Raw genomic sequence first — 56,090 nt, forward strand, 5'->3', positions numbered from 1 at the left:
AGAACGTCATCGACGTGCAGCACGACAGCCAGCGCCAGCTCTCCCCGCACGAAACCCAACCCGAACCTACACCCGCTCTGGCGCCTGGGCGCTGGATTGATGAGAGGTATGAGCTGTGACAGAAGACGACATCATCAAGCTGTCGGCCAAGGCCATGGGCTTCGATCTGGAGTACCGGCGCGGCAGTGACGCCTTCTACTACGACGACCCCGAGACAGGCCGCGAGGTATGGCTGCCGATGCAGGATGACCGGCAGACGATGCTCATCATCGCAAAGCTCAGGATGGACATCTGCTGCTTGCACCACCTCGCTCGCGCCACAGCGCATGCGCCGTATGTCGGCTTCAAACAGAGTGAGGTGTCGCATGCAGACGAACCCAGCGGGCGGATGAGTGCTCTGCGCCTGGCAGTGGCAACAGTGGCGGCCAAGTATGGCCAGGGGATGCTCGACGGCGGGACAGACGAGCGAGTTCTGGGCCACTTGCTTGGCATCGAAGGCTCAACCGCCCACGCCATGCGCGGCGCGATCCGAGAGTCTCGCGAGGAGATCAGCAAGGCGTGCCAACGCCTGAAGCGGAAGGGGCTGGTGACCAACAAAGGGCCTTTCTGGCAGGCGGTGCAACGATGACCGACCTGATCGAAGTTAAGACAGCCAGGCTGATCGGTGCGCCGCTGGACTGGGCTGTGGCCATAGCCGCGGGCTTCACCATGGACCCGGATTGCCGGACAACTGTGTGGCACCGCGACGGTATCCCTACCAGCATCAGCATCCGGGGCGCAGCTGAGGGCTTCGGTTACCGCCCATCCACCTACTGGGCACAAGGCGGCCAGTTAATCGACAGACATCGCGGCAGCGCCCAGCACTGCCCAGGCCTGGCCGATGACATCTGCTACAGCGGTGGGCCGGAAGGCGCGGGCGTTTGGTGCTACGGCCCCACAGCTCTGGTCGCGTTCTGCCGCGGCTTCGTCCACTACAAGCTCGGCGATACCGTCCAGGTGCCGAAGGAGTTGATCTCATGACCGTGATCCTTCCCCTCGCCTATATGGCCTACCTGATCTACAGGGGGCCGCGATGAGTGACGCACCGATTGATCCGCAAGAATGGTCGTTCGGCGTCAAAGTCGTGCAGATCGAAGACATCAGGGTCGCCCGGGGGCTAACACGCCGACCGCGCTCCTCGTGCCGACACCGGAAGATGGTCTACGACGAGAAGGAGCGGCGCGTCTGGTGCAGCGATTGCGAGACCGAGGTAGAGGCGTTCGATGCGTTCATCTACCTGGTCGAGCATTACGGCGCAGCGGTTAGCAAGCTCAACCGTCGAGCCGAAGAACTGGCCCAGGCTGAGAAATTCCAGCTCCGCAGTCGAGCTGCAAAGGCAATGGACGACGCATGGCGCAGCACGACCATGGCGCCTCTATGCCCTCACTGCAACAACGCTCTAATGCCAGAGGACGTGGTTGGCGGACTTGCCAGCATGTCCAAAGAGTTCGTCCGGGCCGAGCGCAAGCGCAAAGCAGATCTCAAGAAGAAGTAACCCCTCCCCCAACTACTCAAGCCCGCCGACATGCGCGGGCATGGAGAGCTATTGCCGCCGCCGGCGGCGTGGAGACCATTCATGGAAACCGAGATTCTTTCGGACGAAGAGCTGGCCGACCTGACCGGTTACAAGGCCAGGGGCTGGCAGCGCCGCTGGCTCAACGAGCGCGACTGGCACTTCGTCGAGAGCCGCGGCGGCCGCCCCCTGGTGGGTCGCCAGTACGCCCGCATGAAGCTTGGCGTCACCCTCGAAGTGATGCCCTTAGCGCCACCGCCGCCTCCAAACGTCCCCGCGTGGACACCCGATGTATCGAAGGTAAGGTGATATGCGCCCTAGGAAGACTGAAAACAGGGATTTGCCGCCGGGAATGTACCGGCGCAAGCGCACCAGCAAGAGCAAGAAGAACCCGGGCAAGGAATGGGTCAGCTATTTCTACTTGGACAAGTCAGGCAAGCCAATACCGCTGGGCACCGACTTGAGCTTGGCCCGGCTTAAGTGGGCCGAGCTGGAGGCGAAGGAAAAACCGAAGGACCTAGTGACCATGGGTGCGATCTTCGACCGGTACGAGCGCGACATCATCCCGAAGAAGGCGCCGCGCACCCAGAAAGACAACCTGGCCGAGATTCGTCAGTTGCGGACGTACTTCGAGAAAGCGCCCATCGACGGCGTCACGCCGGCACAGGTTGCCCAATACCGAGACGCCCGAAGCGCAAAGGTCAGGGCCAACCGGGAGATCGCAACCCTCTCCCACGTCTTCAACATCGCTCGGGAATGGGGGCTGACAAGCCGAGAGAACCCGTGCCAGGGCGTGCGCAAGAACAAGGAAGTACCCCGCGACTTCTACGCGAACGATGCAATCTGGAAGGCCGTCTATGCAAAAGCGGTGGATGAACTGAAGGTTGCCATGGACTTGGCGTATTTGACGGGCCAGCGTCCGGCGGACGTGCTGGTGATGAGGCGGGACGACATCGAGGACAAGGCCCTCGGCGTGAAACAGAAGAAGACCCACAAGAAGCTGCGCATCATGCTTGAAGTGGATGGTGTGGAGAGCGGGCTGGGCAAGCTGATCAGGAAGATTCTGGAGCGCAACTCTGGTCACGGCTCCCCATATCTCATCCTGACCGATGCAGGCAAACGGGTCACGGCCGCGATGCTTCGCCATCGCTGGGACGATGCCAGGGAGGACGCAGTGAAGGAAGCAGTTGCCGCAGGTGACCAGGCCCTGGCCGGCCGTATCAGCCAATTCCAGTTCCGCGACATTCGCCCTAAAGCGGCCTCGGAAATCACCGATGTCGACCACGCCAGCCTGCTACTCGGCCATACCAAGGGGGACATTACCGAGCGGGTTTATCGTCGAGTTGGAGCCTTGGCGAAACCCACTAAATAAGGAAAGTATTGTCAGCGCTGGCAAAATAAACCATTCCCAAGGGTGTTCCCACGGGTCGTTTTTCTATGCCCAAAAAACGCAAAAAGCCCTGAATAATCAGGGCTTTGAATATGGCGGAAGCGTAGAGATTCGAACTCTAGGATAGTTGCCCATCGACGGTTTTCAAGACCGTTGCCTTAAACCACTCGGCCACGCTTCCAGCTCGTTTTGCGGCCGCCATAATACCGTAATGAAACACGCTGTCAAACTCTCTGTGTCGCGGGTTGCGGAGGCTCTGTTAGACTGCTTGCATCTGAACGTCTCAAACCACGGATCCATAAGGAGTGTCGCCATGCGCGAACAGGATTATGCCGTACACCACGGCCAGCAGGCCGAGCAGCAGGAGGTCAGCAAGGTCCTGCGCAACACGTACAGCCTGCTGGCACTTACCCTCGCCTTCAGCGGTGTCATGGCCTTCGTCGCACAGCAGATGCGTGTCGGTTACCCGAACGTGTTCGTCGTGCTGATCGGCTTCTACGGTCTGTTCTTCCTCACCGCCAAACTGCGTGATTCGGTTTGGGGCCTGGTGTCCACCTTTGCCCTCACCGGCTTCATGGGCTTCATTCTCGGCCCGATCCTCAACCGCTACCTGGGCATGGCCGGTGGCGCCGAAGTGGTCAGTTCGGCGTTTGCCATGACCGCGCTGGTGTTCGGTGGTCTGTCGGCCTATGTGCTGATCACCCGCAAGGACATGAGCTTCCTCAGCGGCTTCATCACCGCTGGCTTCTTTGTGCTGCTGGGCGCGGTGGTTGCCAGCTTCTTCTTCCAGATCAGCGGCCTGCAACTGGCAATTAGCGCTGGCTTCGTGCTGTTCTCGTCGGTCTGCATTCTGTTCCAGACCAGCGCGATCATTCATGGGGGTGAGCGTAACTACATCATGGCGACCATCAGCCTGTATGTGTCGATCTACAACCTGTTCATCAGCTTGCTGCAGCTGTTTGGCATCATGGGTCGTGATGACTGATTGATTGCTGCTTGAGAAAGCCCGCTTCGGCGGGCTTTTTTTTACGTGATGGAAATGGGGTGGGGTGCGAGGTGCTGGCCTTGAGAGGTTTGGCGCCTGTGAGATCGAGCGCAGCCCGCGCGGCGCATCGCGGATGAATCCGCTCCTACAGTTGTTGCAACGTGGCCATGCCTGTGAGGCCATGGTTGTCAGCCTTGTTTGTAGGGCTCAAGACATGCGCCAAGGCAGGCGAAGATGGCATTACAGGTTTGGCACGTTGCAACCAAATGTAGGAGCGGATTCATCCGCGATGCGCCGCGCGGGCGGCGCTCGATTTACGCCCCACCACAAAACCCAAACCCACCCCGCCGACCTCACAAACGCTGACCTAAAAGTCAGAAAACCATGCAAATGGTCGCCGATCATGCCGCCATCGTGCATTCCCCTACCGCAATCGCACTTCTGCCCGTAGAATGCGCTCCTTTTTTCTTCCGGGGCAGCTTCACCGATGAGCTCACACGAACACAGCCCAGGCGCGGCGGCGCCTGCCAACGAACTGGTACTTGGCCTCGAGGACAAGCCACGGCTGTTGATCGGCCTGCTGGCAGCCCTGCAGCACCTGCTGGCGATCATTGTGCCGATCGTCACCCCTGGCCTGCTCATCTGCCAGGCGCTGGGCGTTTCGGCTCGCGATACCAACCTCATCGTCTCCATGTCGCTGGTGATCTCCGGTATCGCCACCTTCGTCCAGTGCAAGCGCTTCGGCCCGTTCGGTGCCGGGCTGTTGATCGTCCAGGGCACCAGCTTCAACTTCGTCGGGCCGCTGATTGCCGGCGGTGCGCTGATGGTCAAGCAAGGCACGCCGGTCGAAAGCGTGATGGCGGCGATCTTCGGTGTGGTGATTGCCGGCTCCTTTGTCGAGATGGGCGTGTCGCGCATCTTGCCCTTCGTCAAACGCCTGATCACCCCGCTGGTGACCGGTATCGTCGTGCTGATGATCGGCCTGACCCTGATCAAGGTCGGCCTGATCAGCATGGGTGGAGGCTTCGGCGCCATGGCCAATGGCACCTTTGCCAACGGCGAAAACCTGCTGCTGTCGGGCGCTGTGCTGGCGGTGATCGTGATCCTCAACCGCATCCCGGTAGTGTGGATGCGCAGCTGCGCGATCGTCATTGCCCTGGCGGTCGGCTATGCCCTGGCTGGCTACCTCGGCCGCCTGGACTTCACCGGTATGCACGAGGCCGCACTGTTTCAGGTACCAACGCCGCTGCACTTCGGCCTGGGTTTCTCGTGGGCGCTGTTCATCCCGATGCTGGTCATCTACCTGGTGACTTCGCTGGAAGCCATTGGTGACGTCACCGCCACCAGCAAGGTCTCGCGCCAGCCGGTCGAAGGCCCGCTGTGGATGTCGCGCATCAAGGGCGGCGTGTTGGTCAACGGTGCCAACTCGCTGCTGGCTGGCCTGTTCAACACCTTCCCAAGTTCGATCTTCGCCCAGAACAACGGCGTGATTCAGCTGACCGGGATTGCCAGCCGCCACATCGGCATCTGGATTGCCGTGATGCTGGTGCTGCTGGGCCTGTTCCCGAGCGTGGCCGGTGTGATTCAGGCAGTGCCTGAGCCGGTGCTGGGTGGCGCGGCCATGGTCATGTTCGGTGCGGTTGCCGCGTCGGGCATCAACATTCTGGCCAGTACCCGCCTGGACCGCCGTGCCCTGCTGATCATCGCCGTATCGCTGGCGTTGGGCCTGGGTGTGGCACAGGTGCCGGAGTTCCTCGCGCACATGCCGGCTGCAATCCGCAATGTGCTGGAATCGGGTGTGGCTACCGGTGGTATCTGCGCCCTGGTGTTGAACTGGTTCCTGCCGGAGAGAAAGGAACAGGCTTGAGTCTTGTGCCCTTCTGTTAAGGCCAGGGGGCTGCTGCGCGGCCTATCGCAGCGGTTCGTCGCCACGACAAGCCAGCTCCCACAGGGATAGCATTAGCCTCAGGTACAGGAAGCTCGACCCGCCAGGTACAAGCGGGGTCGGGCTTTTTTGCTTTATCATGGCGGCATTCCTTTGCACGAGTTATCCATGAAATTCGCTATCGCGGTTTTTTCCCCGGCCCACGCGCCCTCCTCGCGCCGCGCCTTGCGCTTCGCCGAGGCGGTGCTGGCTGGCGGGCATGAGATTGCCCGGCTGTTCTTCTATCAAGACGGGGTGCACAGCGCTTCGGCCAACGTGGTCGCCCCCCAGGATGAACAAGACATCGCCGCCCAGTGGCGTGCATTCATCGACATCAACCGGCTCGATGCGGTGGTGTGCATCGCCGCCGCGCTGCGCCGTGGTGTGCTCGACGAAGCCGAAGCCACCCGCTACCAGCGCCCGGCAGTGAACCTGCCCAAGCCGTGGGCGCTGTCTGGCCTCGGCCAGTTGCATGAAGCCGCGCAAACTGCCGACCGCCTGGTCTGCTTCGGAGGCGACTGAAATGGCCAAATCGATGTTGATCATCAGCCGCCAGGCGCCGTGGAACGGCCCGTCCGCCCGCGAAGCGCTGGATATTGCCCTGGCCGGTGGCGCGTTCGACTTGCCGCTGGCCATGCTGTTCCTTGATGACGGCGTGTTCCAACTGGCACCCGGCCAGCAACCGGCCGCCGTGCAGCAGAAGAACCTCGCCGCCAACCTGCAGGCGCTGCCGATGTTCGGCGTCGAGGAGCTGTTCGCCTGCCAGCATAGCCTGGCGCGCCGTGGCCTGGCCGCCGATGGCCTGGAGCTGCCGGTGGAGGCGCTGGACGATGGCGCCCTGAAAGCCCTGATTGCCCGTTTCGACCAAGTGGTGACGCTCTGATGCCAACCCTTCACGTGTTATCCCACTCCCCGTTCGGCGACGAGCGCCTGGACAGCTGCCTGCGCCTGCTGGACGCTGAAGACGGCGTGCTGCTGTGCGGAGACGCCGTCTACGCCCTGCGCGAAGGCAGCGACGCCCAGCGCCAGTTGCAGGTTGCCAACTTGGCACAACGCCTGTTCGCCCTCGACGAAGACCTGCAGGCCCGTGCCATCAGCAGCACGCTGGCCAAGGCCTTGGACTACCAGGCCTTCGTCGAGCTGTCGCTGCACTACGACAAGGTCAATAGCTGGCTATGAGTACGCTGAACGTTGGCGAACGCGCCATCGCCCTGGACAAGGACGGCTTTCTGGTCGACCTGCAAGACTGGTCGCACCCCGTCGCCGAGGCCCTGGCCGAGCGCGAAAGCATCGCACTGACCGCCGACCACTGGGAAATCCTCGAACTGCTGCGCCAGTTCTACGATGAGTACCAGCTGTCGCCGGCCACCCGCCCGCTGATCAAGTACACCGCGCTCAAGCTGGGCACGGAAAAGGGCAACAGCCCGCACCTCAACCGCCTGTTCAACGGCACCCCCGCCAAACTCGCCGCCAAGCTGGCGGGCCTGCCCAAGCCGACCAATTGCATATGACCGACGCCCGCCCGCTGACCCTGGAAACCCCGGCCGAACACCCGTTCGCCGAATTCGTGCGCATCCTTGGCAAAGGCAAACGCGGCGCCCGCGGCCTGACCCGCGAGGAAGCCCGCGCCGCCATGACCCTGCTGCTCGAAGGCAAAGTCGAAGACACCCAGCTGGGTGCCTTCCTGATGCTGTTGCGGCACAAGGAAGAAAGCGCCGAAGAGCTCGCCGGCTTCACCGAAGCCCTGCGCGCGCACCTGCAGGCGCCGCGCATTGCCGTGGACATCGACTGGCCGACCTACGCCGGCAAGAAGCGCCATCTGCCCTGGTACCTGCTCAGCGCCAAGTGCCTGGCCGCCAATGGCGTGCGCATCCTCATGCACGGGGGCGGCGCGCACACCGCTGGGCGCATGTATACCGAACAGTTGCTGGCACTGCTGGAAATCCCACTGTGCCGCGACTGGGCCGCGGTCAGCCAGGCCCTCGACCAGCAGCGCCTGGCATTCGCCCCGCTGCACGACTGGGCGCCGCAGCTGCAGCGGATGATTGACCTGCGCAACACCCTGGGCCTGCGCTCGCCCATCCATTCCTTGGCGCGGGTGCTCAATCCGCTGAGTGCGCGTTGTGGCCTGCAGAGCATCTTCCACCCCGGCTACCAGGCTGTGCACCGTGAAGCCAGCCGCCTGCTCGGCGACCATGCCGTAGTGATCAAGGGCGATGGTGGCGAGATCGAGGTCAATCCCGATGTCATCAGCCACCTTTACGGCACCCGCGCAGGCGAAGCCTGGGATGAGGAATGGCCGGCGCTCAGCGAACGCCGCCACGTGAAGCCCCCCAGCCTGCAGCCCGAGCAGTTGCAGGCAGTGTGGCGCGGCGAGGCAGAAGACAGCTACGGCGAAATGGCCGTGGTGGCGACCATGGCCCTGGCGCTGCGTGGTCTGGGGCAAGATCGCGAACAGGCATTCACCACCGCACGTGGCTATTGGGCCGCACGAAACCAATCGAATAACTAGATGGTTAGAGGGCATTCTTTGCGCTAGTTGTTCGAACGATTTCCCCTAGACTGGGCTCCAACGACAAACAATTTTGTTTCCGAGGAGCTCATCATGGGCCTTTTGATCGACGGCCGCTGGCACGACCAGTGGTATGAAAACGGCAAGGACGGCACCTTCAAACGCGAAAACGCCCAGCGTCGCAACCCACTGCCCGCCCCCGAAGCCGGTCGCTATCACCTGTACGTTTCGCTGGCCTGCCCATGGGCCCACCGCACCCTGATCTTGCGCGCACTCAAAGGCCTTGAGCCACTGATCGATGTGTCGGTGGTCAGCTGGCTGATGCAGGACCATGGCTGGACCTTCGACCAACAGCAAGGCTCCAGCGGCGACCACCTCGATGCCCTGCAGTACCTGCACCAGCGCTACACCCAGGACGACCCGCACTACACCGGCCGCGTGACCGTGCCCGTGCTGTGGGACAAGCAAGAAAAGCGCATCGTCAACAACGAGTCGTCAGAGATCATCCGCATCTTCAACAGCGCGTTCAACGAGCTGACCGGCAACACGCTGGACCTGTATCCCGAGCCGCTGCGCCCGGCCATCGAGGCGTTGAACGAACGTATCTACCCGGCCGTGAACAACGGCGTGTACCGCGCAGGCTTCGCCACCACGCAGGATGCCTATGAGGCTGCCTTCGATGAGGTGTTCAACGAACTGGATCACCTGGAAGACCTGCTGAGCCGCAATCGCTACCTGGCGGGCGAGTACCTGACCGAGGCCGATGTGCGCCTGTTCACCACCCTGGTGCGTTTCGATGCGGTGTACCACGGCCACTTCAAGTGCAACCTGCGCCGCCTGAGCGACTACCACAACCTGTCCAACTGGCTGCGTGAGCTGTACCAGTGGCCGGGTGTGGCCAGCACCGTGAACATGGAGCACATCCAGAAGCACTACTACATGAGCCACAAGACCATCAACCCGAACGGCATCGTGCCCAAGGGCCCGTTGCAGGACTTCAACCAGCCCCATGACCGGGAACGCTTGGCGGGCAAAGGGATCTGGCAGGCTTGAAATGGCCGGGGTCGCTTTGCGGCCCCGACGCTCTATCAGTCGCGCATGAAGCCACCATCCACATCCATGATTTCCCCGGTCACGAACCCCGCCTCGGCCGACGCCAGGAAGCACACCGCCGCCGCAATATCCCGCGGTGTTCCCGCCCGCCCAAGCGGCATCTGTGCCAGCACCTGAGCCCTGGCCTGCGGCGCCAACACGCTGGTCATCTCGGTATCGGTCAAGGCGGGCGATACGGCATTGACCGTGATGTCGTAAGGCCCCGCCTCGCGCGCCAGGCCCTTGGTCAGGGCGATCACCGCGCCCTTGGCCGCCGCGTAGCAACTGTTGCCCAACAACCCGCCGCCACGCTTGCCAGCCACCGAGGCGATATTGATGATGCGCCCGCCACGCCGCGCCATCATGCCCGGCAGCACGGCCTTGGCGCAGAAGAACACGCTGTTGAGGTCGATGGCCATCACCCGGTTCCACTCCGCCGTGGTCACTTCCAGCAGCGGCGCGGTGGAGACGATCCCGGCGTTGTTGACCAGGATGTCGACGCCACCCAGCTGCGCCTCGACCTGCTCGACCATCGCCTGCACCTGCGCCTCGTCGGCCACATCAACCCCCACGCCAATCGCCTCGACGCCCTGTTCGCGCAAGCGCGCAGCAGCCAGTTCGGCAGCGTCCGGGTCCAGGTCGCACAGCGCGACCCGCGCCCCGCCATACCCCAGCGCCGCAGCAATGGCGTGGCCGATGCCTCGGGCGGCGCCGGTAACCAGCGCGGTGCGCCCGGCCAGGGTGAAATTCAGTGCAGCGTGCACGGCAGTGTTGCTCATGGTGGTTATCCCTTCAAAAGGCCGTAGCCAGGCGCGCCCTCTTCATGGCAAAGGGCGTTGGTCGTATGTGCGAACGAGAACGGGCTCAGGCGGTACCGCAGGCCCCCAGTGCCAGCTGTTCCTTGAGCGGCGGGATGTCCAGCCGACGCATCACCCGGTACAGCGAGGGCCGGCAGATACCCAGCTCGCGAGCGGCGGCAGACATGTTCCAGCGGCATGCCTGGAGGGTGCCGAGCACGTCGGCGCGCTCATCGCCCTGTTGCGCCGGGCGGCGGATCGGGGTGATGTTGGCCGGCAGCGGGCGCGGCGCCTGGCACTGCCCGAGGAAGTCCAGCGGCAGGTCGCAGCGCTGGATGCGCGCGCCTTCCATCACCGCGCAGGCGTAGCGCACTACCGCGCGCATCTGGCGCAGGTTCCCGGGCCACGGGTGCGCCAGCAGCAGCGCCCAGACTTCGCTCAGCACCTGGCGTGGGTCGCAGCCTGGCAGCTCGTAGGCGACCATGTTGCACAGCAGCTCGCCGCGGTCATTGCGCTCGCGCAGCGGCGGCAGCTCCACTACGCCAGTGGCGATGCGATAGAACAAGTCTTCACGGAAGCTGCCATCGGCCACCCGCGCCGCCAGGTCCTGGTGCGTGGCGCAGACCAGGGCGAAGTTCACCGGCACGCTGCGCTCGGCGCCCAGAGGGGTCACTTCGCGTTCGGCAATTACCCGCAGCAGTCGGGTCTGCTGCTCGAACGGCATGTCGCCGATTTCATCGAGAAACAGTGTGCCGCCATCGGCCTGCTGCACCTTGCCCTTCTTGCCCCCCGGCAGTGCACCGGAGAAGGCGCCACGGCTGTAGCCGAACAGCTCGCTTTCGATCAGCGTCTCGGGGATGGACGCGCAATTCAGCGCCACCAGCTGGGCGGCGCGGCGCTGGCTGTGGGCATGCAGGGCGCGGGCGAGGATCTCCTTGCCGGTACCGGTCTCGCCGCGGATCAACACGGCGATGCCACGCTCCATCAGGCGCAGCGCACGGCGGAAGGCCTGGCGCACCAGCGGGTCGCTGTCATGGGCGATATCACATTCGGGAACAGCGGGCAGGCCAGGGCGAACAGGGTCGGTCAAAGCGGTCATTAGCGTCACCTTTTTCTTGTTCTATAGCTTGTGACTATGCCGGCGGGCGGCGCTTGTGGCGCCGCCGGGGCCGAAGGGGTGTTGCAGGTTCACATTAGGGAGGCACAGTTATATTTTCCAATACATAATCAAGCATCGACTGATACCTTTGAGAGCATCATGATCGAACTGCGCCACCTTCAGTACTTCCGCACCCTGGCCGAAACCCTGCATTTCGGCCGCGCCGCCGAACGGCTGCACATCTCCCAACCGCCGCTGTCACGGCAGATCGCGTTGCTGGAGGAAGAGCTGGGGGTCAAGCTGTTCGACCGCTCGCGCCGGCGGGTGGAGCTGACCGAGGCCGGCCAGCGCTTCTACCTCGACACCGGCACGGTGTTCGCCGCTTTTGAACAGGCCAAGCGCAATGCCCTGGCTGCAGCGCGGGGGGCGGCGGGCGAATTGTCGGTGGGGTTCATGATGTCCACGGCCTACAGCATCACCCCGGCCATTACCCGGCGCTATGCTGCGCTGTATCCGCAGGTGAACCTCAAGCTCACCGAAACCTTGCCGCTGGACCTGGCCCAGGACATCAGCAGCGGCAACAAGGATGTGGCGATCATGTACCGCCCGCAGGATTGCACGGGCCTTGAGACGGTCACGCTGTATCGCGAGGAAATGACCCTGGTGCTGCCCCCCGGCCACCGCCTGGCCTGGCAAGCGCTGGTGGAGCCGCGCGAACTGGCTGACGAGACCTTCATCATCGTGCCCCGGCGCATCGCCCCTGCCCTGCACGACATGATCTGCGGCTACTGCCTGCAGCACGGGGTAACGCCAAACATCGGCCTGGAGATCAACATGCAGCAAACCATCGTCAACCTGGTCGGCGAAGGCCTGGGGGTGGCCATCGTGCCGCGTTCGATGCGCAACATGCGCCTGGCCAGCACCAGTTTCCGGCCCTTGCGCGAAGCCCCGGTGATCGAGGTGGTGGCGGTGTGGAAGGCCGACAACCACAACCCGTGCATCGCCACCTTCGTCGAAACTGCGCTGCAAGCCGGCGAACAGGCGACGCGGGAAGACGAGGCGCGGCGCCAGACAGAAGACTGCCCCCCCTACGTGCTCTAACAAGCTGGCGCGCTCCCTGTAGGAGCGGCTTTAGCCGCGAACACCGGCACAGCCGGTGCCAAGCACCGCGTTGGATTCATCGCTGCTAAACCCGCTCCCACAGGGGTCCGCTTCAGATCTCCAGAATCCCCGACGCCATGAACCCGCCATCCACCGGGATCACATGCCCGCTGATGTACGACGCATCCTCCGACGCCAGAAACGCCACCGCTCCAGCCATCTCCGCCGGCGTGCCGTAGCGCCGCAACGGCACCGCCCGGGCGTACGACTCGCGGGTCGCCGCCGAGTGCAAGGTGCGCGTCAGTGGCGTGTCCACAGGCCCTGGGGCGATGCCGTTGACAGTAATGCCATGCTCGGCCAGCTCGATGGCCATCTGCCGGGTCAGGCCGATCACCGCCGCCTTTGACGTGCCATAAGCAGTGCGCCCCATGCTGGCGCGCATGCCGCTGATCGAGGCCACGTTGATGATCCGCCCCCAGCCCTGCTCGCGCATCAACTGCGCCGCCTGCTGGCTGCACAGCAAAGTGCCGGTGAGGTTGACATTCATCAGCCGCTGCCAGCCCTCCAGTTCAGTGTCCAGGAATGCTTGCGTGCGGGCGATGCCGGCATTGTTGACCAGCACATCGCAACGCCCGCAGCGCTCGCGCAGGGTGTCGAACAGCGCGCTGATCGACGCTGCATCACCGATGTCGATGGCCAGGGCCAGGGCATCGATGCCTTGGGCTTGCAGGCCGGCGACCATCTCCTCGGCGGCCTTGAGGTTGATGTCGGCCACTACCACCGTATGGCCGTCATACCCCAGGCGTTCGGCAATGGCCGCACCGATGCCCATGGCGGCACCGGTCACCAGGGCCACGCGTCCGTGGGCGGATACAGGCAAAGTCGTTTTCGCAGCTTGGCTCATGTCAGGGCTCTCTCAGAGGAAACCGATGGAAATCCACGGGAAACAGGCAACGACCGCCAGCGCCACCAGCAGCGCGCCGAGGTAACCCCAGACGCGGCGGATAACGTGGTCGGAAGAGGTCTTGCTGATGGCGCAGGCGGCATAGAAGCCCACCCCCAGCGGCGGTGCGAACAGCCCCACACCCATGGCCAGGATCACCACCATGGCGTAGTGCACCGGGTGAATGCCGAGCAGCTCGGCCAAAGGGAACATCAACGGGCCGAACAGCACGATGGCGGGGATGCCCTCCAGCACGCTGCCGAGGATCAGGAAGGTGAGGATGGTCACCACCATGAAGCCGATGACGCCGCCGGGAATGTCCTCGATCAGCTCCACCAGCGACTGCGAAAAGCCCGACTGGGTCAGCGCCCAGGCCATCGACGAAGCCATGCCGATGATCAGCAGGATCGCCCCCGACAGCGCCGCCGCTTCCAGCAGCATCGGGTACAGCCGGCGCCATTCGATATGGCGCATGAACAGGTGCATCACCAGGCCCACCAGCACCACGTAGGCCACGCCGATGGTCGATACCTCGGTGGCAGTGGCCGCCCCTTCCAGCACCGCCACGCGAATCAGCAGCGGCAGCGCCAGCGCTGGCAAGGCAATCAGGAAGGTCTTGGCCACCCGCGACAGCGGTGCACGCTCGATGGCCGGGCGTTCATCCTTGCGCGAGCGCCACCAGCACACCACCGCAATGGCCAGGGTCGCCACCACCGCCGGCATCAGCCCGCCGATGAACAGCGCGGTGATCGAGACGCTGCACACCGCGCCGATGGTGATCAGCACCAGGCTCGGCGGAATGGTCTCGGTCATCGCCCCGGTGGCCGACAGCAGCGCCGCCAGCTCTTCGGGCTTGGAACCGCGGCGTTTCATTTCCGGGAACAGCGCCGGGGCCACGGCGGCCATGTCGGCGACCTTGGAGCCAGAGATCCCCGACACCAGGAACATCGCCCCCAGCAGCACGTATTGCAGGCCGCCGCGCACATGGCCGAGCAGCGAGGCCATGAAGTCGATCAACGTGCGCGCCATGCCCGACAGTTGCAACACCACGCCCAGCAACACGAACAGCGGCACGGCCAGCAGCACCATGTGCGACATGCCTTCATCCATGCGCCCGACCACGATCGACAGCGGCGCATGGGTTGCCAGCGCCAGGTAGGCCATGGTCGCGGTGCCGAAGGCGAATGCGATGGGGATGCCGCCGAACACGCAGGCACCCAGCAGCACCAGGAAGAACACCACCAGGTTGTAGTTGCCCATGGCCGCCAGCAGCGGCTGGGCCAACCACAGTGCCGCCGCCACCGTGCCGACCACGGCCAGCCCGGCCATGAACTGGCGCACCGTGGAGTAGCGTGCCATGCGCGCCACTGCCGCCAGCAGCATCAGCACCGCGCCCACCGGCAAGGCCGCCGCGCGTACGCCATCGGGGATGCCCAGCGCCGGGGTGGTGATCCACATCTGCTCGTGGGAATGCTGCATGGCCGGCGAGATGATCATGGCCACGAACAGGCAGACGATCAGCGCCGACAGCGTCTCGCTGAAGCCACGCCAGGCGTCGGGCAGCTTGTTCACCAGCGCCGACATGCGCATGTGCTCGCCTCGGTCCAGCGCCAGCACCGCGCCGAACATCGCCAGCCAGATGAACAGCGACGAGGCCAGCTCGTCGGACCAGATCAGCGGGCTGTGCAACACGTAGCGGGCAATCACCCCCGCCAACAGCACGAAGGTCTCGATCACCATCAAGGCGACCGCAATCACGCCTACCAGGCGCATGGCCCAGCTGTTGAGGCAGATCAGCACCCGGGCCGGCAGGCGCTGCGAAACGGTGGAGGCCGGTAGCGCTGGGGCGCGCATCATGCCAGCTTCCCGGAAAACTGCTCGAGGATGGCCCAGGCCTGCTCGCCGAACTTGTCGTGCCAGTCGGCGTAGTAGTTGGCGCTGCGCAGCTTGTCACGGAAGGCATCGGCCGGCGCTTCCACCAACTCCAGGCCCTGCCCCTTCAAGGTATCGCGGGTGCTGCCTTCGAGCTTGGCGAGGTCTTCGCGCTGGCCCATCACCGCTGCGTCGATATGCTTGCGCAAAATCGCCTGCATGTCCGCTGGCAGCCGGGCGAACGAGGCGCTGTTGCCGAGCATCCAGAAGCCGTCCCACACATGGTTGGTCAGTGAGCAGTACTTCTGCACTTCGTACAGCTTGGCCGAGGACACCAGGGTCATGGGGTTCTCTTGGCCTTCGACGATGCGCGTCTGCAGCGCCGAGTACACTTCGGCGAAGTTGATGCTCGTTGGCGCCGCTTCCAGGGCGCGGAAGATCGACATGATGATCGGGCTCGGCGGCACCCGCAGCTTCATGCCGCGCAGGTCGTCGGGGCTGGCCACCGGCCGGGTGCTGGTGGTGGTGACGCGAAAGCCGTTGTCCCACATGCGGTCGAACGCGAACAGCGTGCCGGTCTTGGCGATTTCACCGCGCACATGCTCGCCGAGCGCGCCGTCCATGGCACTCCACACCTGCTGGTAGTCCTTGAAGGCAAAGCCCACGGCGCTGATCTGCACCGACGGCACCATGGTGCCGAGGATCACCGGTGACAACGAGAACAGGTCCACCGCACCGGAGCGCACCTGGGCCAGGGTGTCGGTGTCGCTGCCCAGCTGGCTGCTGGGGAACACCTGCACGGTCAGCGCGCCGTTGGTTTCCTCCTTGATCGCCTTGGCCATGGCCCGGGCGCGTACGTTCATCGGGTGGCTGATGGGCAGGTTGTTGGCGAACTTGAGTTTGAAATCGGCAGCGCGCGTGTTGCTGCTGTACAGGCCCAGGCCGGCGGCGGCGACCGCGGCCGATGCCATGGAGGCCGTCTTGATGAAGGAACGGCGGGTGAAATCGCTCATGTAGCTCTCCTGACCTATTTGTTCTTATTGATCGAGTGGGATAAGGCGATGGTGACAGTGACTTAGCAATAGGGGTGCCACCCTTGGCTGGCCGAGCGAAACGGTGCTCGCGCCAGCCTTGATCAGGGCCTAAGCCACTGTTTCACAAGGCATCTGCCAGAGCAGGCGGCGTTGTATCAATTTGTGATGCGGCGCCGGTAGCGCCCCTCGGGGTGTAACAGGTGTCTCCCTGACCTGTCGCCCAGGCCATCAGGGCGACACCTGTAGCACCCACCTGCTACCTGCCGACACCCTCGCCAACGGCCACAAAAGCACGGCCCAGACGCCTTGCCAAGGGGCTGGCACCGTTCTTGCCATCGACCTCGCAAACCCATCGAGCGAGGACTCACCTCATGGATTCACCCCTGATCAGCGGCTGGTACCACGCCCCTTTCGGCAAGTTTCCCGATATCGACCCCGAGCGCATGCTGGCTGACGCCGCCCTCGGCGCGCTGGCCCACGCCAGGCTTGATCCAGAACAGATCCACTCGGTACATGTCGGCCACTTCAACGCCGGGTTCCTGTACCAGGACTTCCCCTCTGCGCTGCTCGCCAACCATATCCCGGCCCTGCGCTTCACCCCGGCGGTGCGGGTGGAAAACGCCTGCTCCACCGGTTCCGCGGCCATCCACTCGGCCTTGCAGGCAGTGCTCAGCGGCCAGTCCCGGCATGCACTGGTCGTCGGTTTCGAAAAGATGAACAGCCTGCCCACCGCCGAGGTCGGCAAGATCCTGCTCAAGTGCTGCTACGCCCGTGAGGAAGCGGATATCGAGAGCGGCTTCGCCGGGGTATTCGGCAATATCGCCAGCGCCTACTTCGCGCGTTATGGCGACCAGTCCGACGCTCTGGCGATGATCGCCGCCAAGAACCACGCCAACGGCGCCCTCAACCCGTACGCCCACATGCGCCGTGACGTCGGCTTCGAGTTCTGCCGCACGCCCTCGGAGAAAAACCCCTTCGTCGCCGGCCCGCTCAAGCGCAGCGACTGCTCGCTGATCAGCGATGGCGCCGCAGCACTGGTGATCAGCCGTGCCGACCAGCACCGCAGCGATGGCCCCGCGGTGCGCTTTCGTGCGGCGGTGCAAGTCAACGACTACCTGCCGCTGTCGCGCCGCGACCCCACGGTGTTCGAAGGCGCGGCGCGGGCCTGGCAGCAGGCGCTGACCCAGGCACGGCTGACCCTCGATGACCTGTCGCTGGTGGAGACCCACGACTGCTTCACCATCGCCGAGCTGCTCGAATACGAGGCCATGGGCCTGGCCGAACGTGGCCAGGGCGCAAGGGTGATCGCCGAGGGCATCAGCCGCAAGGACGGCCGCCTGCCCATCAACCCGTCCGGTGGGCTCAAGTCCAAGGGCCACCCGATCGGCGCCACCGGGGTGTCGATGCACGTGATGGCGGCCATGCAGCTCAGCGGCGAGGCCCGTGACATGCAACTGCCCCGCGCCGACCGCGCCGGGGTGTTCAACATGGGCGGCGCGGCCGTCACCAACTACGTGAGCATCCTGGAGGCCGTGCTATGACCGGTATCGACAACGTGATGAACCTCGGTGAGCTGCTGGCCCAGGTGGCCCGCCGCTTGCCCGAGCAGCCGGGCTTCATCCGCGGCGAACAGCGGGTATCGTGGCGCCAGCTGCTGCAGCGCGTCGACAGCGTCGCCGCCGCCCTGCGTGCACGGGGCCTGGGCAAGGGCGACCGGCTGCTGGTGCATGCGCGCAACAACCTGCAACTGTTCGAAAGTGCCTGGGTGGCGTTTCGCCTTGGCGTGGTCTGGGTGCCGACCAACGTGCGTATCACCCCGCCCGAAGCCGCTTACCTGGGCAGTTCCAGCGGCGCAGTGGCGATGCTCTACGACGAAGGCTTCGGTCATTACGTCGACGCCGTGCGCGCGGCTTCCCCTGCCTTGCAGACAGTCATCGCCATCGGCAGCCCACGCTGCGGCGAACTGGGCTACGACGCCTTGCTCGATGAGGGCGCGCCGCTGCAGGCGGCCTTCCGCCCGGCCGAGGTGCACTATCACGACCCGCTGTGGTTCTTCTACACCTCCGGCACCACCGGCCACCCCAAGGCCGGTGTGCTCACCCACGGCCAGATGGCCTTCGTCGTCAACAACCACCTGGCCGACCTGATGCCCGGGCTGAGCCAGCAGTCGCGCTCGCTGGTGCTCGCCCCGCTGTCCCATGGCGCCGGCATCCACGCCCTGGTCAACGTCGCCCGCGGCGCAGCCTGCGTGTTGCCAGCCGGCGAGCGGCTGGACTGCGACGAAGCCTGGCGGCTGGTGCAGGAGCATCGCATCGACAACCTGTTTACAGTGCCGACCATCGTCAAGATGCTCACCGAAGACCCGGCCGTTGACCGCTACGACCACAGCAGCCTGCGCTACGTGATCTATGCCGGCGCGCCGATGTACCGCGCCGACCAGTGCCACGCCCTGCGCACCCTGGGCAAGGTGCTGGTGCAGTATTACGGCCTGGGCGAGGTAACCGGCAACATCACCGTGCTGCCGGCCGACTGCCACCACGCCGAGGATGGCCCGCAGGCCAAGGTCGGCTCCTGTGGCTACCCGCGCACCGGCATGCAGGTGGCGATCCTCGACGAGCACGGCACCGAATTGCCCAGCGGCAGCGACGGCGAAATCTGCGTGCGCGGCCCGGCGGTGTTTGCCGGCTACTACAACAACCCCGAAGCCAACGCTGCTTGCTTCCGCCATGGCTGGTTCCACACGGGCGACCTCGGCCATGTCGACGATCAGGGTTACCTGTTCATCACCGGCCGCGCTTCAGACATGTACATCTCCGGCGGCTCCAACGTGTACCCACGGGAGATCGAAGAAGCGCTGTTGACCCACCCGGCAGTCACCGAGGTAGCGGTGCTGGGGATGCCCGACGAGAAATGGGGTGAGTGTGGCTGCGCGGTGATCGTCACCACCGCCGAGGTCAGCGACGAACAGCTGCTGGCTCACCTTGAACCGCGCCTGGCGCGTTACAAGTGGCCCAAGCGCTTCGTGCGCTGGCACGAAATGCCGAAGTCCGGCTACGGCAAGATCGTCAAGAAGCACATCCGCGCGCTGCTCGAAGCGGGCCAGGAGCAGCCGGCATGACACCGCACTTCGAAACCCGTGGCGGCGTGCGCCACTTCATCCATGGCGGCCTGCCGCAGCAGCCGCGCCTGCTCGATTGCGAGGTGGCGCACAGCCAGGAACTGCGCGTCGAGCTGCCGCTGGCCTGCAATGTCGCCGAAGGCCTGCTGGCCGTGCTGCACGGTTGCCGCTACCAGAGCGCGGTGGGGCGCATCCTCTGTGGTGGCGCGGCGCACCTGAGTTACCACCGCATGGTCACCACCCGCGATAGCCAGCGCCCTTACGACTACGGCCAGCCGGTGGTGCTGGACGGCTACATCACCTTCATCAGCGGCGCCCTTACCGTCGGCCGCGATGCCGGTGGCGCGCCGCTGCTGCACTGCCACGCTGGTTTCATCGACCGCGACGGGCAACAGCACGGCGGCCACCTGGTGCTCAACCGGCTGATCGTCGGCAGCGAGCCGCTGGTGCTGCGCCTGTGCCTGTTCGACCAGGTGGCCTACCAAGTGCAGCCGGATGCCGAAACCCAGTTCAACCTGTTGCACCCCGTGCTCAAGGAGGCCTCATGACCCTTGCTCCAAACAGCGCCGAGTCGCACGTGCAGAGCGGCCAGCTGGGCCGCCTGGTGGTCGCCCGGCTCAAGCCCAACGAAGACATCATCGACAGCGCCGAGGCGCTCTGTGCCAGCCACGGCATCAACTGCGCCGTGGTCCGTGGCGGTCTAGGCAGCCTGATCGACGGCGAGCTGCACTACCTTGGCCGCCAGGGCATGCAGGATATCCATGTGCCGGGCCCGGGCATCGAGATCCTCAGCCTCAGCGGCGAGGTCATCGCCGGGCAGAGCCGCCTGCAGGCCGTACTTGCCGATGCCGACGGCAACATCTTCGCCGGCCGCCTGCAGCGTGGCCGCAACCTCTCGTTCATCACGGTCGAGCTGACCCTGCAGGAATGGCTGCCCGACTGAGCCACCGCTGCACCACGCCCTTTGCGCCCGGACGTTTCGGGCGCCCTTACGCCTTCAGGAAAACAACAATGACAAGAAAGCCACGCGCGCACCTGTACCTGCTCACCGCCAGCACCTTCGCACTGCCCGCAGCCCAGGCCGCATTCATCGAGGATGGCAAGGCCAACCTCAACCTGCGCAACTACTACTTCAACAACGACTTCCGCGACCGCCCAGGGTCAGCCGGGCAGAGCAAGACCGCCGAATGGGCCCAAGGCTTCGTGCTCGACTACAAGTCCGGCTTCACCGACGGTACCGTCGGCTTTGGCCTCGACGCCCTGGGCATGCTCGGCGTACGCCTGGACGGTGGCGCCGGCAACCACCGCGGCAGCTCGATGATCCCCGACGACAGCGATGGCAGCGCCGTGGATGAGTGGAGCCGGCTGGGGCTGACCGGCAAACTGCGTTTTTCGCAGACCGAAGCGCGCTACGGCACTTTGCAGCCGAAGCTGCCAATCCTGGTGGCCAACGACGGCCGGGTGCTGCCGCAAACCTTCGAAGGCGGCATGATCAGCTCGAAAGAAATTGACGGCCTGACCTTGATCGGTGGCCGCCTGGAGCACACCACCGGCCGCGGCTCGACCAACCGCTCAGGCCTGGCCGTGGCGGGCGGCACCCGCCAGAGCAACGAATTCCTTTTCGCTGGCGCGGACTACCAGCTGACGCGCGACCTCAAGCTGCAGTACTACGCAGCGCAACTGCAGGACTACTACATCCAGCACTTTGCCGGCCTGGTGCACACTTGGGCGCTGGCCGACGACCAGTCGCTGACCACCGACCTGCGCTACTTCAAGACCGATGCCCACGGGCGCAACGACTCGGCCAGCGGCCGCGCGGCGGGCTACCAGGCCAGTGGCCTGGGTGATACGCCGGGCAAGATCGACAACGACACCTGGAGCGCGATGTTCACTTACGCCCTCGGCGGCCACGCCGTGCTGCTGGGCCACCAACGGGTGTCCGACAGTGGCAACTTCGTTCAGCTGAACCAGGGCAATACCGGCGAAGGTGCCGCCGGGTCAAGCATCTACCTGTTTACCGACCGCCTGGTGACCAGTTTCACTCGTGCGGGCGAGCGCACCACCTTTGGCCAGTACAGCTACAACTTCGCAGCGCTGGGCGTGCCGGGTCTGGTGGCTTCGGTGGCGTACCTGAAGGGCACCAACATCCGCATGGCGTCCGGGGGAGACGAGAAGGAATGGGAGCGTGACATCGCCCTGGACTACGTGGTGCAGAGCGGGACGTTCAAAGGGCTGGGCTTTAGCTGGCGCAACGGCATGCTGCGCAGCGGGGTGCCCAGTGAGTGGGACCAGGATCAGAACCGGCTGACGGTGAGCTATTCGGTGCCGCTGTTCTAGCTTGAGATTGCAGGGGGCGCTCTGCGGTCCATCGCCGGCAAGCGCGGCTCCCACAGTTCAGGTCTGCACCGTCTTGCAGGAGCCGCGCTTGCCGGCGATGGGCTGCGAAGCAGCCCCGACGATTTCAGCTGTTTTGCGAACCTTCGAACCACGCCAGCTTTTCACGCAGTTGCACCACTTCCCCGACAATCACCAGGGTCGGCGCATGCACTTCATGCTCGGCCACCAGCTGCGGCAGGTCCGCCAAAGTACCGGTAAACACCCGCTGATTGCGCGTAGTCCCCTGCTGCACCAAGGCCGCCGGCGTACTGGCCGCCCGCCCATGGCGAATCAACTCGGCACAGATGGTCGGCAACCCCACCAGCCCCATGTAGAACACCAGGGTCTGGGCCGGCGCCACCAGGTCATGCCAAGGCAGATTGCTGGTGCCGTCCTTGAGGTGCCCGGTGACGAAGCGCACCGACTGGGCATAGTCACGGTGAGTCAGCGGAATACCGCCATAAGCGGAACACCCACTGGCCGCGGTAATGCCCGGCACCACCTGGAACGGGATACCTTGCTCGGCCAGCTCTTCGATTTCTTCGCCACCCCGGCCGAAGATGAACGGGTCACCGCCCTTGAGGCGCAATACACGCTTGCCCTGCTGGGCGAGGTCGACCAGCAGGCGGTTGATCTGGTCCTGCGGCACGGCATGGTCGGCGCGGCGCTTGCCGACGTAGATACGCTCGGCATCACGCCGGCACATCTCGATGATGGCCGGTGCCACCAGGCGGTCGTACAGCACCACATCGGCCTGCTGCATCAGGCGCAAGGCACGGAAGGTCAGCAAGTCCGGATCACCCGGCCCAGCACCCACCAGATAAACCTCGCCGCCCTGCTGCACTGGAGCACCCTCGACCATCGCCTGCAACAGGCGTTCGGCCTCGGCGCCCTGCCCGGCCAGCTGGCGCTCGGCAATCGGCCCTTGGAAAACCGTTTCCCAGAAGCCGCGGCGTTGATTGACGTCCGGGTACAAGGCTTTGACCTTGTGCCGGAAGCGCGCAGCCAGCCCGGCCAGTTCGCCATAGGCCGACGGGATCCAGGCCTCCAGCTTGGCGCGGATCAACCGCGCCAGCACCGGGGCGTCACCGCCACTGGACACCGCGATCACCAAGGGTGAACGGTCGACGATCGCCGGGAAGATCACCGTGCACAGGGCCGGCGCATCCACCACGTTGACCGGCAGGCTCAGCGCCTGCGCATCGGCCGACACCTGGGCGTTGAGCCCAGGGTCGTCGGTGGCCGCGATTACCAGCCGGCAGCCGACCAGGTCGGCCGCCTGATAGCCACGCACCAGCACCTCACCGCCAGCTTCCCGTGCCAACGCGGCCAGCTGGCCATCGATGTCCGGCGCCACCACGCGCAGCACGGCGCCGGCATCGGCCAGCAGGCGCGCCTTGCGCAGGGCGATCTCACCGCCGCCGACGACCAGTACCCGGCCGCCCTGCAGCTTGTGGAACAGCGGCAGGTAATCCATTTAGCGGATGACCTCGACGCCGCCCATGTACGGCTTCAGCACGTCCGGTACGCGGATCGAACCGTCAGCCTGCTGGTAGTTTTCCAGCACGGCCACCAGGGTACGGCCTACGGCCAGGCCGGAGCCATTGAGGGTATGCACCAGCTCCGGCTTGCCGGTTTCCGGGTTACGCCAGCGGGCCTGCATGCGGCGCGCCTGGAAGTCACCGCAGTTGGAGCAGGAGCTGATCTCGCGGTACTTGTCCTGGCTCGGCACCCACACTTCGAGGTCGTAGGTCTTCACGGCGCCGAAGCCCATGTCGCCGGTGCACAGGGCCAGTACGCGGTACGGCAGCTCCAGCAACTGCAGCACGCGCTCGGCGTTGGCGGTCAAGCCTTCCAGGGCTTCCATCGACTTGGACGGCTCGACCACCTGGACCATCTCGACCTTGTCGAACTGGTGCTGGCGGATCATGCCGCGGGTGTCACGGCCCGACGCACCGGCTTCACTACGGAAGCACGGGGTGTGGGCGACCAGCTTGAGTGGCAGTTGCTTGGCATCGAGGATCTGCTCGGCGACCAGGTTGGTCAGCGACACTTCGGCAGTCGGGATCAGGTAGAAGTCAGCTTCGCCATCGCGAGTGATCTTGAACAGGTCCTCCTCGAACTTCGGCAGCTGGCCGGTGCCCTGCAGGGCCGGTGCCTGCACCAGGTAAGGGGTGTAGTGCTCTTCGTAGCCATGCTCACCGGTGTGCAGGTTGATCATGAACTGCGCCAGGGCGCGATGCAGGCGGGCGATTGGCCCACGCAGCACGGCAAAGCGCGCACCAGAAAGCTTGGCCGCGGCTTCGAAGTCCAGGCCACCGCTGATTTCACCCAGGGCGACGTGGTCCTTGATCTCGAAATCGAAGCTAGCCGGCGTGCCCCAGCGGCGCACTTCGACGTTGTCGTCTTCGCTGGCACCGACCGGTACGCTGGCGTCCGGCAGGTTGGGGATGGTCAGCAGGATGCCGTCCAGTTCGGCCTGGATACCATCCAGTTCACTCTTGCCGGCGGCCAGTTCGTTGGCCATGCGCTCGACGTCTGCCATCAGCGGGGCGATGTCTTCGCCCTTGGCCTTGGCCTGGCCGATCGACTTGGAACGGGCGTTACGCTCGGCCTGCAGCTGCTCGGTGCGGGTCTGCACCGCCTTGCGGCGCTCTTCCAGTGATTCGATGCGCGCGACATCCAGGCTGAAGCCACGGGAGGCCAGGCGATCCGCCACTTCCTGAAGTTGGCCGCGTAACAGTTTGGAATCGAGCATATCGTTCTCTCGTTATGTGTAGGTGTTGGTTCAGAAACGGGTCAGGGACAGGCCGGCCCAGGTGGCCAAAAGCCCGCCCACCACGCTGATACTGGTATAGCCCACCGCGAGGGGCACTTGCCCACTTTCGATCAGGCGCACGGTATCGAGCGAAAAGGAGGAAAACGTCGTCAGGCCGCCAAGGAAGCCGACGATCAGGCCGGCGCGCAGTTCGACTGGCGCCAGCGGCTTGTGCAGGAACAGGCCATAGAGCAGGCCGATGAGCAGGCAGCCAACCAGGTTGACCGCCAGCGTACCGACATAGAAGTGCCGTGGCCAGTGGGCCGCGACCCAGTTCGCGGTGGCGAAGCGCAACAAGGTCCCGGCAATACCGCCCGCGCTGACCGCAGCAATCAATGCAATCACGGTTTTCTCCGCTGACGGGGGCTGTTGCGGTCAAGCTCGGCCAAGTGGCGCAGCTTCTCGCCGATTTTCAGCTCCAGGCCTCGCGGCACGGGCTGGTAGTACTGGCGCGGTTCCAGCTCTTCAGGGAAGTAGTCCTCGCCAGCGGCATAGGCATCGGGCTCGTCATGGGCGTAGCGGTACTCTTCGCCATAACCAAGTTGCTTCATCAGCTTGGTCGGGGCATTGCGCAGGTGCAGCGGCACTTCCAGCGAGCCATGTTCGGCAGCTTCGCGCAAAGCGGTCTTGAAGCCCACGTACACTGCATTGCTCTTCGGCGCGCAGGCGATGTAGGTGATGGCCTGAGCCACCGCCAATTCGCCCTCCGGGCTGCCCAGGCGCTCTTGCACGTCCCAGGCGGCCAGGCACAGGCTCAGCGCGCGCGGGTCGGCGTTGCCAATGTCCTCGCTGGCCATGCGCACCACGCGGCGGGCGATGTACAGCGGGTCGCAGCCACCGTCGAGCATGCGGGCGAACCAGTACAGGGCGCCATCGGGGTTGGAGCCGCGCACTGACTTGTGCAGCGCAGAAATCTGGTCGTAGAACGCCTCGCCCCCCTTGTCGAAGCGGCGGCGGCTGTCGCCGAGCAGGCTTTGCAGCATCTGGACGTCGATTTCGCTGCCATCTTCGGCCAGGTCCGAGGCGTTCTCGAGGAAGTTGAGCATGCGCCGGCCATCGCCATCGGCGGCGGCCATGAGCATCTTGAAGGCGTCGTCACCAACCCGCAGGTTGCGCTTGCCCAGCCCGCGCTCTTCAGTCAGCGCACGATTGACCAGCTTGCGCAGCGCCGCTTCGTCGAGGCTCTTGAGCACGTACACCCGCGCCCGCGAAAGCAGCGCATTGTTCAGCTCAAACGACGGGTTCTCGGTGGTAGCACCAATGAACAGCAGGGTGCCGTCTTCCACATAAGGCAGGAAGGCATCCTGCTGGGACTTGTTGAAGCGGTGCACTTCGTCGACAAACAGGATGGTGCGCCGGCCATACTGGCCGGCCTGCTGCTTGGCTACCTCGACTGCCTGGCGGATCTCCTTGACCCCGGCCAGCACCGCCGACACCGTCTCGAAGTGCGCATCGCAGAACTGCGCCAGCAACCGCGCGAGGGTGGTCTTGCCCACCCCCGGCGGCCCCCAGAAGATCATCGAGTGCAGCGCACCCTGCTCCAGCGCCTCGCGCAGCGGTTTGCCACGCGCCAACAGGTGCTCCTGGCCGACGTACTCGTCCAGGTTGGACGGGCGCAGGCGGGCTGCCAGGGGCTGGGCGACGGGTTCGCTTCGAAACAGGTCCATGGCGAGCTCTGCTTACTCCTTGATGACGTCGGCACCTTTGGGGATGTCGAACTTGAACTGGCTGTCCGGCACCGCCTGGTTGGCCTTGACGCCATTGAACAGGATGTTGGTGCGCTGGCCGACACTGTCGACCAGCTGCATGTCATTGATCAGGCCCCTGCGGAACGACACGCGCAGCGAGTCGAACAAGGTGTCCTTGGTCTTGGGCTTGAGGGTGAAGTCCATCACCTCGCCCTGCTCCTTGGAGGTGATGTCGAAGCTTTGGCTGATCTTCGATACATCACCGGACAGCAGCAGTGCCGGGGTCTGGTTCAGGCGCTGGTCAAGCTTCTTGATGGTCGCCTGCTCCAGGTCCGGGTCCCACAGGGTGACGTTCTTGCCGTCGGACACCACCACCTGCTCCTGCGGCGCATTGGTGTGCCAGTAGAACAGACCTGGGCGCTTCACGGTCATCTTGCCGGACGTTTCCTGCAGGCTGGTGCCGCCGGCGTCCAGGGTCAGCTGGGAGAAGTTGGCCTCGATGGTCTGGGACTTTTCCAACAGCTGGGTCAGGCGTTGTACGTCTTGCTCACCGGCATAAGCAGTAACCGAGCCCAGGGTCAGGGCAGAAACCAACAGCATGCGAATCGCGCGCATGGGAATCCTCATTGAGCATTGAAAAGGCCGGGCGCCACCGTTGGCGCCCGGCAAGGTGTTCATCAGTCGCGCGGGCCACCCGGGGCAATCACTTCCCGCGAGCCGTTGCTGTTCATCGGGGTGACCACGCCGGCCATTTCCATCGACTCGATCATCCGCGCAGCGCGGTTGTAGCCGATCTTCAGCTTGCGCTGCACGGCCGAGATGGAAGCGCGGCGGCTTTCCAGCACGAACTGCACGGCTTCATCATACAGGGCATCGGTTTCGGCATCGTCACCATCGCCACCGCCGCCGCCGCCATCAAAGCCGCTGCCGGCCTCTTCGACGCCGTTGAGGATGTCGTCGTTGTAGTCCGGCGCGCCACGCAGCTTCCAGGCCTCGACCGTACGGTGCACTTCATCGTCGGAGACGAACGCACCGTGCACACGGATCGGCAGGCTGGTGCCCGGTGGCATGTACAGCATGTCACCATGGCCAAGCAGCTGTTCGGCGCCACCCTGGTCGATGATGGTCCGCGAGTCGATCTTGCTCGACACCTGGAACGCCATGCGGGTCGGGATGTTGGCCTTGATCAGGCCGGTGATCACGTCCACCGACGGGCGCTGGGTAGCGAGGATCAAGTGAATACCCGCAGCCCGCGCCTTCTGGGCGATACGGGCGATCAGCTCTTCGACCTTCTTGCCGACGATCATCATCATGTCGGCGAATTCGTCGACCACCACGACGATGGTCGGCAGGGTCTTCAGCGCAGGCGGCTCATCGTCCATGCTTTCGCGGCGGTACAGCGGGTCATGGATGATCTCGCCGGCTTCCTGGGCGTCCTTGACCTTGCGGTTGAAGCCGGCCAGGTTACGCACGCCCATGGCCGCCATCAGCTTGTAGCGCCGCTCCATCTCGGCCACGCTCCAGCGCAGGGCGTTGGCGGCATCCTTCATGTCGGTGACCACCGGACAGAGCAGGTGCGGGATGCCTTCGTAGATCGACAGTTCGAGCATCTTCGGGTCGATCATGATCAGCCGCGCGTCTTCCGGGCTGGACTTGAACAGGATCGACAGGATCATCGCGTTCACACCTACCGACTTACCGGAACCGGTGGTACCGGCCACCAGCAGGTGCGGCATCTTGGCCAGGTCGGTGATCACCGGCTTGCCGCCAATGTCGTGGCCCAGGGCCAGGGTGACCGGCGATTTCTGCTCGTCGTACTGCGGCGTGGCGAGCACTTCCGAGAAGCGCACCATCTGCCGGTTTTCGTTGGGGATCTCGATACCCACGGTGGTCTTGCCAGGGATGACTTCGACCACCCGCACACTGGTCACTGCCAGCGAACGCGCCAGGTCCTTGGCCAGGTTGGCGATACGGCTGACCTTGACGCCTGCGGCCGGCTGGATTTCGTAACGGGTAATCACCGGGCCCGGGTGAATGGAGTCCACCGAGACTTCCACGCCGAATTCCTTGAGCTTGATTTCCAGCAACTGGCCGACCCCGGCCAGGGATTCCGGCGAATACTCGATCTTCTTCTGTTCGGCCGGGTCGAGGATGGAAATCGACGGCAAAGTACCTTCCACGGCGCTGTCGACGAACAGCGGCGCCTGTTTTTCCTTCATCACTCGCTTGCTCGGCTCCGGCGCACGCTCGGCGGCCGGTGGCACGATGGTCGGCACCGCTGCAGGTTGCTGGCGGGGGACCACAGGCTCACGCGGCACCACAGGCTCGCGCGCGAGGGTCGGCTCGCGCGGTACTACTGGCTCACGGGAAGGCTCCCGGGCAAGGGTCGGCTCACGGGGCTCGGCGGGCTGGGCCGGTGCCTCTTCGCGCTTGAAAATGCGCTCGCGCAGCGCTGGTTTGGCCGGCTCGCGCTTGTCGGTGGCCTTCGGCCCCAGGTCGAATACGGGCTCGTCAACTTCACGCAATTGCGCTTCCAGGCGCTTGCGCTCGTTGCGCGCTTCCCACCAGCGGCTGGCCGCGCCCTGTACCAGCTCGAACAGGTCGAGGGTGATCTTGCCGGTCATGTCCATCACCTTGAACCACGACAGGTCGGTGAACACGGTCAGGCCGAACAGGAACAGGGCAATGAACATCAGCGTGCTGCCCTGCACGTTCAGCAGGTTGCGCGCCAAGTCGCCAAGGCTTTCGCCCAACGCACCGCCCGCGGAAAACGGCAGGCTCGCCGGCGGGTGGAAATGGATATGCGCCAGGGCCGCGCCCGACAGCACCAGGAACACCAGGCCGATGAGGCGCCAGGAGAACAGCCAGCCGCTCCACTGCCACGGCTGGTGGCGTTCGCGGAAGATCTGCCAGGTCTTGATCGCCAGCAGCAGCGGGAAGATGTAGGCGAAATAGCCCAGCACCATGAACAGGATGTCGGCGAAGTACGCGCCGGCACGCCCGGCGGCATTCTGCACCTGGTCGATGTTGCTGGTGTGGCTGAAGCCTGGGTCCGACGTGTCGTAGGTCAGCAGTGCCATCCACAGGTACAGGCACAGGGCGCCGACAGCGATCAACGCACCTTCCTTGAGGCGGTAATGCAGCTGCTGTCGCCACAGGGGCACAGGCAAAGGAGCTGGAGTTGCGGTGGATTTCTTCAAAACGCGTCTATTCCTGCGCGTGCTGCGCGTCCAGTAGTGATCGGCCGGCGTCTGGCCAATGAACCACTACTTTTAACATTACTGCCCGCCAGCCGCCATGACGGCGCGCCGTATGGAGCTTGAGTGGGGGCGACTTTCGTATAGGTGCAATTTGAGCACGCATTTTCTTTTGTGACAAAGGCTTATGCTGTGTTTTTGCACAGGTGTGACAGCAAATGTAGCGGATGGTGCCTATGGTTTCATGAATGTGTGGGAAATTGCCTATTCTGCTGCCCGCCAATTGCTTCTGGCCCTGCCAGCATTGACCCCGCAAGCCCTGCGCGCCATGCTGCCCTCTCCCCTCCCCCACCGCACGATAGACCATGCTCACCTGGCTAACCCGCGACTCGCTGACCTTCCCGCCCCTGGAAAAGGCCCTGCATGACCCCAACGGCCTGCTCGCCGCTGGCGGCGACCTGAGCCCCGAGCGCCTGGAGCAAGCCTATAGGCATGGCTGCTTCCCCTGGTACCAGGACGGCCAGCCGATTCTCTGGTGGTCACCCGACCCGCGCACGGTGCTGTTCCCGGACGAGCTGCATGTCTCACGCTCGCTGGCCAAGCTGATGCGCCAGGGCCGCTACCAGGTCACCTTCGACAGCGACTTCCCCGCGGTGATCGCCGCCTGCGCGGCCCCGCGCGACTACGCCGACGGCACCTGGATCACCGACACCATGCGCTATGCCTACTGCGAGCTGCACCGCCGCGGCATCGCCCATTCGGTGGAAGTGCGCGAGGGCGGCGAGCTGGTCGGCGGCCTGTACGGCCTGGCCATCGGCCAGCTGTTCTTCGGTGAATCGATGTTCAGCCGCGCCGACAACGCCTCCAAGGTCGGCTTCGTGACGCTTGTGGAGCACCTGCGCCAGGCCGGCTTCGTGCTGATCGACTGCCAGATGCCGACCCACCACCTGCACAGCCTTGGCGCCCGCGCCATCAGCCGCGCCAGCTTCGCCGACTACCTGGCACGCCACCTCGACCAGCCCAACCGTGCCACCTGGGTTCGCTAGGCGAGTTCTGCGAGCTGGCTTACACTGATAAGCAAAGTCTCACCGAGGGGGTTGATCATGACAGAGTTGGCGCGGTTGAAGTTCTATGCCACTCAGCCCCACTCCTGCAGCTACCTGCCGGGCGAACAGGCCACCACGCTGTTTCTCGACCCCAGCCAGCCGATGGACGTGCAGGTGTATGCCGACCTGTCGGAAATGGGCTTTCGCCGCAGTGGCGACCACCTGTACCGCCCGCATTGCCAGAACTGCAATGCCTGCGTGCCGGCGCGCATCCCCGCCGCGCGCTTCATTCCCAACCGCCAGCAGCGGCGCATCCTCAAGCGCAACGCCGACCTGACCGTGACGGCCGCTCGCCCGGCATTCAAGGAAGAATATTTCGACCTGTATCGGCGCTACATCGAGACCCGTCACGCCGATGGTGACATGTATCCACCGAGCCGCGACCAGTTTTCCACCTTCCTGGTCCGCGACCTGCCGTTCTGCTGGTTCTACGAGTTCCGCCTGGAAGGCCGCCTGCTGGCAGTGGCGGTATGCGACCTGCTGCCCAACGGCCTGTCGGCGGTATACACCTTCTACGAGCCCGACGAAGAAAGGCGCAGCCTGGGGCGTTTTGCCATTCTCTGGCAGATCACCGAAGCCCTGCGCCAGGACCTGGAGGCGGTCTACCTGGGTTACTGGATCAAGAACTGCAAGAAAATGAACTACAAGACGCAGTACCGACCTATCGAGTTGTTGATTAACCAGCGCTGGGTCACCCTCAACTGAAAGCATTGGCTTGACACGCAGTTTTCCGGCATAATCCACGCCACTTTTTTGCCCGGTGCGGTTATGCGTCGGGCCAACACTGGATCCGAGGGCTCTACTGCATGTCGAAAGAAGACAGCTTCGAAATGGAAGGTACTGTCGTCGACACCCTGCCCAACACCATGTTCCGCGTGGAGTTGGAAAACGGGCACGTCGTAACCGCGCACATCTCCGGAAAGATGCGCAAGAACTACATCCGTATTCTCACTGGCGACAAGGTCCGCGTCGAGCTGACGCCTTACGACCTGAGCAAGGGCCGCATCACCTACCGCGCGCGCTAAGCTCCAGCCATGAAAAAGCCCGGCATGTGCCGGGCTTTTTTGTGCCTGCTGAAACCGCATCGCGGCTAAAGCCGCTCCTACAGGGAAACACAATTCCCTGCAGGAGCGGCTTTAGCCGCGATGGGCCGCAAAGCGGCCCCACTATCAAGCCACCTCAGCCGTGGTCTCGAAGTCGAACACCAGTTCGCCATCGCGCAGGTCAACATGCACCACACCACCGTGCTCGGCCAGCTCGCCAAACAGGATCTCCTCGGCCAGCGGCCGCTTGATCTTGTCCTGGATAAGCCGAGCCATCGGCCGTGCACCCATCTGCACGTCGTAGCCAGAAACCGCCAGCCAACCGCGGGCGGCATCGCTGACTTCCAGCAGCACACGCTTGTCTTCCAGCTGCGCCTGCAGTTCGATGAGGAACTTGTCGACGATGCTCTTGATCGTCTCGGTGCTCAGGCGACCAAACTGGATGATGGTGTCCAGACGGTTGCGGAACTCCGGCGTGAAGCTCTTGCGGATGACTTCCATGGCATCGGACGCGTGGTCCTGATGGGTGAAGCCGATCGAGGCCCGCGCGGCGGTTTCAGCACCGGCGTTGGTGGTCATGATCAGGATCACGTTGCGGAAGTCGGCCTTGCGCCCGTTGTTGTCGGTCAGGGTGCCGTGGTCCATCACCTGCAGCAGCAGGTTGAAGACTTCCGGGTGGGCCTTCTCGATTTCATCGAGCAGCAGCACGCAGTGCGGTTGCTTGGTGATCGCTTCGGTCAGCAAACCACCCTGGTCGAAACCAACATAGCCAGGAGGCGCACCGATCAGGCGCGACACGGTGTGGCGCTCCATGTACTCGGACATGTCGAAGCGCACCAACTCTACACCCAGCGCCTTGGCCAACTGCCGCGCAGCCTCGGTCTTGCCCACGCCGGTCGGGCCAGCGAACAGGAACGAACCGACTGGCTTGTCTGGTGATTTGAGACCGGCCCGGGACAGCTTGATGGCGGTGGCCAGCGAATCAATGGCCTGATCCTGACCGAACACGGTCAGCTTCAGGTCACGCTCGAGGTTGCGCAGCAGCTCCTTGTCGGAGCTGGTGACATGCTTCGGCGGAATGCGCGCGATCTTGGCGACAATGTCCTCGACCTGGGGCACATCGATGCGCTTGACCCGGTTCGCTTCAGGCTGCAGGCGCTGATAGGCACCCGCCTCGTCGATCACATCGATGGCTTTGTCCGGCATGTGCCGGTCATTGATGTAGCGCGAGGCCAGTTCGGCGGCGGCGCGCAGGGCTTCGTCGCTGTACTCGATGTTGTGGTGGCTCTCGAAACGGCCTTTCAGGCCACGCAGGATGCCCACAGTGTCTTCGACCGAAGGCTCGCTGACATCGACCTTCTGGAAGCGCCGCGCCAAGGCACGGTCTTTCTCGAAGATGCCGCGAAACTCCTGGAAGGTGGTCGAACCGATGCAACGGATCTCACCGGAGGACAGCAGCGGCTTGAGCAGGTTGGACGCATCCATCACCCCGCCCGACGCCGCACCGGCACCGATGATGGTGTGGATCTCGTCGATGAACAGGATCGCCTGCGGGCGCTTGCGCAATTCACCGAGCAGCGCCTTGAAGCGCTTCTCGAAGTCGCCACGGTACTTGGTACCAGCCAGCAGCGCACCAAGGTCCAGCGAATAGACCACGCTCTGCGCCAGCAGGTCCGGCACCTGGCCGTCGACGATACGCTTGGCCAGGCCCTCGGCGATGGCGGTCTTGCCGACGCCAGCCTCACCGACCAGCAGCGGGTTGTTCTTGCGCCGGCGGGCCAGGATCTGGGCCACACGCTCGACTTCCTGCTCGCGACCCACCAGCGGGTCGATACGCCCGGCACGGGCCAGTTCGTTCAGGTTGCTGGCATAGGCATCCAGCGGGTTGCTCGAAGAGGAGGTTTCGCCACCCTCTTCGTCCTGCATTTCCTGGTCGCTTTCAGCATGCGAACCATGCCCCGGCACCTTGGAAATGCCGTGGGCGATATAGTTGACCACGTCGATACGGGCCACGCTCTGCTGCTTGAGCAGGAACACAGCCTGGCTTTCCTGTTCGCTGAAGATCGCGACCAGCACATTGGCGCCGGTGACTTCGCGCTTGCCGGAACTCTGCACGTGGAACACGGCACGTTGCAGCACGCGCTGGAAGCCCAGGGTCGGCTGGGTTTCGCGGTCTTCGTCGTTGACGGGGATCAGGGGTGTAGTGGAGTCGATGAACTCTTGCAGATCGTGCTTGAGTTTGTCGAGATTGGCGCCACAGGCGCGCAGAACGGTCGCAGCAGCCTCATTGTCAAGGAGTGCCAGCAGCAGATGTTCGACGGTCATGAATTCATGACGTTTCGAACGGGCCTCCTTGAAGGCAAGATTGAGGGTGACTTCGAGCTCGCGGTTTAACATAGCTTCACCTCATACCCAAGTGGTCGGCGATTAACCGTCCTTCTCGATTTCACAGAGTAGCGGATGCTGGCTTTCCCTGGCGTATTGGTTGACCTGCATGGCCTTTGTTTCGGCGATGTCACGGGTAAACAATCCGCACACTGCCCGCCCCTCGGTATGGACGGTCAGCATGATCTTGGTCGCCAGCTCGCGGTTCAGACTGAAGAACGTTTCGAGCACTTCGACGACGAAATCCATCGGCGTGTAGTCATCGTTGAACAAAACCACCTTGTACATCGGTGGCGCCTGCAGGATCGGCTTGGCTTCCTGTACCGCAAGCCCTGAGCCGTCGTCCTCATTCGATTGCGGGCGATCCTGATTGAATGTTAGTCGAATCTCGCTGGGTGCATGCATGGAAAGAAATTCATCATGATCGACAGGTTAAGGTTGTGGGTTGACTGCGTTTGCGGTCGCTGGCGCACGCGCCACCTGACCTTGACTATCGGCAAAACGGTGTTACAACCAATAAGAACCCACCGTGGTCGATAAAGATCCGCGCAGTCAACCAGATTTTTCGCATGGTTCGTATGCGGATGAAGTGGATGATACTCCAGTGATGGAGTCCTTTGCAGAGGGACATAGGGATGGCAAGCGGTAAAGTCAAGTGGTTCAACAATGCCAAGGGCTACGGATTCATCAACGAAGAGGGTAAAACCGACGATCTGTTCGCGCATTATTCCGCGATCCAGATGGACGGCTACAAGACGCTCAAGGCAGGCCAGTCCGTGGAGTTCGAGATCATTCAGGGCCCCAAAGGCCTGCATGCGATCAAGATAATGGACGCCGCAACAGCTGCAGCATCCGCCGCCAACGCTGTGGGCCAATCCGAGGGTGAAACCGCACAAGCCTGACCACCCTGCTCTCTGCCGGTATACCAAAAAGCCGGCCGCTTCCTTCTCTGGAAGCGGCCGGCTTTCGATTGTCTTACATATGCTTGATCATTTCATCGCCAAAGCCTGAACTGCCCACCAGCTTGGCACCGTCCATCAGCCGCTCGAAGTCATAGGTCACAGTCTTGGCCGCAATGGCGCCATTGGTGCCCTTGATGATCAGGTCGGCCGCCTCGGTCCAGCCCATGTGGCGCAGCATCATTTCCGCCGAAAGGATCACCGAGCCCGGGTTGACCTTGTCCTGCCCGGCGTATTTCGGCGCGGTGCCGTGGGTGGCCTCGAACATGGCCACGGTATCAGACAGGTTGGCGCCCGGCGCAATGCCGATGCCGCCCACTTCAGCCGCCAGGGCGTCGGACAGGTAGTCACCGTTGAGGTTAAGCGTGGCGATCACATCGTATTCGGCCGGGCGCAGCAGGATCTGCTGGAGCATCGCGTCGGCGATGGCGTCCTTGACGATCACCTCGCGGCCGCTCTTGGGGTTCTTGAACTTCATCCACGGGCCACCATCGAGCAGCTCGGCCCCGAACTCGTCACGGGCCACTTCATAGCCCCAGTCCTTGAAAGCACCCTCGGTGAATTTCATGATGTTGCCCTTGTGCACCAGGGTCAGCGACTCGCGGTCGTTGTCCACCACGTACTGCAGAGCCTTGCGCACCAGGCGCTTGGTGCCCTCGCGGGAGACCGGCTTGACGCCGATGCCACAGTCCTGGTCGAAGCGGATCTTGGTGACGCCCATTTCCTCCTTGAGGAACTTGATCACCTTGTTTGCTTCGGGCGAGCCGGCCTTCCACTCGATACCGGCATAGATGTCCTCGGAGTTCTCGCGGAAGATCACCATGTCGACGTCGCCGGGCTTCTTCACGGGGCTTGGCACACCCTCGAACCACAGCACCGGGCGCAGGCATACATACAGGTCGAGCTGCTGGCGCAGGGCCACGTTGAGCGAGCGGATACCGCCGCCGACCGGGGTGGTCAACGGGCCTTTGATCGAAACCACGTAGTCTTTGACCGCATCCAGGGTTTCCTGGGGCAGCCAGGTATCCTGGTCATACACCTGGGTGGCTTTCTCGCCGGCATACACTTCCATCCAGGCGATCTTGCGCTTCCCGCCGTAGGCCTTCTGCACAGCGGCATCGACCACCTTGATCATCACTGGTGAAACATCGACGCCAATCCCGTCCCCTTCAATATAAGGAATGATCGGGTTGTCAGGAACGTTGAGCGAATGGTCTGCATTGACGGTGATCTTGGCGCCGTCGGTCGGAACCTTGATTTTCTGGTATCCCATGCTTGCACTACTCCGCTGTCGGGTGTGGTTGGACATCATGCGATCCAATGAGCCTAAACCACATCTGTCGACCTGCAAGCGGTGCGGCAATCTACCACATTGCCCCTACGTCTTTGGTCTTATAAATGGCGCCGATGTCACTTCGCCTTGCTGAATAGCCCGAATGGTTTGGTATACTCCGCCGCGACCGAAGGGTCATCGGGGCGAATCCCAGGAAAATGCGGACCGCCCTTGGCCATGAATGGCCGAAAAGCCTGGGTTGTTACCGCAGCTCAGCATTGACGCTCGACTGATGCATCCACCATCACAGCTCGCAGCCTCTCGACTTTCCGCTCATGGCGTTGCCAGGGCGATGCGCCTACCCTGCGCAACACGAGACTCGAGCACGCTCAGCACACAGAGAGTTAACCCGCATGCCCACCCGTTCCAAGATCATCTATACCTTCACCGACGAAGCCCCCGCCCTCGCCACCTACTCGCTGCTGCCGATCGTCGAAGCCTTCACCGCTTCGGCTGACATCGCCGTCGAAACTCGCGACATCTCCCTGGCTGGCCGTATCCTTGCCGCCTTCCCGGAGCAACTGGGCGCAGAGAAGCAAGTAGGCGATCACCTGGCGGAACTGGGCCAGCTGGCTACCACCCCTGAAGCCAACATCATCAAGCTGCCGAACATCAGCGCCTCGGTACCGCAGCTCAAGGCCGCGATCAAGGAACTGCAAGGCAAAGGCTTCAACATCCCTGACTACGCCGACGAGCCGTCCACCGAGGCCGAGAAAGAGTCCCGCGCCCGCTACGACCGCATCAAGGGCTCCGCCGTGAACCCGGTGCTGCGCGAAGGCAACTCCGACCGCCGCGCGCCACTGTCGGTCAAGAACTACGCCCGCAAGCACCCGCACAAGATGGGCGCCTGGGCCGCCGACTCGCAGTCGCACGTTGCACACATGAGCAACGGCGACTTCTACGGCAGCGAAAAAGCCGCGCTGATCGAGGCTGACGACAACCTGCGCATCGAGCTGGTCGGCAAAGACGGCAGCACCACCGTGCTGAAAGCCAAGACCGCCGTAAAAGCCGCTGAAATCGTCGACTGCGCCACCATGAGCCGCAAGGCCCTGAAAGCCTTCATCGCCGAGCAGATCGCCGATGCCAAGGCCTCTGGCGTACTGCTGTCGGTACACCTGAAAGCCACCATGATGAAGGTTTCCGACCCGATCATGTTCGGCGTCATCGTCGAAGAGTTCTATGGCGACGTACTGGCCAAGCACGCTGCAGCCCTGGCTGAAGTAGGCTTCAACGCCAACAACGGCATCGGCGACCTGTACGCCCGCATCAAGGACCTGCCAGCCGACAAGCAGGCCGAGATCGAGGCCGACATCCAGGCCCTGTACGCCCAGCGTCCAGCCTTGGCCATGGTCAACTCCGACAAGGGCATCACCAACCTGCACGTGCCGAGCGACGTCATCGTCGACGCCTCGATGCCAGCGATGATCCGTGACTCGGGCAAGATGTGGAACACCGCCGGTGAACTGCAGGATGCCAAGGCGATCATCCCGGATCGTTGCTACGCCGGCATCTACCAGGCCACCATCGAAGACTGCAAGGCCAACGGCGCCTTCGACCCGACCACCATGGGCAGCGTGCCGAACGTCGGCCTGATGGCCCAGAAGGCCGAAGAGTACGGTTCCCACGACAAGACCTTCCAGATCCAGGCCGACGGCGTGGTACGCGTGGTCGATGGCCAGGGCAAGGTCGTTCTGGAGCAGAACGTCGAAGCCGGTGACATCTTCCGCATGTGCCAGACCAAAGACGCGCCGATCCAGGACTGGGTCAAGCTGGCCGTCAACCGTGCCCGCCTGAGCAACACCCCAGCGGTGTTCTGGCTGGACCCGGCCCGCGCCCACGATGGCGTGATGATCGAGAAGGTGCAGAAGTACCTGAAGGACCACGACACCGCTGGCCTGGACATCCGTGTTCTGGCGCCGGTCGACGCCATCAAGTTCTCCCTGGCCCGCATCCGCGAAGGCAAGGACACCATCTCGGTGACCGGCAACGTGCTGCGCGACTACCTGACCGACCTGTTCCCGATCATGGAACTGGGCACCAGCGCCAAGATGCTGTCGATCGTGCCGCTGATGAACGGCGGTGGCCTGTTCGAGACCGGCGCCGGCGGTTCGGCACCGAAGCACGTGCAGCAGCTGGTTGAAGAGAACTTCCTGCGTTGGGACTCGCTGGGTGAATTCCTGGCCCTGGCCGCTTCCCTGGAGCACCTGGGCAACACCTACGACAACCCGCGCGCCAAGGTCCTGGCCAACACCCTGGACCAGGCCACCGGCAAGTTCCTCGACACCAACAAGTCGCCTTCGCGCAAAGTCGGTGGCATCGACAACCGCGGCAGCCACTTCTACCTGACCCTGTACTGGGCCCAGGCCCTGGCTGCCCAGAGCGACGACGCCGCCCTGCAGGCACGCTTCGCCCCACTGGCCAAGACCCTGACCGAGAACGAGGAGACCATCGTCGCCGAGCTCAACGCCGTTCAGGGCAAGCCAGCCGACATCGGTGGCTACTACGCCCCGGATGCCGAGCTGACCGCCAAGGTGATGCGCCCAAGCCAAACCCTGAACAGCGCCATTGCTGCCCTGTAAGGTTCGCTTGAAGTAACAGCACAAACCCCGGCCACGCACCGGGGTTTGTGCTTTCTGGATAAATGATTTCTAGCGGCCAACGCCGCCCCTGTGGGAGCGGGTTTACCCGCGAATGCATCAGTGGATTCAGCATCGCATTCGCGGGTAAACCCGCTCCCACAGGGGCGGTGCCAGCCCTTATGGAGCTGTTCATGACCTGGCAACCCCACATCACCGTCGCCACCATTGTCGAACACGAAGGCAAGTTCCTCTTCGTCGAGGAATTCAAAGCCGGCCAGCACGTCTTCAACCAGCCCGCCGGCCACCTCGAACCCAACGAAACATTGCCCCAGGCCGCCCTGCGCGAAACCCTCGAGGAAACCGCCTGGGAAGTCGAACTCACCGGCGTGGTCGGCATCTACCTGTACACCGCCCCAAGCAACGGCGTGACCTACCAGCGCATCTGCTTCGCCGCCCGCCCCTTGCGCCAGCATGCCGACCTGGCCCTGGACAGCGACATCGTCCGCGCCGTGTGGCTGACCCGCGACGAACTGCTGGCCGACCCCGCCCGCTGGCGCAGCGAGCTGGTGCCACGCTGCCTCGACGACTACCTCGCAGGCCCCCTGCACAGCCTCGAACTGCTGCGTGACTGACGCGCCGCGCCGGTTTTGATAGAATCGGCGTTTTTCCCCCTTGATACACACCGGTACCCATGACCAGCCCAGCACTCAAAGACCCCGCCAAGACCCGCGTCATCGTCGGCATGTCCGGCGGCGTGGACTCTTCCGTCTCCGCCCTTCTGCTCATGGAGCAGGGCTACCAGGTGGAAGGGCTGTTCATGAAGAACTGGGAAGAAGACGACGGCACCGAATACTGCACCGCCCGTGAAGACCTGGCCGACGCCCAGGCCGTATGCGACCGCATCGGCATCAAGCTGCACACCGCCAACTTCGCCGCCGAGTACTGGGACAACGTGTTCGAGCACTTCCTCGAAGAATACAAGGCCGGCCGCACGCCCAACCCGGACATCCTCTGCAACCGCGAAATCAAGTTCAAGGCGTTCCTCGACTACGCCCTGTCGCTGGGTGCCGACCTGATCGCCACCGGCCACTACGTGCGCCGCCGCGACACCGGCGCGCTCACCGAACTGCTCAAGGGCCTGGACCCGAACAAGGACCAGAGCTACTTCCTGCACGCCGTCGGTGGCAAAGAAATCGCCCGCACCCTGTTCCCGGTCGGCGAACTGGAAAAGCCCGAAGTTCGTGCCATCGCCGAAAAACACGGCCTGGCCACCGCCAAGAAGAAAGATTCCACCGGCATCTGCTTCATCGGCGAGCGCCGCTTCAGCGACTTCCTCAAGCAATACCTGCCAGCCCAGCCTGGCAACATCGAGACCACTGACGGCGAAGTGATCGGCCGCCACCACGGCCTGATGTACCACACCATCGGCCAGCGCCAGGGGCTGGGTATTGGCGGCCTGAAGGACGCCGGTGACGAGCCGTGGTACGTGCTGCACAAGGACCTGACCCGCAACGTGCTGGTGGTCGGCCAGGGCAACGAACACCCGTGGCTGTTCTCCCGCGCCCTGCTCGCCTCGGAAATCTTCTGGGTCAACCCGATCGACCTGAGCAGCCCGCGCCGGCTGACGGCCAAGGTGCGCTACCGCCAAAGCGACCAGCAGTGCACCCTGGAGCTGACCGAGACCGGCTACCGCGCCGTGTTCGACGAGCCGCAGCGCGCCGTGACCCCGGGCCAGTCGGTGGTGTTCTATGACGGCGAGGTGTGCCTGGGCGGCGGCGTGATCGAAACCGCCGAGCCATGGAGCCCGCGCGCATGAGCAACCTGCAGGAGCAGCTGATTGCCCTGGGCGGCGTGTTCCAGGCCGCCGTGCTGGTCGACCGCATCGCCCGCACCGGCCAGGCCAGCGAAGCCAACATCGGCTGCATGCTCGGCAGCCTGCTGGTACGTGACCCCAAGGACACCCTGGAGGTGTTCGGCGGCGACGACCTCAACCTGCGCGACGGCTATCGTGCCCTGGTCGGCGCCCTGGAGCGCGACCCCAGCAGCCTGCAGCGCGAGCCACTGCGCTACGCCCTGTCGATGCTCGGCCTGGAGCGCCAGCTGAACAAGCGCGGCGACCTGCTCGACACCATCGGCAACCGCCTGCCACAGATCCAGTCCCAGGCCGACCATTTCGGCCTGGTTCACGAAAACGTCATCGCTTCCAGCGGAGCCTTGTACCAGGACACCCTGAGCACCTTGCGCCAGCGCATCCAGGTGCACGGCGACATGCGCTTCCTGCAGCAGGCCAGCAACGCCTCGAAGATCCGCGCCCTGCTGCTGGCCGGCATCCGCGCCGCGCGCCTGTGGCGCCAGCTGGGCGGGCACCGCTGGCAGCTGGTATTCAGCCGGCGCAAGCTGCTCAACGAACTGTACGACATGATGCGTTCGCCTTCTTAGAGAAAAACGCCGGACTTGCAGGAGCGGCCTTGCCGGGGCGCCAGACCGCTCGGAAAGGGCTGCGCAGCAGCCCCAGAATGGCTGCCCTGGCATAGATTGCCGGGGCCGCTGCGCGGCCCTTTCGCGACGCAAGGCCGCTCCTACAGGCAAATTTCATGTATGATATGCGCCCTTCCAAAAGCCTGACTGTCCGAGAACACCCCATGCAGCTTTCTTCGCTCACTGCGGTTTCCCCTGTAGACGGCCGTTACGCCGGCAAAACCCAGGCCTTGCGCCCCATTTTCAGCGAATTCGGCCTGATCCGTTTCCGCGCTCTGGTCGAAGTGCGCTGGCTACAGCGCCTGGCCGCCCACCCGCAGATCGGCGAAGTGCCGGCGTTCTCCGCCGAAGCCAATGCCCTGCTGGACAGCCTGGCCACCGACTTCAAGCTCGAGCACGCCGAACGCGTCAAGGAAATCGAGCGCACCACCAACCACGACGTCAAGGCGATCGAATACCTCCTCAAGGAGCAGGCCGCCAAGCTGCCTGAGCTGGCCAAGGTCAGCGAATTCATCCACTTCGCCTGCACCAGCGAGGACATCAACAACCTGTCCCACGCGCTGATGCTGCGCGCTGGCCGTGACGACGTGCTGCTGCCGCTGATGCGCCAGATCGCCGACGCCATCCGCGCCCTGGCCCACGCCCACGCCGACGTGCCGATGCTGTCGCGCACCCACGGCCAGCCGGCTTCGCCGACCACCCTGGGCAAAGAGCTGGCCAACGTCGTGTACCGCCTGGAGCGCCAGATCGCCCAGGTTGCCGCCGTGCCGCTGCTGGGCAAGATCAACGGCGCCGTGGGCAACTACAACGCCCACCTGTCGGCCTACTCGCAGATCGACTGGGAAGCGAACGCCCGCGCCTTCATCGAAGACGAGCTGGGCCTGCAGTTCAACCCGTACACCACCCAGATCGAACCGCACGACTACATCGCCGAGCTGTTCGACGCGATCGCCCGTTTCAACACCATCCTCATCGACTTCGACCGCGACGTCTGGGGCTACATCTCGCTGGGCTACTTCAAGCAGAAGACCGTGGCCGGCGAAATCGGCTCGTCGACCATGCCGCACAAGGTCAACCCGATCGACTTCGAGAACTCCGAAGGCAACCTGGGCATCGCCAACGCACTGTTCCAGCACCTGGCCAGCAAGCTGCCGATCTCGCGCTGGCAGCGTGACCTGACCGACTCCACCGTGCTGCGCAACCTGGGCGTGGGCTTCGCCCACAGCGTCATCGCCTACGAAGCCAGCCTGAAAGGCATCGGCAAGCTGGAAGTCAACCAGGCCCGCATCGCCGCCGACCTGGACGCCTGCTGGGAAGTGCTCGCCGAGCCGATCCAGACCGTGATGCGCCGCTTCAACATCGAGAACCCCTACGAGAAGCTCAAGGAGCTGACCCGTGGCAAGGGCATCACGCCAGAAGCGCTGCTGACCTTCATCGACGGCCTCGACATGCCTGCCGACGCCAAGGCCGAACTGAAGCTGCTGACCCCCGCTACCTACATCGGTAACGCGGCAGCCCAGGCCAAACGCATCTAAGCTGACCGTCGCGTTCAACGCCCGGCATAGCCGGGCGTTTTTATTCCCGGACGAAAATTACGTTTTTTCAATAGGTTGAACATGAATCCTGATACTCCACTGCAGCTGCTCGGCGGCATCTCGGCCCGCGAATTCATGCGCGACTACTGGCAGAAGAAGCCCCTGCTGGTGCGCCAGGCCTTCCCGGACTTCCAAAGCCCGATCGACCCCGACGAACTGGCCGGCCTGGCCCTGGAAGAAGAAGTCGAGTCGCGCATCGTCCTCGAGCACGGCGCCCACCCGTGGGAGCTGCGCCGTGGCCCGTTCAACGAAGACACCTTCGCCGAGCTGCCGGAGCAGGACTGGACCCTGCTGGTGCAGGCCGTCGACCAGTTCGTCCCGGAAGTTGCCGAACTGCTGGAGCATTTCCGCTTCCTGCCAAGCTGGCGTATCGATGACGTGATGATCAGCTTCGCCACCCCTGGCGGCAGCGTCGGCCCGCATTTCGACAATTACGACGTGTTCCTGCTGCAAGGCCACGGCGAGCGCAACTGGAAGATCGGCCAGATGTGCAACAGCGACAGCCCGCTGCTGGAGCATGCCGACCTGCGTATCCTCGCCGAATTCGAGCAGAGCGGCGAATGGACCCTGGAACCGGGCGACATGCTCTATCTGCCACCGCGCCTGGCCCATTACGGCGTCGCCGTGGACAACTGCCTGACCTACTCGGTCGGCTTCCGCGCCCCAAGTGCCGCTGAAGTGCTGACCCACTTCACCGACTTCCTCGGCCAGTTCCTGCCGGAAGAGGAGCGTTACAGCGATGCTGACGCGCAGCCTGCCAGCGACCCGCACCAGATCCAGCACGACGCCCTCGACCGCCTCAAGGCGCTGATCGACAAGCACACCAACGACAAGGACCTGCTGCTGACCTGGTTCGGCCAGTTCATGACCGAGCCGCGCTACCCGGAGCAGGTCACCGGTGAAGAGCTGGACGAGCAAGAGCTGATCGAAGCCCTGGAAGACGGCGCCATCCTGATCCGCAACCCAAGCGCTCGCATGGCCTGGTCCGAGCTCAACGACGACCTGATGCTGTTTGCCAGCGGCCGCAGCTGCCCGCTGCCGGCCAAACTGCGCGAGCTGCTGAAACTGGTGTGCTCGGCCGACGCGTTACACATCGACAACCTTGAGCAGTGGCTGCAGGACGAAGATGGCCTTATGCTCATCCAGCAGTTGATCAAACAAGGGAGCCTGGGATTCGCCAATGAATAAGATCAGCGTTCGCCTCGCCGACTGGCACAAAGACAACGCCGATATCCACCGCATCCGTACCGCCGTGTTTGTCGCCGAACAGCACATTCCGCCGGAACTGGAGTTCGACTCCGAGGACCAGGATGCCGTGCACTTCCTGGCCCTGGAGGGTGACTACCCGATCGGCACCGCACGCCTGCTGACCGATGGCACCATCGGCCGCATATCGGTGCTCAAGGACTGGCGTGGGCTGAAGGTCGGCGACGCGCTGATGCAGGCGGTCATCGCCGAAGCGCAAAACCGTGACCTCAAGCAGCAGACGCTCAGTGCCCAGGTGCATGCCACGCCATTCTACGAGCGCCTGGGCTTTCGCGTAGTCAGCGAGGAATTTCTCGAAGCCGGCATCCCGCATGTAGACATGGTGCGCGACTCGCGCGCCTGATCCCAGCACCGCGCCGCCCTCTTGTAGGAGCGGCCTTGTGTTGCGATAGGGCTGCAAAGCAGCCAGGCAATCTCTGCCTGGACAGAGATTTTGGGGCCGCTACGCGCCCCTTTCGCGACACAAGGCCGCTCCTACAAGAATCACGTCAATCCCACGCAACAAATAAGCTGTACATCCATCCAGATAAAACTTGCCTCCGCGCCCCCGCTTGCGCATCCTAGTGCCCATCTTTCCCCGATGAAGCGTTCCCGGCCATGCGCCTGTTCCTCTGCGAAAAACCCTCCCAGGCCAAAGACATCGCCAAGGTGCTCGGTGCCAACCGCAAGGCCGACGGATGCTGGCAGGGTACCGACGTCTGCGTGACCTGGTGCATCGGCCACCTGCTGGAAACCGCCCCGCCCGACAGTTACGACGACCGCTACAAGCACTGGAACCTCGCCGACCTGCCGATCATCCCGGAAAAGTGGAAGATGCGGGTCAAGCCCAAGACCGCCAGCCAGTTCAAAGCGGTCAAGCGCCTGCTCGGCGAAGCCCGCGAACTGGTGATCGCCACCGACGCCGACCGCGAAGGCGAGATGATCGCCCGCGAGCTGGTCGAGCACTGCCGCTACCGTGGCCCGATCCAGCGCCTGTGGTTGTCGGCCCTGGACGATGCCTCGATCCGCAAGGCACTGGCACGCCTGCTGCCCGGCCAGGATACCTTCAACCTCTACCACTCGGCCCTGGGCCGCTCACGCGCCGACTGGCTGATCGGCATGAACATGAGCCGGCTGTTCACCCTGCTTGGTCGCCAGTCCGGCTACCAGGGCGTGCTACCGGTGGGGCGGGTGCAGACCCCGACCCTGCGCCTGGTGGTGGACCGTGATCGCAGCATCGCCGATTTCGTGCCCGTGCCTTTCTGGGCCATTGATGTACAGCTCGAACACGCCGGCCAAACCTTCAATGCGCAGTGGCGCGCACCGGATGACACCTGCGACGACCAGGGCCGCTGCCTGAACCAGGCACTGGCCCAGCAGGCCGCTGCAGACATGAACACTGCCGGTACGGCGCGGGTACTCAAGGTTGCCACCGAGCGGGTGCGCGAGGCCGCACCGCTGCCCTTCGACCTCGGCACCTTGCAGGAGCTGTGCTCGAAAAAGTTTGGCCTCGGCGCCCAGGAAACCCTCGACATCGCCCAGGCGCTGTATGAGACCCACAAGCTGATCACCTACCCGCGCAGCGATTGTGGCTACCTGCCCGTCAGCCAGCATGGCGAGGCTCCAGCCATCCTCGCCGCGCTGCAGCGTGCCGATGCCAGCCTGGCGCCGCTGCAAGCGCACCTGCAGCCCCAGCGCCGCTCACGCGCCTGGAACGACGCCAAGGTCAGCGCCCACCATGGCATCATCCCCACCGCCGCAGCCAGCGACCCGGCACGCCTGCCCGCCAAGCACAAGGCGGTCTACACGCTGATCCGTGCACGCTACCTGGCGCAGTTCCTGCCCAACCACGAATACGACCGCACCCAGGCCGAATTCGATTGCGCTGGCCATGCCCTGCGCGCTGTCGGCAAACAGATCGTCGAGCCCGGCTGGCGTCGCGCCCTGCCCGAGGCGCTGACCCCGGCCAAGGGCCGCGAAGCCCAGCCAGCCCAGGTGCTGCCGGCCCTTCATGAAGGCCAGGACTGCAACGTGCACGGTTTGCAGCTCAAGGACTTGTGGACCCAGCCGCCCAAGCCTTTCACCGAAGGCGACCTGATCAAGGCCATGAAGAACGTTGCCAAGCTGGTGGACGACCCGCGGCTCAAGCAAAAGCTCAAGGAAACCACCGGCATCGGGACCGAAGCGACCCGCGCCAGCATCATCCAGGGCCTGCTCGACCGCGGCTATCTGGTGAAGAACGGCAAGGCCCTGTCTGCCACCCCGGCTGCTTTCAGCCTGATCGACGCCGTCCCCCGCGCGATTGCCGACCCCGGCACCACGGCAATCTGGGAGCAGGCGCTGGACATGGTGCAAAGCGGCGAGATGAGCCTGGAAGAGTTCGTCGCCCGCCAGTCGGCGTGGATGGGCAAGCTGGTGGAACGTTGCCGGGGAATGCGCATGACCATTACCGGGCCGGCGGTGGGCAAGGCGGCGCCGTGGAAAAAGAAGCGGCGCAGTACCGGCAAAGGCAAGGCCGCTGAAGGGAAACCAGCTGCCAGCAAGGCAAGGCAACCTCGGCGCAAGGCCTCCAGTTGATGGGGTTGCCAATACCGGCCTCTTCGCGGCTGAAGCCGCTCCTACAGGAGGCGGTGAAGTCGTTGTAGGAGCGGCTTCAGCCGCGAAGAGGCCAGTACAGCCAACACAACTCCCAGGCTAGGTACCACTCTTCAACCGGCTGAAAGCCCGGGTAAGCTCCCGATTGAACGCTTTGCCATTGTCATTCTTGCCATACAACCGCGCCCGCACCTCAGCCGGTGGGTAGGTCCCCGGCGCATTGCGGATCTGCGCATCCACCCGCCCATCCGCCGCCGTGATCGCATTGGCGTAATGGATGGTGTCGGTAATCGGCGCGATCACATCCGGGCGCATCAGGTAATCCACCAGTTGCCACGCAGCATCCGGGTGCGGCGCATCCTTGGGCACCACCAGCGCGTCCAGCCAGATCAACGTGCCCTCCTTCGGAATGCTGTAGTCCAGCGCAAACGCCTTGCCCGCCTGCTGTGCCTGCCCCTGGGCGATGGCCACGTTGCCGTTCCACGACATCGCCACGCAGGTTTCGCCATTGGCCAGGTCATTGATGTTGCGATCATTGTCGAAGTAGCGAATGTACGGGCGCACCTTGCGCAGTTGCACCTCCGCCGCCTTCAGGTCTTCAAGGCGCTGCTGGTTGATGTCCAGGCCCATGTAGCGCATCACCGCGGCAAACACCTCGTTGGGGTCGTTGAGCAGGCTCACCCCGCAATCGGCAAATTTGGCCACCACCTGCGGGTCAAACAGCATCGCCCAACTGTCCAGCGGTGCATCGCCCATGCGCGCCGTCACCGCTTGCTGCTGGTAACCCACCCCGGTCGTGCCCCAGGCATAAGTCCCGGCATAGCGGTTGCCCGGATCGAACAAGGCCATGTGCCGGCGAAACTCTTCACCCACCCCAGCCAGGTGCGGCAGCCGGGCTTTGTCCAGCGGTTGCAGGGCGCCGCTGGCAATGGCCCGGCTCAGGTGCTGACCGGCGGTGAGCACCACGTCGTAGCCACTGCCACCGGTCAACAGCTTGGTCTCGGCGGTTTCCAGCGAGTCGAAGTGATCGGCGACCACACGAATGCCGGTTTCCTGCTCGAACCGGGTCAAGGTATCGGGGGCGAGGTATTCACCCCAGATGTACAGGTTGACGGTCGGCTGTTGTGCGTCGGCGGCCTGAGCCACCGACACCGCGCAGCCCAGGGCGACCGCAATGGCCAGCGCGCGCCGTTTCATCAGCGGCCTCCGGCGTACTGCGGCATGGTGATACAGGCGACATTGCCGCCACCGAGCAAGATCTCGCGGGAGTTCTCGATACCGATGATGCGGTGGCCGGGGAACAGCTCCGCCAGGGTCGCCTGGGCAACGGCGTCATGACGGTCGCCAAACAGGGGCACGACGATGGCCGAGTTGCCTGCGTAGTAGTTGATGTACGAAGCGCAGATACGCGTGCCGGCTTCGCGCAGGTGGGTACCGTCGACCTGATCGAGCCCGGCCGCTTCTTCGGCGGTCCATTCCAGCACATCGGGTTGCGGCAGCTTGTGCACCTTCAGCTCACGGCCGCGCGCATCGCGGGTGCTGCGCAGGATCTCGTAAGCCTCCTGGTAGATTTCCCACTGCGGGTCGTCACGGTTGTCGGTCCATTGCAGCACGACTTCGCCGGGGCGCACGAAGCAGGCCAGGTCGTCGACGTGGCCATCGGTCTCGTCGAACTTGCAGCCACGCGGCAGCCAGATCACCTGCTCGGCACCCAGGTAGTCTTCAAGGCGGCGCGTCACCTCGGCCTTGCCCAGGTGGGCGTTGCGATTGCGGTTGAGCAGGCACTGCTCGGTGGTCAGCAGGCTACCCTGGCCGTCACTCTGGATGCCGCCAAGTTCGGCGATCAATGGCGCACGATAGCGGTCCAGGCCTTCGATTTCGAGGATCTTCTGCGCGATCTGGTCGTCCTTGTCCCACGGGTAGTAGAGGCCGCCATCGAGCCCGCCGTAGGCGTTGAACTCGAAGTCGACGCCACGCACTTCACCAGTGTTGTCATTGACCACGAAGCAGGCACCGCTGTCGCGGAACCAGGTGTCGTTGCAGGTCATTTCCACCACGCGTACCTGCGGCGGCAGCAGGCGCCGGGCGTTGGCGTACTGGGCAGCCGAGGCGCAGACCGTGACCGGCTCGCTGGAGGCGATGGCCGTGACGATCTCGACCCAGACCTTTTGCGCAGGCTTGGCACCATTGCGCCAGACATCCGGGCGCTCTGGCCAGCCAAGCCAGCAACCGGCCTTGCGCTCGAATTCGCCAGGCAGGCGGAAACCATCGGCCTTGGGGGTGGTGGTGAGCGAACGTGCCATGGGTCAACCTCGTGTCGGTGAGTGATGGCTGCACGCTACGCCGCCCGGCATCAGGCATCCAACGATGAAAACTCAGCGATAGCTGAATTCAATTCAGCTATCGCTCAGCTGTTCGATGAACCATTCGATGAAGTCGGCCACCGGCGCCCGCTCCAGGCGCAAGCGTTCGCACACCAGCGCGTACTGCCCCTGGGCCGTCACACTGGCACTGAACGGGCGCACCAGCCGGCCGCTCTGCAGGTCGGCCTGGCAGGTCAGGTTATCGCCCATCGCCACGCCCTGCCCCAGCAAAGCAGCCTCCAGCGCCAGTGCAGCATGGGGGAAATACAGCTGGCGGGTGGGCAATGCATCTTCGGCGTGGGTGGCCAGCCAGGTGGTCCAGGTACGACCGTCCTGGTCGTCGTGCAGCAGGCAATGGCGCACCAGGTCACGCGGGCGCTTGAGGCCGCCCTGGTTGAACAGCCCGGGGCTGCATACGGGGAAGAACTGCAGCAGCGGCAGCGGCCGGACAAAGTGGGTGCTGGCGTCCAGGGCGCTGGTGCCGTAGGTGATGGCAAGGTCGACGTCCAGCGCTGGGGCGCCGGCATCGATCGGCTGATCGTGCAGGTGCAAGGTGATGTGCGGGTAACGGCTGCTGAAGTCGGCCAGGCGCGCGACCAGCCATTTTTGCGCGAGCTCCGCCGTCACCGCCACCCGTAGCAGCGCTTGCGAGGCTGGGTCGCGCAGCTCGTCGCAGGCCTTGCCAATCAACTCGAAGGCCTGTTGCAGGTGATGCAGCAGACGCTCGGCCTCGGCACTGGGGCGGACCTGGCGGCCCACGCGTTCGAACAGGGCGACGCCAAGCTGATCCTCTAGCTGGCGAATCTGGTGGCTGACGGCGCTGTCGGTGACGCACAGCTCGGCAGCGGCGCGGCCGAAATGGCCATGGCGGGCGGCGCATTCAAAAGTGCGCAGGGCGGTCAGGGAAGGCAGGCGGCGCATTGTTGTTCCTGTCAGGGCCTTGGGGGCTGCTACGCAGCCCACTCGCGACACAAGGCCGCTCCTACAGCAGATCGCGGATTCCTGTAGGAGCGGCCTTGTGCCGCGAATGGGCCGCAAAGCGGCCCCCGGATCATATAACCAACCCACAGGAAGACGAACGGCCCTGGCGCCATGAAAATTCCCTGCTAGATTTTCATGAAAATAATCACAATAAATTTCACGAGGCCACTGCATGTTCAAGCAATCCGCCCAGCACGTCGCCAGCTACTACGCCCAGACCTACCCCGCCAGCATCCCCCTGCGCCCTACCCTGCAAGGCCCGCACGATACCGAGGTGCTGATCATCGGCGCAGGCTTCAGCGGCCTGCACACTGCTCTGCGCCTGACCCTGGCCGGCAAACGCGTGACCCTGCTGGAGGCCAGCCGCGTCGCCTGGGCCGCCTCCGGGCGCAACGGGGGCCAGGCGCTGCTGGGCTGGTCGTGCGACATGCCGCCGTTGGAAAAAGCCTTGGGTGTGGAACGCACCCGGCGCCTGTGGGGCAGCATGTGCTGGGCCGCCGACGAGATGCGCGAGCTGCCCCTGCGCCATGGCTTCGATATCGACTACCGGCTCGGCAGCCTGTGGACCGCGGTGCTGCCACGGCGGGTAAACATGCTCGAAGAAGCCCTGCATGATGCCGAACACAAATGGGGCTACGACGCACTGCGCCTGATCGGCCGCGACGAACTGCCACAATGGATCGACAGCCCGCGCTACCAGGCCGCGCTGTACGACGCCAAGGGCGCGCACCTCAACCCGCTTAAGCTGGCCCAGGGCCTGGCGGCCACGATAGAGGCCCATGGCGGGCGCATCTTCGAGCAGAGCCAGGTTCTCGACTACCAGCCAAGCGCCAACGGCTACGTGGCCCGCACCGGACAGGGCGAGGTGCGCTGCGATGTACTGGTACTGGCCTGCAACGCCTACATCGACCGCCTCGACCGAGGCCTGTCGCGCCGGCTGCTCCCAGTCGGCTCGTACCAAGTGGCCACCGCGCCGCTGGATGCAGCGTTCGCCCGCTCGCTGTTGCCGCGCAACAGCTGCGTGATCGACAACCAGTTCGTGCCCGACTACTTCCGCCTCACCCCCGACCACCGCCTGTTGTTCGGTGGCGGCTGCACCTACCTGGGCGGCATCCCCAAGGATGTCGCCAGCGCCACCCGCCCCTACCTGGAACGGGTGTTCCCGCAACTGGCCGGGGTGGCCATCGACTATGCCTGGGGCGGCCATATCGACTGCAGCATCCAGCGCACCCCAGACGTCGGCCGCGCGGGCCAGCGCTACTGGCTGCAAGGTTTCTCCGGCCACGGTGTGCTACCGACCCTGGCCGCCGCGCGGGCGGTGAGCGATGCAATCCTCGGCGACGACGACCTGCTGGCCTTGTACCAGGGCATCGACAACGGCCGTTTCCCGGGCGGTGACTTGCTGGCCGCACCGCTGGAGGCGGCGGCCAAGGCCTGGTACAGGATGCGCGACCATGTCTGAAGACGCCCAGGGCCTGGCCCTGCTGATCCGCGACCTGCGCAAGCACCGCGGGCTGACGCTCGATGAGCTGGCGGGCAAGGTCAGGCGCTCGCTGGGCTTTCTGTCCCAGGTCGAGCGCGGCCTGTCGCAACCGACCGTGGCCGACCTCACGGCCATCAGCGAAGCCTTGCAGGTGCCGACCACCTACTTCTACCAGGCCAGCCAGCCACCTGCGCTGGACTGGGTCACCCGCCCCGGCGAGCGGCGCACGATCTACTACGCCGGGGGCATCAGCGACGTACTGGTGTCGCCAACGCTCAATGGCCGTTTCGCCATGCTCGAAAGCCACCTGGCGCCCGGCGCCAGCAGTGGCGAGGGGCACCTGGACGACAGTTCCGAGCAAGGCGGTTTCGTGCTGGAAGGTGAACTGACCCTCTGGCTCGCTGATGATGAACAAGCCGTGACCCTCGCGCCCAACGACAGCTTTCAGCTGCCGCCGAACCGCCACTTTCGCTACGCCAACCTGACCAACCAGACGACCCGCGTCCTCTGGGTTTTCCGATGAGAGCACAGCATGACCCTGACAACAGGCTTTCCCGATTTACTCAGTGAAGTTCGCGCGTTCCGTTCCCGCTACCCCGAGGTCAGCCATGTCGACCTGCTCAGCCTGGACATCCCCGGGCACTTCTACGGCAAGCGCTACCCCATCGACATGCTGGAAAAAATCGCCGCCGGCAGCCCGCTGAAACTCCCGCAGAACTGCGTACTGTTGGGCGTACAAGGTGGACTGTTCCCGATTGGCGACTATTGCTTCAACGACGGTGACCCGGATGCCATCCGCCGCCTGATCCCAGGCACGCTCAAGCCGGTGAGCTGGGAGCGCGAGCCGCTGGGGCAGATGCTGATCAGCTCCGACGGCACCGCCGCGCCGATCGAATTCGAACCCCGCGAGGTGCTCGCCCGTGTGCTGCAGCGCCTCGAGCGCCGCGGCATTCGCCCGGTGGTGGCATTCGAGCTGGAGTTCTACCTGTTCGACCGGGCGCTCAAGCAAGGCCTGCCGCAGTTCCCCCGCGACCCGCTCAGCGATGACCCGGACGACCAGCCCAACATGCACATCGAACGGCTGTCGCGGTTCAGCGATGTGCTCCACGACATGGTAAAAACCGCCAATGCGCAAGGGGTGGATGCCAACGTCATCACGGCCGAGCTGGGCCCTGGCCAGTTCGAGATCAACTTCGGCCATTGCGACGATGGCTTGCGAGCCGCCGACTGGGCCGCCCTGTTCTGCCGCAGCACCCGGGGTGTCGCGCTCAAGCACGGGCTGCGCGCCTCGTTCATGAGCAAGCCCTACCTGCAGGCACCGGGCAGCGGCATGCATGTGCATGTGAGCCTGTACGACCAGGCCGGCAACAACCTGTTGGCCGCCGACCAGCAACGCCCGCTGCGCCATGCCGTGGCCGGCTGCCTGGCGCTGCTGCCACACTGCATGCCGATTTTTGCGGCCAACCACAATGCGTTCCGCCGTTATGGCGCCATGGTCAACGCCGCCAGCCGTGCAAGCTGGGGGGTTGAAGACCGTGATGCGTGCATTCGCATTCCCGAGTCGGATGCGCGCAACCTGCGTATCGAGCATCGGCTGGCCGGAGCAGATGCCAACCCGTACCTGGTGCTGGCGGCGATCCTGTGTGGCATGGAGCATGGGCTGGATGCCGGGCAGGAGCCGATTGCGCCGCTGAACGAAGATCGCAGTAGCGGCATCGATTTCCCCAAGGACATGCTCGGCGCGGTCGCGGCCATGCGCAGCCACCCGGCGGTGAACGAGGGGCTGGGGGAAGAGTTCGTGAGGGTGTATTGCGAGAACAAGCGCCAGGACCATCTGGCGTTCATGCAGGAGGTCAGTGCGCGGGAATACCGCTGGTTCATGTGACATAGGTGTTGGATTGTTCGCGGCGGTTCGACGTCTCGACAAGCCCGCGCCACAGGTGCAAAGGCAGCAAGCACCTGTGGAAGCGGGCTTGTCGAGGCGTGGAGCCGACGCGAACAGGCCAGTACCGCCACAATCCATCCGACTGCCGAACGAAATCCCTCCTATTCTCAATAGCTCACTTTGGTTTCTGCACTGAGGAGGCACGACCATGAGCTACGTAACCACGAAGGATGGCGTTCAGATCTTCTACAAGGACTGGGGCCCGCGCGATGCGCCGGTCATCCACTTCCACCACGGCTGGCCGCTCAGTGCTGACGACTGGGACGCGCAGATGCTGTTCTTCCTGGGCAAGGGCTTTCGCGTGGTTGCCCATGACCGCCGTGGCCACGGGCGCTCCAGCCAGGTGCCGGATGGCCACGACATGGACCACTATGCCGACGATGTGGCGGCAGTCGTCGAACACCTCGGCACCCAGGGCGCAGTACATGTCGGCCACTCCACCGGTGGCGGCGAGGTGGTCCGCTACATGACGCGCCATCCCGGTGACCCGGTGGCCAAGGCCGTGCTGATCGCCGCCGTGCCACCGCTGATGGTGCAAACGCCCGCCAACCCCGGCGGCCTGCCGAAGTCGGTGTTCGACGACTTTCAGTCCCAGGTCGCCAGCAACCGTGCGCAGTTCTATCGCGACGTGCCGAGCGGGCCGTTCTATGGCTACAACAGGCCGGGCGTGCAAGCCTCGGAAGGCATCATCGGCAATTGGTGGCGCCAGGGCATGATCGGCAGCGCCAAGGCGCATTACGACGGCATCGTAGCGTTCTCGCAGACCGACTTCACCGAGGACCTCAAGGGCATCAAGCAGCCGGTGCTGGTGATGCATGGCGACGACGACCAGATCGTGCCTTATGAAAACTCCGGGCCGTTGTCAGCCAAGTTGCTGCCCAATGGCACATTGAAGACCTACAAGGGCTACCCACATGGCATGCCGACCACCCATGCCGATGTGATCAACGCAGACCTGCTGGCGTTCATCCAGAGTTGATGTAATTAGCCAGTGCCGCTCTCTTCGCGGGCAAGCCCGCGAAGAGAGCGGCACTGGCAACCGTTTGCGCCCACGCTTACCATGTCCCCTTCCAGCGCGGCCATTTGCCGCACGCCCTACCCTCTGCCTGCCAGACACCCATGCCCTTCGAACTCACCGTAGAACCGCTCACCCTGCTGATCCTGGCCCTGGTCGCCTTCGTCGCCGGTTTCATCGATGCCATCGCTGGTGGCGGCGGCCTGCTGACCACCCCGGCGCTGCTCACCGCCGGCATGCCACCGCACCTGGTGCTGGGCACCAACAAGCTCAGCTCGACTTTCGGCTCGGCCACCGCCGGCTTCACCTACTACAAGCGCAAGCTGTTCCACCCGGCGCAATGGCGCCCGGCCCTGTTCGCCACGCTGGTCGGCGCCTCGATTGGTGCGGTGGTAGCTCACTACATGCCGGCCGAGTGGCTGAACAAGATGCTGCCGGTGATCGTCTTCGCCTGTGGTATCTACCTGCTGTTTGGCGGCACGCCCAAGGCGCCGCTGGATGCCGATGCGCCAATCAAGAAGAAATGGCAGTTCCCCCAAGGCTTCACCCTTGGCTTCTACGACGGCGTGGCAGGTCCCGGCACCGGTGCATTCTGGACCGTGAGCACGCTGCTGCTGTACCCCATCGACCTGGTCCGCGCCAGCGGCGTGGCGCGCAGCATGAACTTCGTCAGCAACATCGCGGCGCTGACGGTGTTCATTATTTCCGGGCAGGTGGATTACATCGTCGGCCTGTGCATGGGCCTGTCGGTGATGGTCGGCGCGTTCTTCGGCGCACGCACGGCGATCAGTGGCGGCAGCAAGTTCATCCGCCCGGTGTTCATCACCGTGGTGCTGGCATTGACTGTTCGTTTAGCGTGGCAGCACTGGTTCGGGCAGGCATAAACGCCTGGCGACATAAAGATCAATCAAGTACCGGGCGATGGACCGCCCGGCCGGCAGCGGCGGCAGGTCGTGCACGCTGAACCATTTGGCATCTTCGATTTCGTCGGGCTGCATGACGATCTCGCCCCCCGCGTATTCGGCATGGAAGCCCAGCATCATCGAGTGCGGGAACGGCCAACACTGGCTGCCGACGTACTGGATGTTCTTTACCTCCACCGCCACCTCTTCACGCACCTCGCGCACCAGGCAGTCCTCGGCGGACTCGCCCGGCTCGGCAAAGCCCGCCAGGGTGCTGTACACACCCGTGACGAAGCGCGGCGAACGGGCCAGCAGGATCTCGTCGCCACGGGTCACCAGCACGATCATGCTCGGCGAAATGCGCGGGTAGCTGCGCAGATCGCAGGGCTGGCAGTACATCGCCCGTTCCCAGTGGATCTGCGTCATCGCCTGGCCGCAGCTGCCGCAGAAGCGATGCTCGCGGGCCCAGGTACCGATCTGCGCGGCATAGCCAAGGACTTTGTAGGTGTCGAAGTCGCCTTCCAGCATGAACGTGCGCAGACCACGCCAGCTGCAGCCCGGCAGCTCGGCTGCGTTGCGCAGCTC

Annotated in this window: 55 protein-coding genes and 1 tRNA gene (2 of these 56 only partly in view); 37 read left to right on the top strand and 19 right to left on the bottom strand. The window is 64.1% G+C overall.

The features are described from left to right. The 6 genes from H040_RS27425 to H040_RS00955 all read left to right on the top strand — a co-directional run. Positions 1 to 119: the 3' portion of a hypothetical protein gene (locus H040_RS27425; protein ID WP_177326712.1), read on the top strand. The gene continues 55 nt to the left of window position 1, outside the view; the window shows 119 of its 174 coding nt (coding positions 56-174); the start codon falls outside the window, past its left edge; the stop codon is at positions 117 to 119. Continuing rightward, positions 116 to 628 carry a hypothetical protein gene (locus tag H040_RS00935; RefSeq protein WP_050437236.1) on the top strand — a complete coding sequence of 171 codons (513 nt, stop codon included), beginning with the start codon at positions 116 to 118 and terminating at the stop codon, positions 626 to 628. The genes H040_RS27425 and H040_RS00935 overlap by 4 nt, the downstream gene beginning before the upstream one ends. Then, complete coding sequence (locus tag H040_RS00940) at positions 625 to 1,020, top strand: phage protein NinX family protein (protein WP_027919758.1); 396 nt, start codon at positions 625 to 627, stop codon at positions 1,018 to 1,020. The genes H040_RS00935 and H040_RS00940 overlap by 4 nt, the downstream gene beginning before the upstream one ends. A 52-nt stretch (positions 1,021 to 1,072) precedes the next feature. Next, positions 1,073 to 1,534 carry a hypothetical protein gene (locus H040_RS00945; protein ID WP_027919757.1) on the top strand — a complete coding sequence of 154 codons (462 nt, stop codon included), beginning with the start codon at positions 1,073 to 1,075 and terminating at the stop codon, positions 1,532 to 1,534. An 81-nt stretch (positions 1,535 to 1,615) separates the two neighbouring features. Then, positions 1,616 to 1,861 (top strand): DUF4224 domain-containing protein, encoded by a 246-nt coding sequence (locus H040_RS00950; protein ID WP_027919756.1) that lies wholly within the window; start codon positions 1,616 to 1,618, stop codon positions 1,859 to 1,861. A gap of 1 nt (position 1,862) precedes the next feature. Further along, positions 1,863 to 2,924 carry a tyrosine-type recombinase/integrase gene (locus H040_RS00955; RefSeq protein WP_027919755.1) on the top strand — a complete coding sequence of 354 codons (1,062 nt, stop codon included), beginning with the start codon at positions 1,863 to 1,865 and terminating at the stop codon, positions 2,922 to 2,924. A gap of 111 nt (positions 2,925 to 3,035) precedes the next feature. On the opposite strand, the gene H040_RS00960 is transcribed toward H040_RS00955, so the two are convergent. Beyond that, positions 3,036 to 3,123, bottom strand: a tRNA-Ser gene (locus H040_RS00960). 132 nt (positions 3,124 to 3,255) lie between these two features. Here H040_RS00960 and H040_RS00965 point away from each other — a divergent pair. The 8 genes from H040_RS00965 (at position 3,256) to H040_RS01000 (ending at position 9,416) form a co-directional block, all read left to right on the top strand. After that, positions 3,256 to 3,927: a Bax inhibitor-1/YccA family protein gene (locus H040_RS00965; RefSeq protein ID WP_027919754.1), complete on the top strand. Its 672-nt coding sequence runs from the start codon at positions 3,256 to 3,258 to the stop codon at positions 3,925 to 3,927. A 487-nt stretch (positions 3,928 to 4,414) separates the two neighbouring features. After that, positions 4,415 to 5,794 carry a nucleobase:cation symporter-2 family protein gene (locus H040_RS00970; RefSeq protein ID WP_027919753.1) on the top strand — a complete coding sequence of 460 codons (1,380 nt, stop codon included), beginning with the start codon at positions 4,415 to 4,417 and terminating at the stop codon, positions 5,792 to 5,794. 186 nt (positions 5,795 to 5,980) lie between these two features. Further along, entirely contained in the window at positions 5,981 to 6,373 is a 393-nt protein-coding gene (gene tusD / locus H040_RS00975; protein WP_027919752.1) for a sulfurtransferase complex subunit TusD, read from the top strand. Position 6,374: 1 nt separating this feature from the next. Beyond that, entirely contained in the window at positions 6,375 to 6,734 is a 360-nt protein-coding gene (tusC, locus tag H040_RS00980) for a sulfurtransferase complex subunit TusC (RefSeq protein WP_027919751.1), read from the top strand. Beyond that, on the top strand, positions 6,734 to 7,030 hold the full coding sequence (tusB, locus tag H040_RS00985; protein ID WP_027919750.1) for a sulfurtransferase complex subunit TusB: 297 nt from the start codon (positions 6,734 to 6,736) through the stop codon (positions 7,028 to 7,030). Before tusC ends, tusB begins: the two co-directional genes overlap by 1 nt. Beyond that, on the top strand, positions 7,027 to 7,362 hold the full coding sequence (locus H040_RS00990) for a TusE/DsrC/DsvC family sulfur relay protein (protein WP_027919749.1): 336 nt from the start codon (positions 7,027 to 7,029) through the stop codon (positions 7,360 to 7,362). The genes tusB and H040_RS00990 overlap by 4 nt, the downstream gene beginning before the upstream one ends. Next, positions 7,359 to 8,363: a glycosyl transferase family protein gene (locus tag H040_RS00995; RefSeq protein ID WP_027919748.1), complete on the top strand. Its 1,005-nt coding sequence runs from the start codon at positions 7,359 to 7,361 to the stop codon at positions 8,361 to 8,363. The genes H040_RS00990 and H040_RS00995 overlap by 4 nt, the downstream gene beginning before the upstream one ends. Positions 8,364 to 8,456: 93 nt before the next feature. Next, complete coding sequence (locus H040_RS01000; RefSeq protein ID WP_027919747.1) at positions 8,457 to 9,416, top strand: glutathione S-transferase family protein; 960 nt, start codon at positions 8,457 to 8,459, stop codon at positions 9,414 to 9,416. A 35-nt stretch (positions 9,417 to 9,451) separates the two neighbouring features. On the opposite strand, the gene H040_RS01005 is transcribed toward H040_RS01000, so the two are convergent. Together H040_RS01005 and H040_RS01010 are read right to left on the bottom strand one after the other, a co-directional pair. Further along, positions 9,452 to 10,234 (bottom strand): SDR family NAD(P)-dependent oxidoreductase, encoded by a 783-nt coding sequence (locus H040_RS01005; protein WP_033696377.1) that lies wholly within the window; start codon positions 10,232 to 10,234, stop codon positions 9,452 to 9,454. A gap of 85 nt (positions 10,235 to 10,319) precedes the next feature. Continuing rightward, entirely contained in the window at positions 10,320 to 11,351 is a 1,032-nt protein-coding gene (locus tag H040_RS01010; protein WP_027919745.1) for a sigma-54-dependent Fis family transcriptional regulator, read from the bottom strand. 159 nt (positions 11,352 to 11,510) lie between these two features. Between H040_RS01010 and H040_RS01015 the strand changes: the two genes are divergently transcribed. Next, positions 11,511 to 12,452 (top strand): LysR family transcriptional regulator, encoded by a 942-nt coding sequence (locus H040_RS01015; protein ID WP_050437235.1) that lies wholly within the window; start codon positions 11,511 to 11,513, stop codon positions 12,450 to 12,452. Positions 12,453 to 12,564: 112 nt separating this feature from the next. Here the strand turns inward: H040_RS01015 and H040_RS01020 are convergent, their stop codons facing one another. Genes H040_RS01020 through H040_RS01030 form a run of 3 tightly spaced genes read right to left on the bottom strand, consistent with a single transcriptional unit; the run spans position 12,565 to position 16,280 of the window. Beyond that, positions 12,565 to 13,356: an SDR family NAD(P)-dependent oxidoreductase gene (locus H040_RS01020; protein WP_050437234.1), complete on the bottom strand. Its 792-nt coding sequence runs from the start codon at positions 13,354 to 13,356 to the stop codon at positions 12,565 to 12,567. Positions 13,357 to 13,368: 12 nt separating this feature from the next. Then, complete coding sequence (locus tag H040_RS01025; RefSeq protein ID WP_027919743.1) at positions 13,369 to 15,252, bottom strand: TRAP transporter large permease; 1,884 nt, start codon at positions 15,250 to 15,252, stop codon at positions 13,369 to 13,371. Then, complete coding sequence (locus H040_RS01030) at positions 15,249 to 16,280, bottom strand: TRAP transporter substrate-binding protein (RefSeq protein ID WP_027919742.1); 1,032 nt, start codon at positions 16,278 to 16,280, stop codon at positions 15,249 to 15,251. Before H040_RS01030 ends, H040_RS01025 begins: the two co-directional genes overlap by 4 nt. A 392-nt stretch (positions 16,281 to 16,672) precedes the next feature. Here H040_RS01030 and H040_RS01035 point away from each other — a divergent pair, with 392 nt between their 5' ends. From H040_RS01035 to H040_RS01055, 5 genes are all read left to right on the top strand, one after another. After that, a complete protein-coding gene (locus H040_RS01035) occupies positions 16,673 to 17,842 on the top strand; it encodes an acetyl-CoA acetyltransferase (RefSeq protein ID WP_027919741.1) in 1,170 nt (389 codons plus the stop codon). Beyond that, complete coding sequence (locus H040_RS01040) at positions 17,839 to 19,419, top strand: acyl-CoA synthetase (RefSeq protein WP_081784314.1); 1,581 nt, start codon at positions 17,839 to 17,841, stop codon at positions 19,417 to 19,419. Before H040_RS01035 ends, H040_RS01040 begins: the two co-directional genes overlap by 4 nt. Next, complete coding sequence (locus H040_RS01045) at positions 19,416 to 19,967, top strand: hypothetical protein (RefSeq protein ID WP_027919740.1); 552 nt, start codon at positions 19,416 to 19,418, stop codon at positions 19,965 to 19,967. The genes H040_RS01040 and H040_RS01045 overlap by 4 nt, the downstream gene beginning before the upstream one ends. Beyond that, positions 19,964 to 20,362 carry a PPC domain-containing DNA-binding protein gene (locus H040_RS01050; RefSeq protein WP_027919739.1) on the top strand — a complete coding sequence of 133 codons (399 nt, stop codon included), beginning with the start codon at positions 19,964 to 19,966 and terminating at the stop codon, positions 20,360 to 20,362. Before H040_RS01045 ends, H040_RS01050 begins: the two co-directional genes overlap by 4 nt. Positions 20,363 to 20,430: 68 nt before the next feature. Beyond that, a complete protein-coding gene (locus H040_RS01055; RefSeq protein WP_027919738.1) occupies positions 20,431 to 21,756 on the top strand; it encodes an OprD family porin in 1,326 nt (441 codons plus the stop codon). Between the two features lie 124 nt (positions 21,757 to 21,880). On the opposite strand, the gene cysG is transcribed toward H040_RS01055, so the two are convergent. From cysG to H040_RS01085, 6 genes are all read right to left on the bottom strand, one after another. Continuing rightward, positions 21,881 to 23,272 (bottom strand): siroheme synthase CysG, encoded by a 1,392-nt coding sequence (gene cysG / locus H040_RS01060; RefSeq protein WP_027919737.1) that lies wholly within the window; start codon positions 23,270 to 23,272, stop codon positions 21,881 to 21,883. Then, a complete protein-coding gene (gene serS, locus H040_RS01065; protein WP_027919736.1) occupies positions 23,273 to 24,553 on the bottom strand; it encodes a serine--tRNA ligase in 1,281 nt (426 codons plus the stop codon). It lies immediately after the preceding gene. Positions 24,554 to 24,583: 30 nt separating this feature from the next. Further along, positions 24,584 to 24,958, bottom strand: a complete 375-nt coding sequence (crcB, locus tag H040_RS01070) for a fluoride efflux transporter CrcB (RefSeq protein WP_027919735.1) — start codon at positions 24,956 to 24,958, stop codon at positions 24,584 to 24,586. Continuing rightward, a complete protein-coding gene (locus H040_RS01075) occupies positions 24,955 to 26,280 on the bottom strand; it encodes a replication-associated recombination protein A (RefSeq protein ID WP_027919734.1) in 1,326 nt (441 codons plus the stop codon). Before H040_RS01075 ends, crcB begins: the two co-directional genes overlap by 4 nt. A 12-nt stretch (positions 26,281 to 26,292) precedes the next feature. After that, the gene (gene lolA, locus H040_RS01080) at positions 26,293 to 26,916 is read right to left on the bottom strand and encodes an outer membrane lipoprotein chaperone LolA (RefSeq protein ID WP_027919733.1); all 624 of its coding nucleotides are present in this window, start codon (positions 26,914 to 26,916) and stop codon (positions 26,293 to 26,295) included. Between the two features lie 62 nt (positions 26,917 to 26,978). Next, positions 26,979 to 29,561 carry a DNA translocase FtsK gene (locus H040_RS01085; RefSeq protein ID WP_371260262.1) on the bottom strand — a complete coding sequence of 861 codons (2,583 nt, stop codon included), beginning with the start codon at positions 29,559 to 29,561 and terminating at the stop codon, positions 26,979 to 26,981. 302 nt (positions 29,562 to 29,863) lie between these two features. On the opposite strand from H040_RS01085, the gene aat reads away from it, so the two are divergent. From aat to infA, 3 genes are all read left to right on the top strand, one after another. After that, positions 29,864 to 30,544 (top strand): leucyl/phenylalanyl-tRNA--protein transferase, encoded by a 681-nt coding sequence (gene aat / locus H040_RS01090; protein ID WP_027919731.1) that lies wholly within the window; start codon positions 29,864 to 29,866, stop codon positions 30,542 to 30,544. Between the two features lie 57 nt (positions 30,545 to 30,601). Then, positions 30,602 to 31,309 (top strand): arginyltransferase, encoded by a 708-nt coding sequence (locus H040_RS01095; protein WP_027919730.1) that lies wholly within the window; start codon positions 30,602 to 30,604, stop codon positions 31,307 to 31,309. A gap of 101 nt (positions 31,310 to 31,410) precedes the next feature. Continuing rightward, complete coding sequence (gene infA / locus H040_RS01100; RefSeq protein WP_002553999.1) at positions 31,411 to 31,629, top strand: translation initiation factor IF-1; 219 nt, start codon at positions 31,411 to 31,413, stop codon at positions 31,627 to 31,629. A 144-nt stretch (positions 31,630 to 31,773) separates the two neighbouring features. Here infA and clpA read toward each other — a convergent pair whose 3' ends face one another. Together clpA and clpS are read right to left on the bottom strand one after the other, a co-directional pair. Beyond that, positions 31,774 to 34,044 carry an ATP-dependent Clp protease ATP-binding subunit ClpA gene (gene clpA / locus H040_RS01105; protein WP_027919729.1) on the bottom strand — a complete coding sequence of 757 codons (2,271 nt, stop codon included), beginning with the start codon at positions 34,042 to 34,044 and terminating at the stop codon, positions 31,774 to 31,776. Positions 34,045 to 34,074: 30 nt separating this feature from the next. Then, complete coding sequence (gene clpS, locus H040_RS01110) at positions 34,075 to 34,437, bottom strand: ATP-dependent Clp protease adapter ClpS (RefSeq protein ID WP_003251220.1); 363 nt, start codon at positions 34,435 to 34,437, stop codon at positions 34,075 to 34,077. A 230-nt stretch (positions 34,438 to 34,667) separates the two neighbouring features. On the opposite strand from clpS, the gene cspD reads away from it, so the two are divergent. Then, positions 34,668 to 34,934 carry a cold shock domain-containing protein CspD gene (gene cspD, locus H040_RS01115; protein WP_027919728.1) on the top strand — a complete coding sequence of 89 codons (267 nt, stop codon included), beginning with the start codon at positions 34,668 to 34,670 and terminating at the stop codon, positions 34,932 to 34,934. 73 nt (positions 34,935 to 35,007) lie between these two features. Here the strand turns inward: cspD and icd are convergent, their stop codons facing one another. Further along, entirely contained in the window at positions 35,008 to 36,264 is a 1,257-nt protein-coding gene (gene icd / locus H040_RS01120) for an NADP-dependent isocitrate dehydrogenase (protein WP_027919727.1), read from the bottom strand. 413 nt (positions 36,265 to 36,677) lie between these two features. Here icd and H040_RS01125 point away from each other — a divergent pair, with 413 nt between their 5' ends. From H040_RS01125 to H040_RS01160, 8 genes are all read left to right on the top strand, one after another. Continuing rightward, positions 36,678 to 38,903, top strand: a complete 2,226-nt coding sequence (locus H040_RS01125) for an NADP-dependent isocitrate dehydrogenase (RefSeq protein WP_027919726.1) — start codon at positions 36,678 to 36,680, stop codon at positions 38,901 to 38,903. A 191-nt stretch (positions 38,904 to 39,094) separates the two neighbouring features. Further along, positions 39,095 to 39,535: an NUDIX hydrolase gene (locus H040_RS01130; RefSeq protein ID WP_027919725.1), complete on the top strand. Its 441-nt coding sequence runs from the start codon at positions 39,095 to 39,097 to the stop codon at positions 39,533 to 39,535. 59 nt (positions 39,536 to 39,594) lie between these two features. Next, positions 39,595 to 40,719 (top strand): tRNA 2-thiouridine(34) synthase MnmA, encoded by a 1,125-nt coding sequence (gene mnmA / locus H040_RS01135; protein WP_027919724.1) that lies wholly within the window; start codon positions 39,595 to 39,597, stop codon positions 40,717 to 40,719. Continuing rightward, on the top strand, positions 40,716 to 41,342 hold the full coding sequence (gene hflD, locus H040_RS01140) for a high frequency lysogenization protein HflD (RefSeq protein WP_027919723.1): 627 nt from the start codon (positions 40,716 to 40,718) through the stop codon (positions 41,340 to 41,342). Before mnmA ends, hflD begins: the two co-directional genes overlap by 4 nt. Positions 41,343 to 41,545: 203 nt before the next feature. After that, positions 41,546 to 42,916: an adenylosuccinate lyase gene (gene purB / locus H040_RS01145; protein ID WP_033696417.1), complete on the top strand. Its 1,371-nt coding sequence runs from the start codon at positions 41,546 to 41,548 to the stop codon at positions 42,914 to 42,916. 81 nt (positions 42,917 to 42,997) lie between these two features. Further along, complete coding sequence (locus H040_RS01150; RefSeq protein ID WP_027919721.1) at positions 42,998 to 44,164, top strand: ribosomal protein uL16 3-hydroxylase; 1,167 nt, start codon at positions 42,998 to 43,000, stop codon at positions 44,162 to 44,164. After that, positions 44,157 to 44,585: a GNAT family N-acetyltransferase gene (locus H040_RS01155; protein ID WP_027919720.1), complete on the top strand. Its 429-nt coding sequence runs from the start codon at positions 44,157 to 44,159 to the stop codon at positions 44,583 to 44,585. The genes H040_RS01150 and H040_RS01155 overlap by 8 nt, the downstream gene beginning before the upstream one ends. Before the next feature lie 254 nt (positions 44,586 to 44,839). Continuing rightward, the gene (locus H040_RS01160; RefSeq protein ID WP_027919719.1) at positions 44,840 to 46,798 is read left to right on the top strand and encodes a DNA topoisomerase III; all 1,959 of its coding nucleotides are present in this window, start codon (positions 44,840 to 44,842) and stop codon (positions 46,796 to 46,798) included. A gap of 117 nt (positions 46,799 to 46,915) precedes the next feature. Here the strand turns inward: H040_RS01160 and H040_RS01165 are convergent, their stop codons facing one another. The 3 genes from H040_RS01165 to H040_RS01175 form a co-directional block, all read right to left on the bottom strand. After that, the gene (locus H040_RS01165; protein WP_027919718.1) at positions 46,916 to 48,013 is read right to left on the bottom strand and encodes an extracellular solute-binding protein; all 1,098 of its coding nucleotides are present in this window, start codon (positions 48,011 to 48,013) and stop codon (positions 46,916 to 46,918) included. After that, complete coding sequence (gene aguA, locus H040_RS01170; protein WP_027919717.1) at positions 48,013 to 49,119, bottom strand: agmatine deiminase; 1,107 nt, start codon at positions 49,117 to 49,119, stop codon at positions 48,013 to 48,015. The genes H040_RS01165 and aguA overlap by 1 nt, the downstream gene beginning before the upstream one ends. Before the next feature lie 93 nt (positions 49,120 to 49,212). After that, positions 49,213 to 50,100 (bottom strand): LysR substrate-binding domain-containing protein, encoded by an 888-nt coding sequence (locus H040_RS01175; RefSeq protein WP_027919716.1) that lies wholly within the window; start codon positions 50,098 to 50,100, stop codon positions 49,213 to 49,215. 232 nt (positions 50,101 to 50,332) lie between these two features. Here H040_RS01175 and H040_RS01180 point away from each other — a divergent pair, with 232 nt between their 5' ends. The 5 genes from H040_RS01180 to H040_RS01200 all read left to right on the top strand — a co-directional run bounded on the left by H040_RS01180 (position 50,333) and on the right by H040_RS01200 (position 55,487). Then, complete coding sequence (locus H040_RS01180; RefSeq protein ID WP_027919715.1) at positions 50,333 to 51,622, top strand: NAD(P)/FAD-dependent oxidoreductase; 1,290 nt, start codon at positions 50,333 to 50,335, stop codon at positions 51,620 to 51,622. Further along, positions 51,615 to 52,166: a helix-turn-helix domain-containing protein gene (locus tag H040_RS01185; RefSeq protein WP_033696374.1), complete on the top strand. Its 552-nt coding sequence runs from the start codon at positions 51,615 to 51,617 to the stop codon at positions 52,164 to 52,166. Before H040_RS01180 ends, H040_RS01185 begins: the two co-directional genes overlap by 8 nt. A gap of 15 nt (positions 52,167 to 52,181) precedes the next feature. Then, a complete protein-coding gene (locus H040_RS01190; protein WP_027919714.1) occupies positions 52,182 to 53,528 on the top strand; it encodes a glutamine synthetase family protein in 1,347 nt (448 codons plus the stop codon). 208 nt (positions 53,529 to 53,736) lie between these two features. Then, a complete protein-coding gene (locus H040_RS01195; RefSeq protein WP_027919713.1) occupies positions 53,737 to 54,567 on the top strand; it encodes an alpha/beta fold hydrolase in 831 nt (276 codons plus the stop codon). Between the two features lie 140 nt (positions 54,568 to 54,707). After that, positions 54,708 to 55,487 carry a TSUP family transporter gene (locus H040_RS01200; RefSeq protein WP_027919712.1) on the top strand — a complete coding sequence of 260 codons (780 nt, stop codon included), beginning with the start codon at positions 54,708 to 54,710 and terminating at the stop codon, positions 55,485 to 55,487. Here the strand turns inward: H040_RS01200 and nudC are convergent. Beyond that, positions 55,455 to 56,090, bottom strand: partial view of an NAD(+) diphosphatase gene (gene nudC, locus H040_RS01205; protein ID WP_027919711.1) — the 3' portion only. The gene runs 195 nt beyond the window's last position; 636 of the gene's 831 nt are visible here — the last part of the coding sequence; its start codon lies off the right edge, out of view; it ends in the stop codon at positions 55,455 to 55,457. The genes H040_RS01200 and nudC overlap by 33 nt on opposite strands.

It is taken from the genome of Pseudomonas sp. URMO17WK12:I7 (assembly GCF_003269045.1).
Lineage (GTDB): Bacteria > Pseudomonadota > Gammaproteobacteria > Pseudomonadales > Pseudomonadaceae > Aquipseudomonas > Aquipseudomonas putida_J.

Bases quoted from the DNA above. Each gene is read 5' to 3' on its own strand.
- H040_RS00940 (WP_027919758.1), top strand. From the start codon at position 625: ATGACCGACCTGATCGAAGTTAAGACAGCCAGGCTGATCGGTGCGCCG.
- H040_RS00945 (WP_027919757.1), top strand. From the start codon at position 1,073: ATGAGTGACGCACCGATTGATCCGCAAGAATGGTCGTTCGGCGTCAAA.
- H040_RS00950 (WP_027919756.1), top strand. From the start codon at position 1,616: ATGGAAACCGAGATTCTTTCGGACGAAGAGCTGGCCGACCTGACCGGT.
- H040_RS00955 (WP_027919755.1), top strand. From the start codon at position 1,863: ATGCGCCCTAGGAAGACTGAAAACAGGGATTTGCCGCCGGGAATGTAC.
- H040_RS00965 (WP_027919754.1), top strand. From the start codon at position 3,256: ATGCGCGAACAGGATTATGCCGTACACCACGGCCAGCAGGCCGAGCAG.
- H040_RS00970 (WP_027919753.1), top strand. From the start codon at position 4,415: ATGAGCTCACACGAACACAGCCCAGGCGCGGCGGCGCCTGCCAACGAA.
- tusD (WP_027919752.1), top strand. From the start codon at position 5,981: ATGAAATTCGCTATCGCGGTTTTTTCCCCGGCCCACGCGCCCTCCTCG.
- tusC (WP_027919751.1), top strand. From the start codon at position 6,375: ATGGCCAAATCGATGTTGATCATCAGCCGCCAGGCGCCGTGGAACGGC.
- tusB (WP_027919750.1), top strand. From the start codon at position 6,734: ATGCCAACCCTTCACGTGTTATCCCACTCCCCGTTCGGCGACGAGCGC.
- H040_RS00990 (WP_027919749.1), top strand. From the start codon at position 7,027: ATGAGTACGCTGAACGTTGGCGAACGCGCCATCGCCCTGGACAAGGAC.
- H040_RS00995 (WP_027919748.1), top strand. From the start codon at position 7,359: ATGACCGACGCCCGCCCGCTGACCCTGGAAACCCCGGCCGAACACCCG.
- H040_RS01000 (WP_027919747.1), top strand. From the start codon at position 8,457: ATGGGCCTTTTGATCGACGGCCGCTGGCACGACCAGTGGTATGAAAAC.
- H040_RS01005 (WP_033696377.1), bottom strand. From the start codon at position 10,234: ATGAGCAACACTGCCGTGCACGCTGCACTGAATTTCACCCTGGCCGGG.
- H040_RS01010 (WP_027919745.1), bottom strand. From the start codon at position 11,351: ATGACCGCTTTGACCGACCCTGTTCGCCCTGGCCTGCCCGCTGTTCCC.
- H040_RS01015 (WP_050437235.1), top strand. From the start codon at position 11,511: ATGATCGAACTGCGCCACCTTCAGTACTTCCGCACCCTGGCCGAAACC.
- H040_RS01020 (WP_050437234.1), bottom strand. From the start codon at position 13,356: ATGAGCCAAGCTGCGAAAACGACTTTGCCTGTATCCGCCCACGGACGC.
- H040_RS01025 (WP_027919743.1), bottom strand. From the start codon at position 15,252: ATGATGCGCGCCCCAGCGCTACCGGCCTCCACCGTTTCGCAGCGCCTG.
- H040_RS01030 (WP_027919742.1), bottom strand. From the start codon at position 16,280: ATGAGCGATTTCACCCGCCGTTCCTTCATCAAGACGGCCTCCATGGCA.
- H040_RS01035 (WP_027919741.1), top strand. From the start codon at position 16,673: ATGGATTCACCCCTGATCAGCGGCTGGTACCACGCCCCTTTCGGCAAG.
- H040_RS01040 (WP_081784314.1), top strand. From the start codon at position 17,839: ATGACCGGTATCGACAACGTGATGAACCTCGGTGAGCTGCTGGCCCAG.
- H040_RS01045 (WP_027919740.1), top strand. From the start codon at position 19,416: ATGACACCGCACTTCGAAACCCGTGGCGGCGTGCGCCACTTCATCCAT.
- H040_RS01050 (WP_027919739.1), top strand. From the start codon at position 19,964: ATGACCCTTGCTCCAAACAGCGCCGAGTCGCACGTGCAGAGCGGCCAG.
- H040_RS01055 (WP_027919738.1), top strand. From the start codon at position 20,431: ATGACAAGAAAGCCACGCGCGCACCTGTACCTGCTCACCGCCAGCACC.
- cysG (WP_027919737.1), bottom strand. From the start codon at position 23,272: ATGGATTACCTGCCGCTGTTCCACAAGCTGCAGGGCGGCCGGGTACTG.
- serS (WP_027919736.1), bottom strand. From the start codon at position 24,553: ATGCTCGATTCCAAACTGTTACGCGGCCAACTTCAGGAAGTGGCGGAT.
- H040_RS01075 (WP_027919734.1), bottom strand. From the start codon at position 26,280: ATGGACCTGTTTCGAAGCGAACCCGTCGCCCAGCCCCTGGCAGCCCGC.
- lolA (WP_027919733.1), bottom strand. From the start codon at position 26,916: ATGCGCGCGATTCGCATGCTGTTGGTTTCTGCCCTGACCCTGGGCTCG.
- aat (WP_027919731.1), top strand. From the start codon at position 29,864: ATGCTCACCTGGCTAACCCGCGACTCGCTGACCTTCCCGCCCCTGGAA.
- H040_RS01095 (WP_027919730.1), top strand. From the start codon at position 30,602: ATGACAGAGTTGGCGCGGTTGAAGTTCTATGCCACTCAGCCCCACTCC.
- infA (WP_002553999.1), top strand. From the start codon at position 31,411: ATGTCGAAAGAAGACAGCTTCGAAATGGAAGGTACTGTCGTCGACACC.
- clpA (WP_027919729.1), bottom strand. From the start codon at position 34,044: ATGTTAAACCGCGAGCTCGAAGTCACCCTCAATCTTGCCTTCAAGGAG.
- clpS (WP_003251220.1), bottom strand. From the start codon at position 34,437: ATGCATGCACCCAGCGAGATTCGACTAACATTCAATCAGGATCGCCCG.
- cspD (WP_027919728.1), top strand. From the start codon at position 34,668: ATGGCAAGCGGTAAAGTCAAGTGGTTCAACAATGCCAAGGGCTACGGA.
- icd (WP_027919727.1), bottom strand. From the start codon at position 36,264: ATGGGATACCAGAAAATCAAGGTTCCGACCGACGGCGCCAAGATCACC.
- H040_RS01125 (WP_027919726.1), top strand. From the start codon at position 36,678: ATGCCCACCCGTTCCAAGATCATCTATACCTTCACCGACGAAGCCCCC.
- H040_RS01130 (WP_027919725.1), top strand. From the start codon at position 39,095: ATGACCTGGCAACCCCACATCACCGTCGCCACCATTGTCGAACACGAA.
- mnmA (WP_027919724.1), top strand. From the start codon at position 39,595: ATGACCAGCCCAGCACTCAAAGACCCCGCCAAGACCCGCGTCATCGTC.
- hflD (WP_027919723.1), top strand. From the start codon at position 40,716: ATGAGCAACCTGCAGGAGCAGCTGATTGCCCTGGGCGGCGTGTTCCAG.
- purB (WP_033696417.1), top strand. From the start codon at position 41,546: ATGCAGCTTTCTTCGCTCACTGCGGTTTCCCCTGTAGACGGCCGTTAC.
- H040_RS01150 (WP_027919721.1), top strand. From the start codon at position 42,998: ATGAATCCTGATACTCCACTGCAGCTGCTCGGCGGCATCTCGGCCCGC.
- H040_RS01155 (WP_027919720.1), top strand. From the start codon at position 44,157: ATGAATAAGATCAGCGTTCGCCTCGCCGACTGGCACAAAGACAACGCC.
- H040_RS01160 (WP_027919719.1), top strand. From the start codon at position 44,840: ATGCGCCTGTTCCTCTGCGAAAAACCCTCCCAGGCCAAAGACATCGCC.
- H040_RS01165 (WP_027919718.1), bottom strand. From the start codon at position 48,013: ATGAAACGGCGCGCGCTGGCCATTGCGGTCGCCCTGGGCTGCGCGGTG.
- aguA (WP_027919717.1), bottom strand. From the start codon at position 49,119: ATGGCACGTTCGCTCACCACCACCCCCAAGGCCGATGGTTTCCGCCTG.
- H040_RS01175 (WP_027919716.1), bottom strand. From the start codon at position 50,100: ATGCGCCGCCTGCCTTCCCTGACCGCCCTGCGCACTTTTGAATGCGCC.
- H040_RS01180 (WP_027919715.1), top strand. From the start codon at position 50,333: ATGTTCAAGCAATCCGCCCAGCACGTCGCCAGCTACTACGCCCAGACC.
- H040_RS01185 (WP_033696374.1), top strand. From the start codon at position 51,615: ATGTCTGAAGACGCCCAGGGCCTGGCCCTGCTGATCCGCGACCTGCGC.
- H040_RS01195 (WP_027919713.1), top strand. From the start codon at position 53,737: ATGAGCTACGTAACCACGAAGGATGGCGTTCAGATCTTCTACAAGGAC.
- H040_RS01200 (WP_027919712.1), top strand. From the start codon at position 54,708: ATGCCCTTCGAACTCACCGTAGAACCGCTCACCCTGCTGATCCTGGCC.